Annotated in this window: 59 protein-coding genes and 1 tRNA gene (1 of these 60 cut by a window edge); 35 read left to right on the top strand and 25 right to left on the bottom strand. The window is 66.6% G+C overall.

Annotated elements, in window-relative coordinates; all coding sequences use genetic code 11:
- A protein-coding gene (locus tag A5756_RS02225) for an ABC transporter ATP-binding protein (protein ID WP_066946224.1) crosses the window boundary here: on the bottom strand, positions 1-299 show its 5' portion. The gene continues 457 nt to the left of window position 1, outside the view; the window shows 299 of its 756 coding nt (coding positions 1-299); the start codon lies at positions 297-299; its stop codon lies off the left edge, out of view.
- A 39-nt stretch (positions 300-338) separates the two neighbouring features.
- Positions 339-1,616: an ammonium transporter gene (locus tag A5756_RS02220; protein ID WP_066946221.1), complete on the bottom strand. Its 1,278-nt coding sequence runs from the start codon at positions 1,614-1,616 to the stop codon at positions 339-341.
- 71 nt (positions 1,617-1,687) lie between these two features.
- Between A5756_RS02220 and A5756_RS02215 the strand changes: the two genes are divergently transcribed.
- Positions 1,688-2,299 carry a DNA-3-methyladenine glycosylase gene (locus A5756_RS02215; protein ID WP_066946218.1) on the top strand — a complete coding sequence of 204 codons (612 nt, stop codon included), beginning with the start codon at positions 1,688-1,690 and terminating at the stop codon, positions 2,297-2,299.
- On the opposite strand, the gene A5756_RS02210 is transcribed toward A5756_RS02215, so the two are convergent.
- The gene (locus A5756_RS02210) at positions 2,296-3,363 is read right to left on the bottom strand and encodes a bile acid:sodium symporter family protein (protein ID WP_369817394.1); all 1,068 of its coding nucleotides are present in this window, start codon (positions 3,361-3,363) and stop codon (positions 2,296-2,298) included. The two genes, A5756_RS02215 and A5756_RS02210, sit on opposite strands and share 4 nt — an antisense overlap.
- On the opposite strand from A5756_RS02210, the gene tyrS reads away from it, so the two are divergent.
- The 13 genes from tyrS (at position 3,308) to xerD (ending at position 16,219) form a co-directional block, all read left to right on the top strand.
- On the top strand, positions 3,308-4,579 hold the full coding sequence (gene tyrS, locus A5756_RS02205; protein ID WP_066946211.1) for a tyrosine--tRNA ligase: 1,272 nt from the start codon (positions 3,308-3,310) through the stop codon (positions 4,577-4,579). The two genes, A5756_RS02210 and tyrS, sit on opposite strands and share 56 nt — an antisense overlap.
- A gap of 76 nt (positions 4,580-4,655) precedes the next feature.
- Complete coding sequence (locus A5756_RS02200; RefSeq protein ID WP_231989246.1) at positions 4,656-5,030, top strand: DUF732 domain-containing protein; 375 nt, start codon at positions 4,656-4,658, stop codon at positions 5,028-5,030.
- Between the two features lie 28 nt (positions 5,031-5,058).
- A complete protein-coding gene (locus A5756_RS02195) occupies positions 5,059-5,835 on the top strand; it encodes a tetratricopeptide repeat protein (protein WP_082959968.1) in 777 nt (258 codons plus the stop codon).
- Between the two features lies 1 nt (position 5,836).
- Positions 5,837-6,847, top strand: a complete 1,011-nt coding sequence (locus A5756_RS02190) for an HAD-IIA family hydrolase (protein WP_066946205.1) — start codon at positions 5,837-5,839, stop codon at positions 6,845-6,847.
- 23 nt (positions 6,848-6,870) lie between these two features.
- Positions 6,871-7,053: a hypothetical protein gene (locus tag A5756_RS02185; protein WP_066946202.1), complete on the top strand. Its 183-nt coding sequence runs from the start codon at positions 6,871-6,873 to the stop codon at positions 7,051-7,053.
- Between the two features lie 8 nt (positions 7,054-7,061).
- On the top strand, positions 7,062-7,865 hold the full coding sequence (locus tag A5756_RS02180; protein WP_066946199.1) for a TlyA family RNA methyltransferase: 804 nt from the start codon (positions 7,062-7,064) through the stop codon (positions 7,863-7,865).
- Positions 7,862-8,785, top strand: coding sequence for an NAD kinase (locus A5756_RS02175; RefSeq protein WP_066946196.1), 924 nt, complete (start codon positions 7,862-7,864; stop codon positions 8,783-8,785). Before A5756_RS02180 ends, A5756_RS02175 begins: the two co-directional genes overlap by 4 nt.
- Positions 8,786-10,597, top strand: coding sequence for a DNA repair protein RecN (recN, locus tag A5756_RS02170; RefSeq protein ID WP_066946193.1), 1,812 nt, complete (start codon positions 8,786-8,788; stop codon positions 10,595-10,597).
- A 59-nt stretch (positions 10,598-10,656) separates the two neighbouring features.
- Positions 10,657-11,838 carry a putative cytokinetic ring protein SteA gene (gene steA / locus A5756_RS02165; RefSeq protein ID WP_066946190.1) on the top strand — a complete coding sequence of 394 codons (1,182 nt, stop codon included), beginning with the start codon at positions 10,657-10,659 and terminating at the stop codon, positions 11,836-11,838.
- Positions 11,839-11,847: 9 nt separating this feature from the next.
- Positions 11,848-12,792, top strand: a complete 945-nt coding sequence (locus A5756_RS02160; RefSeq protein ID WP_066946186.1) for a copper transporter — start codon at positions 11,848-11,850, stop codon at positions 12,790-12,792.
- 121 nt (positions 12,793-12,913) lie between these two features.
- Positions 12,914-14,665, top strand: coding sequence for a CTP synthase (locus tag A5756_RS02155; RefSeq protein ID WP_066946183.1), 1,752 nt, complete (start codon positions 12,914-12,916; stop codon positions 14,663-14,665).
- Positions 14,658-15,281 carry an NUDIX hydrolase gene (locus tag A5756_RS02150; protein ID WP_066946180.1) on the top strand — a complete coding sequence of 208 codons (624 nt, stop codon included), beginning with the start codon at positions 14,658-14,660 and terminating at the stop codon, positions 15,279-15,281. Before A5756_RS02155 ends, A5756_RS02150 begins: the two co-directional genes overlap by 8 nt.
- Entirely contained in the window at positions 15,278-16,219 is a 942-nt protein-coding gene (gene xerD, locus A5756_RS02145) for a site-specific tyrosine recombinase XerD (protein WP_066946177.1), read from the top strand. Before A5756_RS02150 ends, xerD begins: the two co-directional genes overlap by 4 nt.
- 48 nt (positions 16,220-16,267) lie before the next feature.
- Here xerD and A5756_RS02140 read toward each other — a convergent pair whose 3' ends face one another.
- Positions 16,268-17,020 (bottom strand): O-methyltransferase, encoded by a 753-nt coding sequence (locus A5756_RS02140; protein WP_066946174.1) that lies wholly within the window; start codon positions 17,018-17,020, stop codon positions 16,268-16,270.
- 325 nt (positions 17,021-17,345) lie between these two features.
- Here A5756_RS02140 and A5756_RS02135 point away from each other — a divergent pair, with 325 nt between their 5' ends.
- From A5756_RS02135 to A5756_RS02105, 7 genes are all read left to right on the top strand, one after another.
- Entirely contained in the window at positions 17,346-18,209 is an 864-nt protein-coding gene (locus A5756_RS02135; RefSeq protein ID WP_066946171.1) for a ParA family protein, read from the top strand.
- Entirely contained in the window at positions 18,206-19,021 is an 816-nt protein-coding gene (locus A5756_RS02130) for a segregation/condensation protein A (protein WP_066946168.1), read from the top strand. The genes A5756_RS02135 and A5756_RS02130 overlap by 4 nt, the downstream gene beginning before the upstream one ends.
- Complete coding sequence (gene scpB / locus A5756_RS02125) at positions 19,022-19,717, top strand: SMC-Scp complex subunit ScpB (protein ID WP_066946165.1); 696 nt, start codon at positions 19,022-19,024, stop codon at positions 19,715-19,717. It abuts the gene before it with no gap.
- Positions 19,717-20,460: a pseudouridine synthase gene (locus A5756_RS02120; protein WP_066946162.1), complete on the top strand. Its 744-nt coding sequence runs from the start codon at positions 19,717-19,719 to the stop codon at positions 20,458-20,460. Before scpB ends, A5756_RS02120 begins: the two co-directional genes overlap by 1 nt.
- Positions 20,457-21,140, top strand: coding sequence for a (d)CMP kinase (gene cmk, locus A5756_RS02115; protein ID WP_232005306.1), 684 nt, complete (start codon positions 20,457-20,459; stop codon positions 21,138-21,140). Before A5756_RS02120 ends, cmk begins: the two co-directional genes overlap by 4 nt.
- Positions 21,137-22,537, top strand: a complete 1,401-nt coding sequence (gene der, locus A5756_RS02110) for a ribosome biogenesis GTPase Der (protein WP_066946159.1) — start codon at positions 21,137-21,139, stop codon at positions 22,535-22,537. The genes cmk and der overlap by 4 nt, the downstream gene beginning before the upstream one ends.
- A 198-nt stretch (positions 22,538-22,735) precedes the next feature.
- Positions 22,736-22,809: transfer RNA gene (locus A5756_RS02105), tRNA-Pro, on the top strand.
- 230 nt (positions 22,810-23,039) lie between these two features.
- Here A5756_RS02105 and A5756_RS02100 read toward each other — a convergent pair.
- From A5756_RS02100 to A5756_RS02090, 3 genes are all read right to left on the bottom strand, one after another.
- Complete coding sequence (locus A5756_RS02100) at positions 23,040-23,849, bottom strand: SDR family oxidoreductase (protein ID WP_066946155.1); 810 nt, start codon at positions 23,847-23,849, stop codon at positions 23,040-23,042.
- A gap of 99 nt (positions 23,850-23,948) precedes the next feature.
- Positions 23,949-24,623, bottom strand: coding sequence for a TetR/AcrR family transcriptional regulator (locus A5756_RS02095; protein WP_066946152.1), 675 nt, complete (start codon positions 24,621-24,623; stop codon positions 23,949-23,951).
- The gene (locus A5756_RS02090; RefSeq protein WP_066946149.1) at positions 24,616-25,869 is read right to left on the bottom strand and encodes a cytochrome P450; all 1,254 of its coding nucleotides are present in this window, start codon (positions 25,867-25,869) and stop codon (positions 24,616-24,618) included. The genes A5756_RS02095 and A5756_RS02090 overlap by 8 nt, the downstream gene beginning before the upstream one ends.
- Positions 25,870-27,214: 1,345 nt before the next feature.
- Here A5756_RS02090 and A5756_RS02085 point away from each other — a divergent pair.
- Together A5756_RS02085 and A5756_RS02080 are read left to right on the top strand one after the other, a co-directional pair.
- Positions 27,215-27,445: a DUF6400 family protein gene (locus A5756_RS02085; RefSeq protein ID WP_066946146.1), complete on the top strand. Its 231-nt coding sequence runs from the start codon at positions 27,215-27,217 to the stop codon at positions 27,443-27,445.
- Between the two features lie 274 nt (positions 27,446-27,719).
- Complete coding sequence (locus A5756_RS02080) at positions 27,720-28,622, top strand: alpha/beta fold hydrolase (RefSeq protein ID WP_066946144.1); 903 nt, start codon at positions 27,720-27,722, stop codon at positions 28,620-28,622.
- 27 nt (positions 28,623-28,649) lie between these two features.
- On the opposite strand, the gene A5756_RS26145 is transcribed toward A5756_RS02080, so the two are convergent.
- The 3 genes from A5756_RS26145 to A5756_RS26595 all read right to left on the bottom strand — a co-directional run bounded on the left by A5756_RS26145 (position 28,650) and on the right by A5756_RS26595 (position 29,725).
- Positions 28,650-28,808, bottom strand: a complete 159-nt coding sequence (locus tag A5756_RS26145) for a hypothetical protein (RefSeq protein WP_197505723.1) — start codon at positions 28,806-28,808, stop codon at positions 28,650-28,652.
- A gap of 23 nt (positions 28,809-28,831) precedes the next feature.
- Positions 28,832-29,506, bottom strand: a complete 675-nt coding sequence (locus A5756_RS02075) for a DUF2510 domain-containing protein (RefSeq protein WP_066946140.1) — start codon at positions 29,504-29,506, stop codon at positions 28,832-28,834.
- 84 nt (positions 29,507-29,590) lie between these two features.
- Positions 29,591-29,725, bottom strand: coding sequence for a hypothetical protein (locus A5756_RS26595; RefSeq protein ID WP_255360735.1), 135 nt, complete (start codon positions 29,723-29,725; stop codon positions 29,591-29,593).
- A 167-nt stretch (positions 29,726-29,892) separates the two neighbouring features.
- On the opposite strand from A5756_RS26595, the gene A5756_RS02070 reads away from it, so the two are divergent.
- The 4 genes from A5756_RS02070 to A5756_RS02055 all read left to right on the top strand — a co-directional run bounded on the left by A5756_RS02070 (position 29,893) and on the right by A5756_RS02055 (position 32,473).
- Positions 29,893-30,177 carry a hypothetical protein gene (locus A5756_RS02070; protein ID WP_231989248.1) on the top strand — a complete coding sequence of 95 codons (285 nt, stop codon included), beginning with the start codon at positions 29,893-29,895 and terminating at the stop codon, positions 30,175-30,177.
- Positions 30,178-30,223: 46 nt separating this feature from the next.
- Entirely contained in the window at positions 30,224-30,709 is a 486-nt protein-coding gene (locus A5756_RS02065; RefSeq protein WP_066946137.1) for a pyridoxamine 5'-phosphate oxidase family protein, read from the top strand.
- A 79-nt stretch (positions 30,710-30,788) separates the two neighbouring features.
- Positions 30,789-31,538, top strand: coding sequence for a cutinase family protein (locus A5756_RS02060; protein WP_066946133.1), 750 nt, complete (start codon positions 30,789-30,791; stop codon positions 31,536-31,538).
- Between the two features lie 107 nt (positions 31,539-31,645).
- The gene (locus A5756_RS02055) at positions 31,646-32,473 is read left to right on the top strand and encodes an isocitrate lyase/phosphoenolpyruvate mutase family protein (RefSeq protein WP_066946259.1); all 828 of its coding nucleotides are present in this window, start codon (positions 31,646-31,648) and stop codon (positions 32,471-32,473) included.
- Positions 32,474-32,488: 15 nt separating this feature from the next.
- Here the strand turns inward: A5756_RS02055 and A5756_RS02050 are convergent, their stop codons facing one another.
- The 3 genes from A5756_RS02050 to A5756_RS02040 all read right to left on the bottom strand — a co-directional run bounded on the left by A5756_RS02050 (position 32,489) and on the right by A5756_RS02040 (position 35,433).
- Entirely contained in the window at positions 32,489-32,923 is a 435-nt protein-coding gene (locus A5756_RS02050) for a DUF4383 domain-containing protein (RefSeq protein ID WP_066946130.1), read from the bottom strand.
- 231 nt (positions 32,924-33,154) lie between these two features.
- Entirely contained in the window at positions 33,155-33,733 is a 579-nt protein-coding gene (locus A5756_RS02045) for a cyclic nucleotide-binding domain-containing protein (RefSeq protein ID WP_066946128.1), read from the bottom strand.
- 143 nt (positions 33,734-33,876) lie between these two features.
- Positions 33,877-35,433: a succinic semialdehyde dehydrogenase gene (locus A5756_RS02040; protein WP_066946125.1), complete on the bottom strand. Its 1,557-nt coding sequence runs from the start codon at positions 35,431-35,433 to the stop codon at positions 33,877-33,879.
- Positions 35,434-35,901: 468 nt separating this feature from the next.
- Here A5756_RS02040 and A5756_RS02035 point away from each other — a divergent pair, with 468 nt between their 5' ends.
- Entirely contained in the window at positions 35,902-37,131 is a 1,230-nt protein-coding gene (locus A5756_RS02035; RefSeq protein WP_066946122.1) for an acyl-CoA desaturase, read from the top strand.
- A gap of 511 nt (positions 37,132-37,642) precedes the next feature.
- Here the strand turns inward: A5756_RS02035 and A5756_RS02030 are convergent.
- From A5756_RS02030 to A5756_RS02010, 5 genes are all read right to left on the bottom strand, one after another.
- Positions 37,643-38,110, bottom strand: coding sequence for a GreA/GreB family elongation factor (locus A5756_RS02030; protein ID WP_066946119.1), 468 nt, complete (start codon positions 38,108-38,110; stop codon positions 37,643-37,645).
- A complete protein-coding gene (locus A5756_RS02025) occupies positions 38,103-38,669 on the bottom strand; it encodes a GreA/GreB family elongation factor (protein ID WP_082948356.1) in 567 nt (188 codons plus the stop codon). Before A5756_RS02025 ends, A5756_RS02030 begins: the two co-directional genes overlap by 8 nt.
- A gap of 402 nt (positions 38,670-39,071) precedes the next feature.
- Positions 39,072-39,701, bottom strand: a complete 630-nt coding sequence (locus A5756_RS02020) for a hypothetical protein (RefSeq protein WP_066946116.1) — start codon at positions 39,699-39,701, stop codon at positions 39,072-39,074.
- A gap of 133 nt (positions 39,702-39,834) precedes the next feature.
- Positions 39,835-41,358 (bottom strand): CdaR family transcriptional regulator, encoded by a 1,524-nt coding sequence (locus A5756_RS02015; protein ID WP_066946113.1) that lies wholly within the window; start codon positions 41,356-41,358, stop codon positions 39,835-39,837.
- Between the two features lie 224 nt (positions 41,359-41,582).
- Complete coding sequence (locus A5756_RS02010; protein WP_156659147.1) at positions 41,583-41,795, bottom strand: hypothetical protein; 213 nt, start codon at positions 41,793-41,795, stop codon at positions 41,583-41,585.
- A 212-nt stretch (positions 41,796-42,007) separates the two neighbouring features.
- On the opposite strand from A5756_RS02010, the gene A5756_RS02005 reads away from it, so the two are divergent.
- The gene (locus tag A5756_RS02005; RefSeq protein WP_066946256.1) at positions 42,008-42,715 is read left to right on the top strand and encodes a GAF and ANTAR domain-containing protein; all 708 of its coding nucleotides are present in this window, start codon (positions 42,008-42,010) and stop codon (positions 42,713-42,715) included.
- A 42-nt stretch (positions 42,716-42,757) separates the two neighbouring features.
- Positions 42,758-43,516 carry a GAF and ANTAR domain-containing protein gene (locus A5756_RS02000; protein WP_066946108.1) on the top strand — a complete coding sequence of 253 codons (759 nt, stop codon included), beginning with the start codon at positions 42,758-42,760 and terminating at the stop codon, positions 43,514-43,516.
- 5 nt (positions 43,517-43,521) lie between these two features.
- On the opposite strand, the gene A5756_RS01995 is transcribed toward A5756_RS02000, so the two are convergent.
- From A5756_RS01995 to A5756_RS01985, 3 genes are all read right to left on the bottom strand, one after another.
- Positions 43,522-44,325 carry a GAF and ANTAR domain-containing protein gene (locus tag A5756_RS01995; RefSeq protein ID WP_066946105.1) on the bottom strand — a complete coding sequence of 268 codons (804 nt, stop codon included), beginning with the start codon at positions 44,323-44,325 and terminating at the stop codon, positions 43,522-43,524.
- A 61-nt stretch (positions 44,326-44,386) separates the two neighbouring features.
- Entirely contained in the window at positions 44,387-46,021 is a 1,635-nt protein-coding gene (locus A5756_RS01990; RefSeq protein WP_066946253.1) for a fatty acyl-AMP ligase, read from the bottom strand.
- A 563-nt stretch (positions 46,022-46,584) separates the two neighbouring features.
- Positions 46,585-47,046 (bottom strand): DUF5994 family protein, encoded by a 462-nt coding sequence (locus A5756_RS01985; RefSeq protein WP_066946102.1) that lies wholly within the window; start codon positions 47,044-47,046, stop codon positions 46,585-46,587.
- Positions 47,047-47,432: 386 nt separating this feature from the next.
- On the opposite strand from A5756_RS01985, the gene A5756_RS01980 reads away from it, so the two are divergent.
- A complete protein-coding gene (locus A5756_RS01980) occupies positions 47,433-48,056 on the top strand; it encodes a DUF5994 family protein (RefSeq protein ID WP_231989249.1) in 624 nt (207 codons plus the stop codon).
- A 73-nt stretch (positions 48,057-48,129) separates the two neighbouring features.
- Here A5756_RS01980 and A5756_RS01975 read toward each other — a convergent pair whose 3' ends face one another.
- Both A5756_RS01975 and A5756_RS01970 read right to left on the bottom strand, forming a co-directional pair.
- On the bottom strand, positions 48,130-48,597 hold the full coding sequence (locus A5756_RS01975) for a DUF5994 family protein (RefSeq protein ID WP_066946100.1): 468 nt from the start codon (positions 48,595-48,597) through the stop codon (positions 48,130-48,132).
- A gap of 166 nt (positions 48,598-48,763) precedes the next feature.
- The gene (locus A5756_RS01970; RefSeq protein WP_066946097.1) at positions 48,764-49,567 is read right to left on the bottom strand and encodes a transglutaminase family protein; all 804 of its coding nucleotides are present in this window, start codon (positions 49,565-49,567) and stop codon (positions 48,764-48,766) included.
- A gap of 536 nt (positions 49,568-50,103) precedes the next feature.
- On the opposite strand from A5756_RS01970, the gene A5756_RS01965 reads away from it, so the two are divergent.
- Together A5756_RS01965 and A5756_RS01960 are read left to right on the top strand one after the other, a co-directional pair.
- A complete protein-coding gene (locus A5756_RS01965; RefSeq protein WP_232005305.1) occupies positions 50,104-50,700 on the top strand; it encodes a DUF5994 family protein in 597 nt (198 codons plus the stop codon).
- A gap of 94 nt (positions 50,701-50,794) precedes the next feature.
- A complete protein-coding gene (locus A5756_RS01960; RefSeq protein WP_232005307.1) occupies positions 50,795-52,303 on the top strand; it encodes a wax ester/triacylglycerol synthase domain-containing protein in 1,509 nt (502 codons plus the stop codon).
- A gap of 42 nt (positions 52,304-52,345) precedes the next feature.
- Here A5756_RS01960 and A5756_RS01955 read toward each other — a convergent pair whose 3' ends face one another.
- The gene (locus A5756_RS01955; protein ID WP_066946088.1) at positions 52,346-53,086 is read right to left on the bottom strand and encodes an ANTAR domain-containing protein; all 741 of its coding nucleotides are present in this window, start codon (positions 53,084-53,086) and stop codon (positions 52,346-52,348) included.
- Between the two features lie 43 nt (positions 53,087-53,129).
- Positions 53,130-53,894, bottom strand: a complete 765-nt coding sequence (locus A5756_RS01950) for a GAP family protein (protein ID WP_231989250.1) — start codon at positions 53,892-53,894, stop codon at positions 53,130-53,132.
- A gap of 906 nt (positions 53,895-54,800) precedes the next feature.
- Between A5756_RS01950 and A5756_RS25195 the strand changes: the two genes are divergently transcribed.
- Positions 54,801-55,022 (top strand): MbtH family protein, encoded by a 222-nt coding sequence (locus A5756_RS25195; protein ID WP_082948354.1) that lies wholly within the window; start codon positions 54,801-54,803, stop codon positions 55,020-55,022.
- 52 nt (positions 55,023-55,074) lie between these two features.
- On the top strand, positions 55,075-56,791 hold a 1,717-nt coding region (locus A5756_RS01945), incomplete at its 3' end, for a condensation domain-containing protein (RefSeq protein ID WP_156659145.1).

The following is a 56,791-nucleotide window of genomic DNA, read 5'->3' as shown; positions in this document are numbered from 1 at the left end:
AGGTCGTTGTAGATGGTCGGGTCCTGCGGCAGGTATCCGACCCGTCGGTGCAGCGAGGCCGACCCGGCCGGGTGGCCGAGCACGGTGACGGTTCCCGAAGTGACGATCTGGGTGCCGACGATGCACCGCATCAGCGTGGTCTTGCCGCAGCCGGACGGGCCGAGCAGGCCGGTGATGCTGCCGCGCCCAATTTGCACCGAGAGATCGTGCAGGGCGGGGCGCTTGCCACGTATCACCCGCAGGTGATCGATCCGGACGGCCTGTTCCGCGATTAATTCATCACGTGATGAAGTCATCATATGATGAATATCGTCCTCTACCGAGGCGCTGTCAAGGGTCTACGGGGAGCGCTCGGGCGAACCCGGGCGGCGCTGGGGCAGGTGCCCGTGCACGCCCTCCGCGTAGGCGGTCTCGGCATGCTGGGTGAGGTCCACGCCGGTGGTCTCGTCCTCCGCGCTGACCCGGAAACCCATCACCCGGTCGATCACCTTCGCGAGCACGAAGGACACCGCGAACGCGTACAGCGCGACGACGACGATCGCCAGCGCCTGCTTGCCCAGCTGGGTGAAGCCGCCCCCATAGAAGAGGCCGCGCGGGCCCGACGTCATGACCGCCGTGGCGAGGAGCCCGATCAACGACACCCCGACGACGCCGCCGACGAAGTGCACGCCGACCACGTCCAGCGAATCGTCGTAGTTGAGACGGAATTTCGCGCTGACCGCGAAGGAGCACACGATGCCCGCCGCGAGGCCCACGACCGCGGCGCCGAGCGTGTTGACGGTTCCGCACGACGGCGTGATGGCGACGAGCCCCGCGACCACCCCGGACGCCGCGCCGAACGTCGTGGGCCGGCCGTCGCGGACCTGTTCGACCGAAAGCCAGCCGAGCATGCCGAGGCAACCGGCGACGAGGGTGTTGAGGAAGATGGCCGCCGCGGTCCCGTTGGCGGCCAGCGCGGACCCGGCGTTGAACCCGAACCAGCCGAACCACAGCAGGCCGACACCGAGCAGCACGAGCGGCAGGTTGTGCGGCCGCATGGCTTCCTTCTTGAAGCCGATGCGGGGCCCCAGCACCAGCGCCAGGGCCAGCGCCGAGCAGCCGGACACGATCTCGACGACGAGTCCGCCCGCGTAGTCCAGCACGCCCAACTTGGCCAGCCAGCCGCCGGGCCCCCACACCCAATGCGCCACAACCGAATACACGACGACCGTCCAGACCGGCACGAACACCATCCACGCGGCGAACTTCGCGCGGTCGGCGATGGCGCCGCTGACCAGGGCGGCCGTGATGATCGCGAACGTGACCTGGAACGTGGCGTACAGGAGTTCTGGAACCGTGCCGTGCGCGGTGTCCGGGGCGATGCCCAGCATCCCGACATGCCTGAGATTGCCGAGGAACCCGCTCGCCCCGTCTTCGGAGAACGCGACGGTGTAGCCGAGCAACAGCCACGCCACCGTGACCAGCGGGATGGAGATGAAGCTCATCATGATCATGTTGAGCACGCCGGTGGTGCGGACCATGCCGCCGTAGAAGATCGCCAGGCCGGGCGTCATCAGGAGGACCAGCGCCGTGCTGGCCAGCAGCCACGCGGTGGCGGCGGGGTCGATCGGATGCATGATGCGTGCTCCTTCACAGGTCCCAAGACACCGGGATACTGCCATGGAAGCGCTGCCGGTAGGTTCGGTGGGTGGCCGCAAGCGAGCTGCTCGTCGACCCCGTCGCGGCCGCGCATCGGCTACTCGGCGCCACCCTCACCGGGCGGGGCGTCGGCGCCGTCATCGTGGAAGTCGAGGCGTACGGCGGCGTTCCCGACGGTCCATGGCCGGACGCCGCGGCCCACTCCTATCGCGGCATCAGCGGGCGCAACGCGGTGATGTTCGGACCCCCCGGCCGGCTCTACACCTACCGCAGTCACGGGATCCACGTCTGCGCCAACGTTGCCTGCGGGCCGGACGGGACCGCCGCGGCCGTCCTGTTGCGGGCCGCCGCCCTCGAGGACGGCACCGACACGGCGCGCGCCCGGCGCGGCGAGCTGGTTCACGCGGCCGCGCTGGCGCGCGGTCCCGGCAATCTGTGTTCGGCCCTGGGAATCACCATGGACGACAACGGGATCGACCTGTTCGACCCCGCCAACCCCGTGACCCTGAGACTCAACGAGCCGCTGACCCCCGTGTCGGGCCCGCGCGTCGGGGTCAGCCAGGCCGCCGACCGGCCGTGGCGATTCTGGCTCCCCGGCCGCCCGGAAGTGTCGGCATACCGGCGCAGTCCGCGGGCGCCCGCCCCCGGAACCAGCGACTAGACGGTTTGGGTGGCGGGGGCGACCGCGCGAAAGGCGGGGTCCACCCGCCGCGCCAGGAACACGAACGCCACGGCCAGCAGCGGCGCGACGGCACTGTAAATCGCGGCCGGCGTGGCCATCTCGACGCTGTTCAGTAGCTGCGGACTCAACGCGACGCCCATCGCCACCACGGCGTTGTGCATACCGACCTCCAGGCTCACCGCAACGGCCTGTCGGGGAGCCAGCCGCATCAGGCGCGGCGCCAGATAGCCGACCGTCAGGCTCACCGCGCAGAAGGCCACGACGGCCGCGCTCAGCAGGCCGAGGTTGTGCCACAGCGTCGTTCTTCCCCCGGCGATGGCCCCGAGCACGGCGAGGACGAGCAGCGTGAGCGCCACGATTCGCACCGGTTTCTGCAGTCGCCGGGCCAGGTCGGGGAAGCGGTGGCGGACTGCCACCCCGATCGCAATGGGAACGATCACCAGGCCGATCACCGCGAAGAACTTGCCCGGCTGGAGCGGGAGAAACCGCCCTTCGCCGAGGAACCACGTCATCGACACCGCCAGAATCGCGGGCAACGCAACGATGGACAGCACGGCGTTGATCGCGGTCAGCGTGAGGTTGAGCGCCAGGTCGCCGTTGAAGAGGTGGCTGAGGATGCTGGACATCGTCCCGCCGGGGGTCGCGGCCATCAGCATCAACCCGACGGCCAGGTGGGGCTCGAGGTGGAAGCCCTCGGCGATGGCCAGGCACAGCGTGGGGAGCAGCAGCGACTGGCAGACGAGCGCGACAACCAGTGGTTTGCGAAGCGTGGCGGCCCGCTTGAAGTCGTCGACCGTGAGCGTCAGCCCGAGCGCGAGCATGATGATCACGACCACCAACGGCCAATATCGGTTGTCCATGACGCTCCGCGTTGTTTGGTTCGCTGAGTGGAAGGCGATGGCGCGACGATGCGCCGCGCCGTTAGCTTGCCTTATCAAGCAACGCAGGAGCGAATCGCGGCCGCGGGACCGACTAAAGTCGGCGGCGATGTCTTCCGGGATCCTTGACGAGCTGGACTGGCGTGGGCTGATCGCGCAGTCCACCGACCTCGACGCGTTGGCCGCCGAGGCGCGGCGCGGGCCGTTGACGGTGTACGCCGGCTTCGACCCAACCGCGGCCAGCCTGCACGCGGGGCACCTGGTGCCGCTGCTGGCCCTGCGGCGTTTCCAGCGCGCCGGCCACCGGCCGATCGTGCTCGCCGGCGGCGCCACCGGCATGATCGGTGACCCGCGCGACGTCGGGGAGCGCACCCTGAACGAGGCGGACGTCGTCGCCGACTGGACCGAGCGCATTCGCGGGCAGCTGGAGCGCTTCGTCGACTTCGACGAATCCCCGACGGGCGCGGTCGTCGTGAACAACCTGGACTGGACGGCCCCGCTGTCGGCCATCGAGTTCCTGCGTGACCTCGGCAAGCACTTCTCGGTCAACGTCATGCTGGATCGCGACACCGTCCGGCGGCGGCTGGAGGGCGAGGGCATCTCCTACACGGAGTTCAGCTACATGCTGTTGCAGGCCAATGACTACGTCGAACTGCACCGCCGGTACGACTGCGCGCTGCAGATCGGCGGCTCCGACCAGTGGGGCAACATCATCGCCGGCGTGCGGCTGGTCCGCCAGAAGCTGGGCGCGACGGTGCACGCGCTCACCGTCCCGCTGGTGACCGCGGCCGACGGCACCAAGTTCGGCAAGTCCACCGGTGGCGGCAGCCTGTGGCTGGACCCGGCGATGACCACCCCCTACGCCTGGTACCAGTACTTCTTCAACACCGCCGACGCCGACGTCATCCGGTATCTGCGCTGGTTCACCTTCCTGTCGGCCGACGAGCTGGCCGAACTGGAACAGGCCACCCAAGAGCGTCCACAGCAGCGCGCGGCCCAGCGCCGGCTGGCCCGGGAACTGACCGTGCTGGTGCACGGCGAGGCCGCCACCGAGGCGGTCGAGCACGCCAGCCGGGCGCTGTTCGGGCAGGGCGAACTGGACCGGCTGGACGAGGCGACGCTGTCGGCGGCATTGCGTGAGGCCTCGGTCGCCGAGCTCAAGCCCGGTGGCCCCGACGGGATCGTCGACCTGCTGGTGGCCAGCGGCCTGTCCGAGAGCAGGAAGGCGGCGCGGCGCACCATCGGCGAGGGCGGGGTGTCGGTCAACAACATCCGGATCGACAGCGAGGAGTGGGCGCCGCAGCCCTCGGACTTCCTGCACGGCCGGTGGCTGGTGCTGCGCCGCGGCAAACGCACCGTCGCCGGGATCGAAAAGGTCTAGAAACCGCACCCGCAAAACGCGTTGCTGCGCAAACCTTTACCGCACCGTGTTGCGGTTGTGACCCGTACAGGCCAGGGTGGTCACGATGACGGCTTCCCGGCGTGTGGAACGGTCCCTGCTGCGCGTGCTGTTCCTGACCGCCTGCGTGGCGGCCCTGGCCGCCCCGCTGGCCGCGCCCGTCAGCGCCGACATGCGGGGCAACGCGTTCCTGATGGCCCTGACCAACGCCGGCATCACCTACCCGCACCCGGCCGGCGCCCTGGCGCTGGGCCAGTCGGTCTGCCCGATGATCGTCACGCCGGGCCAGTCCTTCGACTCGGTCGCTGCCGAAATGTCCGAGCGCAGCGGCCTGGGCTACGAGTCGGCCGGCCTGTTCACCATCGTCGCCGTCGCCAACTACTGCCCGGCGGTGATAGCGCCGCTGCTGCAGAACCGGCTCACGGCGTACTAGCGCGCGGGGCCCCCGTATCCTCGGCTGCGTGGTCGACGACAGGCAGCGGGGTGAACGGCGCCCGCGCACATCGGGCGGCTGGTCGGGGCCCGGCCGCGCGCGGCCGGCTCAGCCGCAGCAGCCCGACGGCCACCGCACGCCGGAACCCGGGCCGCCGATACCGCCTGGCGTGGAGGCCCGGCAGCTGGCGCCCGAAATCCGGGGCGAACTCAGCACCTTGGACCGGGCCACGGCCGACGCGGTGGCGCGCCACCTGGTCGCCGCGGGTGAGTTGCTCGACGAGGACCCGGAGGCCGCGCTCGGCCACGCCCGCGCGGCGCGCGCCCGGTCCAGCAGGATCGCCGCGATTCGTGAGGCGGTCGGCATCGCCGCCTATCACTGCGGCGACTGGGCCCAGGCGCTGGCCGAATTGCGCGCCGCCCGCAGGATGGGCAGCAAGTCCAACCTGCTCGCCCTGATCGCGGATTGCGAACGCGGGCTTGGCCGCCCGGAGCGGGCGATCGAACTCGCCCGCGGACCGGAGGCGGCCCAGCTCCAGGGCGACGAGGCCGACGAGCTGCGCATCGTCGCGGCCGGCGCGCGTGCGGACCTCGGCCAGCTGGAGCAGGCGCTGACCCTCTTGTCCACGCCGCAATTGGATCCCGGTCGCCGCGGCTCGACGGCGGCGCGGTTGTTCTACGCCTACGCGGACACGCTGCTGGCGCTCGGTCGCAATGATGAAGCGCTGCAATGGTTCCTGCGCTCAGCCGCCGCCGATGTCGAAGGCGTCACCGACGCCGAAGACCGGGTCAGCGAGCTGGGCTGAGATGACCAGCGTTGCGCGCCAATACGATTGCCTGCTGCTCGACCTGGATGGGACGTTGTTTCGCGGCCGCCGGCCCACCGAGGGTGCCGTGCAGGCGCTGGCCGAGGTGCGCAGCCGCGCGTTCTTCGTCACCAACAACGCGTCTCGCAGCGCCGCCGAGGTCGCGGCGCACCTGACCGAACTCGGCTTCACCGCCACCGCCGACGACGTCGCCACCAGCGCGCAGAGCGCGGCCCGGTTGCTGGCCGACCGGCTGCCTGCGGGGTCACCGGTGCTGATCGTGGGCACCGACGCACTGGCCGACGAGGTCAAGGCGGCCGGGCTGCTACCGGTGCGCCGGTATGACGACGACCCGGTCGCCGTCGTCCAGGGCCTGTCGATGACCATCGGCTGGCCGGACCTCGCCGAGGCCGCGCTCGCCATCCGGTCTGGCGCGCTATGGGTGGCGGCCAACGTCGATCCGACGCTGCCCACTGAGCGCGGCCTGCTGCCCGGGAACGGATCCATGGTCGCCGCGCTGCGCGCGGCCACCGGCGCCGAACCCCAGGTCGCCGGAAAGCCGGCGCCCGGGTTGCTCACCGACGCGGCGGCCCGGGGCGACTTCCGCGCGCCCCTGGTGGTCGGCGACCGGCTGGACACCGACATCGAGGGCGCCAATGCGGCCAAGCTGCCCAGCCTGATGGTGCTCACCGGCGTCAGTACGGCCCGGGACGCCGTGTACGCCGATCCCGTGCACCGGCCCACCTACATCGGCCACGACTTGCGCGCCCTGCACTCCGACGGCGAGCAGCTCGCGGTCGGGCCCCAGCCGGGCTGGCGCATCGACGTCGGCGAGCGGGCGGTCATCGTCAGCAGTGACGGGCCCGACGACGGCGACGGGCTCTCGATCGTGCGGGCGGTCGCCAGCGCGGTCTGGGGTGCGCAGTCGGACGGGCGGCCGATCAGCATCGAGGCCGCCGACGACCGGGCCCGCGCCGCGTTGCAACGCTGGTCTTTGGTGCGCAGCGACTGACGGATGACTAGCGTAAGAGCGCAATGACTACCGATCCTGAACAGATTCGCGCCGAAATCGACGCCCTGCTGGCCCGGCTGCCCGAGCCCGGGGGCCCGGAAAGCCCCGAGGACCCGTCGCTCCCGGAGCTCGAAGAAATAGCCCGCCGCCTCTCCGAGGCGCACGACGTGCTGCTTGCCGCGCTGGAGTCGGCGGAGAAGGGCTGAGTGCGCGCATGTCTCGCCGCGCCCGCGTCGACGCCGAGCTGGTTCGGCGCGGACTCGCGCGATCGCGCCAGCAGGCCGCCGAGTTGATCGGCGCCGGACGGGTCAGCATCGACGGCCTGCCGGCCCGCAAGCCGGGCACGGCCGTCGCCGTCACCGCGGCCCTGACCGTCGCAGACGATGGCGAACGGGGCTGGGTGTCCCGCGGTGCGCACAAGCTGATCGGCGCCCTGGACGCCTTCGGAATTGCGGTGGCGGGCCGCCGCTGCCTGGACGCGGGCGCGTCGACGGGTGGGTTCACCGAGGTCCTATTGGATCGTGGGGCCGCCGAGGTGGTCGCGGTGGACGTCGGATACGGGCAGCTGGCGTGGTCGCTGCGCTGCGACCCGCGGGTCGTCGTCGTCGAGCGAACGAACGCCCGTGACCTGTCCCTCGAGGCGATCGGCGGGCCCGTCGACCTGATCGTGGCCGACCTGTCGTTCATTTCGCTGGCCACCGTGTTGCCCGCGCTGGCTGGATGTGCTTCCCCCACTGCGGATATCGTTCCCATGGTGAAGCCGCAGTTTGAGGTGGGCCGTGGCCTGGTGGGCGCCGGCGGAGTGGTGCACGACCCCGCCCTGCGTGCCGATGCCGTGCTGGCGGTGGCACGGCGGGCCGCGCAACTGGGCTGGCACCCCGTCGGGGTCACCGCGAGCCCGCTGCCCGGCCCGTCGGGCAATGTCGAATACTTCCTGTGGCTGCGCGGCCAGACGGGATTGGCGGATGACGCGTTCGTGGCAGCGGTGCAGCGAGCAGTGAGTGAGGGGCCGCAATGAACGAGCATCGCACCGTGCTACTGGTGGTCCACACCGGCCGCGAAGAAGCCACCGACACGGCGGCTCGTGTGCAGAAAGTGTTGGGCGACAACGATATCGGTCTTCGCGTTCTGTCCGCCGAGGCGGTCGACCGCGGGTCGCTGCAGGTGGCTCCCGACGACATCCGCGCGATGGGCGTCGAAATTCAGGTGGTCGACGCGGACCCGCAGGCCGCCGAAGGCTGCGAACTGGTGCTGGTGCTCGGTGGGGACGGCACGTTCCTGCGGGCGGCCGAACTGGCCCGCAACGCCGGGATCCCCGTGCTGGGCGTCAACCTGGGCCGCATCGGCTTTCTGGCCGAGGCCGAGGCGGAGGCCATCGACCAGGTGCTGGATCACGTTGTCGCCAAGGACTACCGGGTCGAGAACCGCCTGACGCTGGACGTGATCGTGCGCGCTGGCGGCCGCGAGATCGAGCACGGATGGGCGCTCAACGAAGTCAGCCTGGAGAAGGGCCCGCGACTGGGCGTATTGGGGGTGGTCGTCGAGATCGACGGACGGCCGGTGTCGGCGTTCGGGTGCGACGGGGTGCTGGTGTCGACGCCCACCGGGTCAACCGCCTACGCGTTCTCCGCGGGCGGCCCGGTGTTATGGCCGGACCTCGAGGCAATCCTGGTGGTGCCCAACAACGCTCACGCGCTGTTCGGCCGGCCGATGGTCACCAGCCCCGACGCCACGATCGCGATCGAGATCGAGGCGGACGGTCACGACGCCCTGGTGTTCTGCGACGGCCGCCGCGAAATGCTGATCCCGGCCGGCAGCCGGATTGAGGTAAGGCGTTGCGACACACCGGTGAAATGGGCGCGACTGGACAGCGCGCCGTTCACCGACCGGTTGGTGCGCAAGTTCCGCTTGCCGGTCACCGGGTGGCGTGGAAAGTAGATGCTGACTGAAATCCGGATCGAGTCGCTGGGCGCCATCAGCGCGGCGGTCGGGGAGTTCGACCGGGGCCTGACGGTGCTGACCGGCGAGACCGGCACCGGCAAGACCATGGTGGTGACCGGTTTGCACCTGCTCGGGGGCGCCCGCGCCGACGCGACCCGAGTGCGGTCGGGAGCCGACCGCGCGGTCGTCGAAGGCCGTTTCATCACAACGGATCTCGAGGACGCCGCGGTCGCGCAGCTGGACGAGATGCTGGACGCGTCCGGAGCGGAGCGCGACGAGGACGGCAGCGTGATCGCGCTGCGCTCGGTCAGCCGCGACGGGCCTTCGCGGGCCTATCTCGGCGGTCGCAGCGTGCCCGCCAAGTCGCTGGGCGACTTCACCGCCGAGCTGCTCACCCTGCACGGGCAGAACGATCAGCTGCGGCTGATGCGGCCCGAGGAGCAGCGCGGCGCGCTGGACCGGTTCGCGAAGGCCGGCCCCGTGCTCGAGCGTTACCGCAAACTGCGCGACGCCTGGCTGACCGCGCGGCACGACCTCGTCGACCGCCGGAACCGCATGCGCGAACTCACCCTCGAGTCGGATCGACTCGCTTTCGCGCTCAACGAGATTGACACCGTCGACCCGCAGCCGGGCGAGGACGATGCGCTGGTTGCCGACATCGTGCGGCTCTCCGAACTGGACACGCTGCGCGAGGCCGCGATCACCGCGCACGCGGCGCTCTTCGGGGCGCCCGACGACGCGGAAGCCTCCGGCCACAGCGCCGCCGACAGCCTGGGGCGGGCCCGCACCGCCCTGGAATCGACCGATGACGCGAAGCTGCGTGCGCTGGCCGGGCAGGTCGGCGAGGCGCTCACGGTGGTCGCCGACGCGGCCGGCGAACTCACCGGCTTCCTGGACGAGCTGCCGGTCGACGCCAGCGCGCTGGAAGCCAAGCTGGCCCGGCAGGCCGAACTGCGCACGCTGACGCGCAAGTACGCCGCGGACGTCGACGGGGTGCTCCGCTGGGCCGAGGAGTCACGCCAACGACTGGCCCAGCTCGACGTCTCGGAGGAAGGTCTGACGGCGCTGGCCGCCCGCGTCGACGAGCTCGCGCGTGAGTTAGCCCAAGCCGCAGTCGATCTCAGCGGCATCCGGCGCAAAGCGGCCAAGCGGCTCGCCAAGGAGATCACCGCCGAGCTGTCCGGGCTGGCGATGGCCGACGCGCAATTCACCATCGACGTCAGCAATGATGTGGCCGCCGACAAGGACGACCCGGCCGCGCTCGTGCTGCCGTCGGGTGAGCTGGCCCGGGCCGGCGCCGACGGCGTCGATCAGGTCGAGTTCGGTTTCGCGGCGCACCGCGGGATGGACCAGCTGCCGCTGGCCAAGAGCGCCTCCGGCGGCGAGCTGTCCCGGGTGATGCTGGCGCTGGAAGTGGTGCTGGCCGCTTCGGCCGCGGGCACCACCATGGTGTTCGACGAGGTCGACGCCGGCGTCGGCGGCCGGGCCGCGGTGCAGATCGGGCGGCGGTTGGCGCGGCTGGCGCGCACCCATCAGGTCATCGTGGTGACGCATCTGCCGCAGGTCGCGGCGTACGCCGACGTGCACCTGGTCGTGCACAGCGCCGGGCCCAAGGGGACCAGCGTGGTGCGGCGGGTCGCCGGCGACGAGCGGGTCGGCGAACTGGCGCGGATGATGGCCGGGCTGGGCGAGTCAGACAGCGGCCGTGCCCACGCCCGCGAACTTCTCGATGCGGCACAGAAGGATGAGATCGAACCGTCGGGAACACTTAATACAGATGTGACTAATGGGACTCTAGATAACTTCTGAGGCTGGTGTTACGGCGCGCCTCCACGCGTCCTCCTTGCATCACCGACAGAATCGCCCCCATGAAGATGTCAGGCCTGCTAACCCGTAACACCGCCCGGCCGGGCCTTGTCGGCACCGCTCGGGTGGACCGGAACATCGACCGATTGCTGCGCAGGGTCTGCCCCGGCGACATCGTGGTGCTCGACGTCCTCGATTTGGACCGCATCACGGCGGACGCCCTGGTGGAGGCCGATATCGCCGCGGTCGTCAACGCTTCGCCGTCGGTTTCGGGCCGCTATCCCAACATGGGACCTGAGGTGCTGGTCAACAACGGGGTCACCCTGATCGACGAGACCGGGCCGGACATCTTCAAGAAGGTGAAGGACGGCGCCAAGATCCGGCTGCACGAAGGCGGGGTCTACTCCGGCGACCGCAGGCTGGTCCGCGGCACCGAGCGCACCGACCACGACATCGCCGACCTGATGCGGGAGGCCAAGAGCGGCCTGTCCGCCCACCTGGAGGCGTTCGCGGGCAACACAATCGAGTTCATCAAGAGCGAAAGCCCGCTGTTGATCGACGGCATCGGCATTCCCGACATCGACGTCGACCTGCGCCGCCGGCACGTGGTGATCGTCGCCGACGAGCCCAGCGCCGAGGAGGACCTGAAGTCCCTCAAGCCGTTCATCAAGGAGTACCAGCCGGTGCTCTTCGGGGTGGGCAGCGGCGCGGATGTGTTGCGCAAGGCGGGTTATCGCCCCCAGGTCATCGTCGGCGACCCCGACCAGATCAGTACCGACGCCCTCAAGTGCGGCGCCCAGGTCGTCCTGCCCGCCGACGCCGACGGCCACGCGCCCGGCCTGGAGCGCATCCAGGACCTCGGTGTCGGGGCGATGACCTTCCCGGCCGCGGGTTCGGCGATCGACCTGGCCCTGCTGCTGGCCGATCACCACGGCGCCGCGCTGCTCGTGACCGCCGGCCACACCGCCAACATCGAGACGTTCTTCGACCGGACCCGTGCGCACAGCAACCCCTCGACGTTCCTGACCAGGCTTCGGGTGGGGGAGAAGGTGGTGGACGCCAAGGCCGTGGCCACGCTGTACCGCAACCACATCTCGGCGGGCGCCATCGCACTGCTGGCGCTGACGATGCTGATCGCGGTCATCGTCGCGCTGTGGGTGTCCCGCACCGACGGCGTGGTGGTGCACTGGGTCACCGCCTACTGGAACCACTTCTCCCTCTGGGTTCAGCACTTGGTGAGCTAGGGGGAGAAGATGATCTCGCTACGTCAACACGCTTTATCGCTGGCCGCCGTGTTTCTGGCGTTGGCCGTGGGAGTCGTGCTCGGTTCCGGCTTCCTGTCCGACACCCTGCTGTCCAGCCTGCGTGACGAGAAGCGGGACCTGCACACCCAGATCAACGGGCTCAACGACCAGAAGAACGTGCTGAACGAAAAGCTCAGCGCGGCAAACAATTTCGACACCCAGCTGGTCGGCCGGATCGTGCACGACGCGCTCGGCGGCAAGTCGGTCGTGGTGTTCCGCACCCCGGACGCCAAAGACGACGACGTGGCCGCGGTGTCGAAGTTCATCGGCCAGGCCGGCGGCGCGGTGACCGGAACCGTGTCGTTGACGAGCGAGTTCGTCGAGGCCAATTCCGCGGAGAAGCTGCAGACCGTGGTGAACTCGTCGATCCTGCCCGCCGGTCAGCAGCTGAGCACCAAGCTCGTCGACCAGGGCTCGCAGGCCGGCGACCTGATGGGCATCGCGCTACTGATCAATGCCAACCCGGCGGTCCCGCCGGTCGACGAGCCCCAGCGCGACACCGTGCTGGCGGCGCTGCGCGACACGGGTTTCATCACCTATCAGCCGAGCGATCACCTGGGCGCCGCGAATGCCGCGCTGATCGTCACCGGCGGCGCGCTTCCCCAGGACGCCGGTAATCAGGGCGTCAGCGTCGCCCGGTTCGCCGCCGCGCTGGCGCCGCACGGCTCGGGCACGCTGCTGGCCGGGCGGGACGGCTCGGCGACCGGCGGCGCGGCCGTTGCCGTGACGCGCGCCGATGCGGGGATGAACTCGGCGGTCAGCACCGTCGACGACGTCGACGCAGCCCCCGGCCGCATCACCGCGGTGCTGGGCCTGCACGACCTGATGAACGGCGGCCACGCCGGTCAGTACGGCACCGGTCACGGCGCGACATCGATCACGGTGCCTCAGTAGCGGGCGTGTTCGCCGCGACACTTCGGTCGTGGATGTTAGGGTGGGTTTCCGTGGGTCGGCAGGCCCAACTAGTTATTCGCTAGAAAATTCGACGCCCTGCCCGTCTTCACGGAGGCCGCCTGTGCGAAAGCACCCGCAAACCGCCACAAAGCACCTCTTCGTCAGCGGGGGCGTCGCGTCCTCTCTGGGTAAAGGTCTTACCGCTAGCAGCCTCGGTCAGCTACTGACGGCCCGCGGGTTGTACGTGACGATGCAAAAGCTCGATCCGTACCTCAACGTGGACCCGGGCACCATGAACCCGTTTCAGCATGGCGAGGTGTTCGTCACCGAGGACGGCGCCGAGACCGACCTCGATGTCGGCCACTACGAGCGGTTTCTGGATCGCGACCTGTCCGGCTCGGCGAATGTCACGACGGGCCAAGTGTATTCGACGGTCATCGCCAAGGAGCGCCGCGGCGAATACCTCGGTGACACCGTGCAGGTGATCCCGCACATCACCGACGAGATCAAGAGCCGGATCATGGCGATGGCCCAGCCGGACGCCCAGGGCAACCGCCCGGACGTGGTCATCACCGAAATCGGCGGCACCGTCGGCGATATCGAATCGCAGCCGTTCCTGGAGGCGGCGCGCCAGGTCCGCCACGACCTGGGCCGGGAGAACGTGTTCTTCCTGCACGTCTCGCTGGTGCCGTACCTGGCTCCGTCGGGCGAACTCAAGACCAAGCCGACCCAGCACTCGGTGGCTGCGCTGCGCAGCATCGGTATCACCCCGGACGCGCTGATCCTGCGCTGCGACCGGGACGTGCCCGAAGCGCTGAAGAACAAGATCGCGCTGATGTGTGACGTCGACATCGACGGCGTCATCTCCACCCCGGACGCACCGTCGATCTATGACATCCCGAAGCGGCTGCATCGCGAGGAGCTCGACGCGTACGTGGTGCGCCGGCTCAACCTGCCGTTCCGCGACGTCGACTGGACCGAGTGGGACGACCTGCTGCGCAGGGTGCACGAGCCGCACGAGACCGTGCGAATCGCCTTGGTGGGCAAGTACGTTGAACTCTCCGACGCCTACCTGTCGGTCACCGAGGCGCTGCGCGCCGGCGGGTTCAAGCACCACGCCAAGGTGGAGATGCAATGGGTGGCCTCCGACAACTGCGATACCCCGGCGGGCGCCGCGGCGGCGCTGGGCGACGTGCACGGCGTGCTGATCCCGGGCGGCTTCGGCATCCGCGGGATCGAGGGCAAAATCGGCGCCATCCGCTACGCACGGTCGCGTGGACTCCCGGTGCTGGGCCTGTGCCTCGGCCTGCAATGCATCGTGATCGAGGCCGCGCGCACGGCGGGGCTAGACCAGGCCAACTCTGCCGAATTCGACCCCGAGACACCGGATCCCGTCATCTCCACGATGGCCGACCAGGTCGACGCCGTGGCCGGCCAGGCGGATCTGGGTGGCACGATGCGGCTGGGCGCCTATCCCGCCGTCCTGCAGCCGGATTCGATCGTCGCCCAGGCGTACGGCACCACGCAGGTGTCGGAGCGGCACCGGCACCGCTACGAGGTCAACAACTCCTACCGCGACAAGATCGCCGAGAGCGGCCTGCGGTTCTCGGGAACCTCGCCCGACGGGCATCTGGTGGAGTTCGTCGAATACCCGCCCGAGGTGCATCCGTTCATCGTCGGGACCCAGGCCCACCCGGAGCTCAAGAGCCGGCCCACCCGGCCGCACCCGTTGTTCGCCGCGTTCGTCGGGGCGGCCCTCGACTACCAGTCAGGCGAGCTGCTGCCGGTGGAGTTCCCCGAGCACGGCTCGAACGGCAACCAGCAGCGGGACGGCGTCAGCCAGTCGTTACCTGAGCCCGCGACCCGTGGCTGAACACGATTTCGAGACGGCGTCGTCGAAAACGCTGTACACGGGAAAGATTTTCGCGCTACGCAGTGACCAGGTCCGGATGCCGGGCGGTACCACCGCGATTCGTGAAGTCGTCGAGCACTACGGGGCCGTCGCCATCGTGGCGTTGAACGAGGACGACGACATCGCGATGGTCTACCAATACCGCCACGCGTTCGGCCGGCGATTGTGGGAGCTTCCGGCCGGGTTGCTGGATGTGGTGGGGGAGCCGCCGCAGCAGACGGCGGTCCGTGAACTCCAGGAGGAGGTCGGGCTGCGGGCCGGCACGTGGCAGGTGCTGGTCGACCTGAATTCCGCACCGGGCTTCAGCGACGAATCGGTGCGCGTGTATCTGGCCACCGAGCTGACCGAAGTGGCGCGGCCGGAAGCGCATCACGAGGAAGCCGACATGACGATGCGCTGGGTGCCCGTCGGCGAGGCGGTCCGCCAGGTGTTCAGCGGTGAGATCGTGAATTCCATTGCGATTGCCGGGATTTTGGCCGCCCACGTGGTAACCGAGGGTGTCGCCGAACCACGGCCGGTGGACAGCCCGTGGACCGACAAGCCCACGGCGTTCGTCGCGCGGAAGGCCACGCAATGACAACGGTGGCCCTGGACACCCAAGTCCAGGGTTACCTCGACCACCTCACGATCGAACGGGGCGTCGCGGCGAACACCCTCAGCTCCTACCGTCGCGACCTGCGCCGCTACACCAAGCATCTGTCGGATCGCGGAATTCACGACATCGCCAAGGTGGGCGAGGACGACGTGAGCGACTTCCTGGTGGCGTTGCGTCGCGGCGACCCCGACTCGGGCAGCCCGGCGCTGTCCGCGGTGTCGGCGGCGCGGGCCCTGATCGCGGTGCGCGGCCTACACCGGTTCGCCGCGGCGGAAGGCCTGGCCGAGCTGGACGTCGCGCGCGCGGTCCGCCCGCCCACCCCGGGCCGTCGGCTCCCCAAGAGCCTGACCATCGACCAGGTGCTGGCGCTGCTGGACGGTGCGGGCGGCGACAGCGCTTCCGACGGCCCGCTCACGCTGCGCAACCGGACGCTGCTGGAACTCCTGTATTCGACCGGCGCGCGCATCTCCGAGGCCGTCGGCCTCGACGTCGACGACATCGACACCCGGGCCAGGTCGGTGCTGCTGCGCGGCAAGGGCGGCAAGCAGCGGCTGGTGCCGATCGGGCGGCCCGCCGTGCACGCGCTGGACGCCTATCTGGTGCGCGGCCGGCCGGACCTGGCCCGTCGCGGCCGCGGCATACCGGCCATCTTCCTCAATGTGCGCGGCGGGCGGCTGTCGCGGCAAAGCGCCTGGCAGGTCCTGCAGGACGCCGCCGAGCGCGCCGGGATCAAGTCGGGCGTGTCCCCGCACATGCTGCGGCACTCGTTCGCGACCCACCTGCTCGAGGGCGGCGCCGACGTGCGCGTCGTGCAGGAGTTGCTGGGACACGCCTCGGTGACGACGACGCAGATCTACACGATGGTCACCGTGCACGCGCTGCGCGAGGTGTGGGCGGAAGCGCATCCGCGAGCGCGGTAATCGGGATGCCCGCCGATCGCATTCGTGTGCCCGTGAAGCCGGGCCGACCTAACCCAGGTACTCGGACTCCAGCACCAGGTCGGACACCAGCGACTGGTATTCCAGGTGCGCCTTGTGCTCGACGGTGTTCCATTGCTTGCCCTGCTGCTGGCGCATGTACTCGCGGTACTTCGGCGCGCCCGGCACCCGGACATTGTCGGCGACCACGATCGCACCCGGGCGCAGCCACCCCCGCGCCATGATGCTGTGCAGGTCGTCCAGGTAGGCGTCCTTGTCGTGGTCGAGGAAGGCGAAGTCGAGGGCGCTCGACGCGAACCCGTGCTCGCTGGCCAGCGCGTCCAGGGTGCGCCCGCCGTCACCGATGGTGCCGACGACACACGTCACCCGGTCGGCGACGCCGGCGTGGGCCCAGATGCGCCGGGCGTTGGCGGCGTTGGCCTCGGCGAGTTCGACGGAGTACACCGTCGCGTTCGGGGCGGCGCGGGCGATGCGCAGCGCGCCGTATCCGACGTAGGTGCCCAATTCCAGCGCCACCGCCGGGTCGGCGCGGCGCACCGCGGCGTCGAGGAGTTGGCCCTTCTCGTCGCCGACGTTGATCAGCATCGACTTCTCGTAGGCGAACTTGTCGATGGTGGCCAGCACGTCGTCGATGTCGCCGGCCTTGGCGTTGCGCAGGACGTAGTCCACCGCGGCGGCCTCGCGTCCGTCGCCGATCTGGCCCGTCGTGGTGATGTTGCGCGCGCCCGTCGCCATCCGCCAGACCGACCATCGCAGCAGAGGGATTCGTCGCTTGAGGTCCATGAAGCCACAGTAGTGCGGAAGGCCGCCGGGTAACGGGCGCCCAGATTGCCGTCAAGGTCGTCGCGGCACCGGAATCACAACCCGCACGATGATCTCGGCGCCACTCCCACCGCCGCGCGATATCGCCCGCGATATCAAGTTGGAAATCCGCCCACCACCGCCCCAGTGGTGCTGGTGTGACTGCTGTTAACGATTACCGTCGCCAGGCGCACTACCAGCGCAAATCCGGTGAGATTCGCTGGTGAAACGCCCTGCGGGTCGCCCGGCTGCGGCGCTCGAACCCGTTAGACTTTCGATCGATGTTCACCTCCCGAACACCCCCGCCATGACTGAGCAGCCGGACAGCGGCGTCGAGCTCGGTCTGACCGGGCGGCCGCCGCGGGCGATCCCGGAACCGCAGCCGCGCACCACGCACGGCCCGGCCAAAGTCGTCGCGATGTGCAACCAGAAGGGTGGCGTCGGGAAGACCACGTCGACGATCAATCTGGGCGCCGCGCTCGCCGAATACGGCCGGCGGGTGCTGCTGGTGGACATGGACCCGCAGGGTGCGCTGTCCGCCGGGCTCGGCGTGCCGCACTACGAGCTGGAGAAGACCATCCACAACGTCCTGGTCGAGCCGCGCGTGTCGCTCGACGACGTGCTGATGCAAACCCGGATCAGGTATTTGGACCTGGTGCCCAGCAACATCGACCTGTCCGCCGCCGAGATCCAGCTGGTCAACGAGGTGGGCCGCGAGCAGACGCTGGGCCGGGCGCTGCATCCGGTGCTGGACCGCTACGACTACGTCCTGATCGACTGCCAGCCGTCGCTGGGGTTGCTGACGGTGAACGGTCTGGCCTGCTCGGACGGCGTGGTGATCCCCACCGAATGCGAGTTCTTCTCACTGCGCGGCCTGGCGCTGCTGACGGACACCGTCGACAAGGTGCGCGACCGGCTCAACCCCAAGCTGGAAATCAGCGGGATCCTGCTGACCCGGTATGACCCGCGCACCGTCAACTCGCGTGAGGTGATGGCCCGGGTGGTGGAGCGGTTCGGCGACCTGGTGTTCGACACCGTCATCACCCGGACGGTCCGATTTCCGGAGACCAGCGTGGCTGGCGAGCCGATCACGACCTGGGCCCCGCGCTCGACGGGTGCCGTCGCCTACCGCGCCCTGGCCCGCGAGTTCATCGACCGATTCGGCGCGTGACGGCCAGCGCGAACGGTGAGGCGCCACCCAAGAACGGTTTTCAAGTCCGCCTGACCAACTTCGAGGGGCCGTTCGATCTGCTGCTGCAGCTGATCTTCGCCCACCGGCTCGACGTCACCGAGGTGGCGCTGCATCAGGTCACCGACGACTTCATCGCCTACACCCGCGCGATCGGCTCCCAGCTCGACCTGGAGGAGACGACCGCGTTCCTGGTGGTCGCCGCGACCCTGCTCGACCTCAAGGCCGCCCGGCTGCTGCCGGCCGGCCAGATCGACGACGAAGAGGACCTGGCGCTGCTGGAGGTGCGCGACCTGCTGTTCGCCCGGCTGCTGCAGTACCGCGCGTTCAAGCACGTCGCGGAGATGTTCGCCGAGCTGGAGGCCACGGCGCTGCGCAGCTACCCGCGCGCGGTGGCGCTGGAGGACCGGTTCACCGAGCTGCTGCCCGAGGTGATGCTGGGCGTCGACGCCGAACGGTTCGCCCAGATCGCCGCGATCGCGTTCAGCCCGCGCCCCGTTCCCACTGTGGCCGTCGGGCACCTGCACGAGGTGGCGGTCTCGGTGCCCGAGCAGGCCAAGAAGTTGCTGGCGATCCTGGAGTCTCGCGGCAGCGGCCACTGGGCGACGTTTTCCGAGCTGGTCGCCGACTGCGAGGCGCCGATGGAGGTCGTCGGGCGCTTCCTGGCGCTGCTCGAGTTGTATCGGAGCCGGACGGTAGCATTCGACCAGTCGGAGCCCCTTGGCGTGCTCCAGATTTCTTGGACCGGGGAACGTCCGGCCAGCGAAGCCTTGGTAGAAGTGCGGGACGAATAGATGACTGAGTACGAGCCCGACGTCGATCTCGACGCGGGTATCCCGGAGATCGCCGAGGCGGCGCCGATGGACGCCGAGGAACTCGGCTCCGTGCTGGAGGCGCTGCTCCTGGTGGTCGACACTCCGGTCAGCGCCGAGGCACTGGGTTCGGCCACGCAGCAACCCGTCTACCGGGTCGCCGCGCGGCTGCAACAGATGGCCGACGAACTCACCGAACGCGGCAGCGGCATCGATTTGCGCCAAACCGGCGAGGGCTGGCGGATGTACACCCGCTCCCGGTTCGCGCCATACGTGGAGAAGCTGCTGCTGGACGGCGCGCGGTCCAAGCTCACCCGGGCCGCGCTGGAAACCCTGGCCGTGGTGGCCTACCGCCAGCCGGTGACCCGGGCGCGCGTCAGCGCGGTCCGCGGAGTCAACGTGGACGCCGTCATGCGCACGCTGTTGGCGCGCGGCCTGATCACCGAGGCCGGGGTCGACGACGACACCGGCGCGGTGACGTTCGCGACCACCGACCTGTTCCTGGAGCGGTTGGGGTTGACGTCGCTCGCCGACCTTCCCGACATCGCCCCGCTGCTGCCCGACGTCGACACGATCGAAGACCTGAGCGAATCCCTGGACAGTGAGCCGCGTTTCATCAAGCTGTCGGGCGGTCAGGCGCCCGAGCAGGCGCTGACGTTCGACGTGGACCACGATTGATGGTCGAGACTGAGGGGATCCGCCTGCAAAAGGTGTTGTCCCAAGCCGGAATTGCGTCGCGCCGGGCCGCCGAGAAGTTGATCATCGACGGCCGTGTCGAGGTCGACGGGCAGGTGGTGACCGAATTGGGCACCCGGGTGGACCCCGACACCTCGGTGATCCGCGTTGACGGCGCGAGGGTGGTTCTCGACGAGTCGCTGGTGTACCTGGCGCTGAACAAGCCGCGGGGCATGCATTCCACCATGTCCGACGACCGCGGCCGGCCGTGCATCGGCGACCTGGTGGAGCGCAAGGTGCGCGGCAACAAGAACCTCTTTCACGTCGGGCGGTTGGACGCCGACACCGAGGGGCTGATCCTGCTGACCAACGACGGCGAGCTGGCGCACCGGCTGATGCATCCCTCCCACGAGGTGCCCAAGACGTACCTGGCCACGGTGACCGGGTCGGTGCCGCGGGGGCTGGGCAAAAGGCTGAAGGCGGGAATCGAACTGGACGACGGCCCCGTGCGCGTCGACGAATTCGCGGTGGTGGACGCCATTCCGGGCAAGACGCTGGTGCGCGTGGTGTTGCACGAGGGGCGGAATCGGATCGTGCGCCGGCTGCTGGCCGCGGTCGGCTTCCCGGTCGAAGCGCTGGTGCGCACCGACATCGGACCGGTGTCGCTGGGCAAGCAGCGGCCGGGCAGCTTCCGGGCGCTGAACCAGGGCGAGGTCGGCCAACTGTACAAGGCGGTCGGCCTGTGAATCCTGTGGTGGTGGCCATCGATGGGCCCGCCGGAACCGGAAAATCCTCGGTGTCAAGGGGATTGGCGCGCGCGCTGGCCGCCCGCTACCTGGACACCGGGGCGATGTACCGGATGGTGACCCTGGCGGTACTGCGCGCCGGCATCGACCCGGCGGATGCCGAAGCCGTCGGCCGCATCGGGTCGACGGCACAGCTGTCGGTGGACTACCACCCCGAGGGTGACCGATACTTCCTTGCGGGAGAGGATGTTTCGGTTGAGATCCGCGGCGACGAGGTTACCCGGGCGGTGTCGGCGGTGTCGTCCGTCCCCGCCGTGCGCGCCCGCCTCGTCGGGCTGCAGCGCGAAATGGCCGCGGGCTCGGGCAGCGTCGTCGTCGAGGGGCGAGACATCGGAACCGTCGTCCTGCCAGACGCCCCCGTGAAGATCTTTCTGACCGCGTCGGCCGAAACCCGCGCGCGGCGCCGCAACGATCAGAACGTCGCGGCCGGGCTGACCGGCGACTACGACGCGGTGCTGGCCGACGTCCGGCGGCGCGACCATCTGGATTCCACCCGGGCGGTGTCGCCGCTGCGCGCCGCGCCCGACGCGGTGGTGGTCGACACCAGCGAGATGACGGAAGCGCAGGTCATCGACCACCTGCTGGAGTTGGTCGAGCAGCGAAGCGGAGCGGTGCGGTGACTTCTGACGGTACCTGGGCCGACGAAAGCGATTGGGAATCAGTCGAATTCGGGCTCGAAGAGCTGGCCGAAGCCGGGCCCGCGCCCGTCGTGGCGGTGGTCGGACGGCCCAACGTCGGCAAGTCGACGTTGGTCAACCGGATCCTGGGCCGGCGCGAGGCGGTGGTGCAGGACATTCCCGGGGTGACCCGCGACCGGGTGTCCTACGACGCGCTCTGGACCGGCCGCCGTTTCGTCGTGCAGGACACCGGAGGGTGGGAGCCTGACGCCAAGGGCCTGCAGCAGTTGGTGGCCGAGCAGGCATCGGTGGCCATGCGCACCGCCGATGCGGTCATCCTGGTGGTCGACGCCACGGTCGGCGCGACCGCCGCCGACGAGGCCGCGGCCCGCATCCTGTTGCGCTCGGGCAAGCCAGTGTTCCTGGCCGCCAACAAGGTTGACAGTGAGAAGGGTGAAGCCGACGCGGCGGCGTTGTGGTCGCTGGGGCTCGGCGAGCCGCATGCCGTCAGCGCGATCCACGGTCGCGGCGTCGCCGACCTGCTCGACCAGGTGCTGGCGGCGCTGCCGGAGGTGTCCGAGGCGACGCCCGCACCGGGCGGGCCTCGACGCGTCGCGCTGGTCGGCAAGCCCAATGTGGGGAAGAGCTCGCTGCTGAACAAGCTGGCCGGGGACGAGCGTTCGGTGGTGCACGACGTCGCCGGGACGACCGTGGACCCGGTGGACTCGCTGATCGAATTGGGCGGCAAGGTATGGCGATTCGTCGACACCGCGGGTCTGCGACGCAAGGTCGGCCAGGCCAGCGGGCACGAGTTCTACGCCTCGGTGCGCACCCACTCGGCGATCGACTCCGCCGAGGTGGTGGTCGTGCTCATCGATGCCTCGCAGCCCCTCACCGAGCAGGATCAGCGCGTGCTGTCCATGGTCATCGAGGCCGGCCGGGCACTGGTGCTGGCCTTCAACAAGTGGGATCTGGTGGACGAGGACCGGCGCGAATTGCTGGAGCGCGAGATCGACCGCGAGCTGGTGCAGCTGCGCTGGGCGCAGCGCGTCAACATCTCCGCCAGGACGGGCCGCGCGGTGCAGAAGCTGGTGCCCGCGATGGAGACGGCGTTGGCGTCGTGGGATATGCGCATTCCGACGGGTCCGTTGAATGCGTGGCTCAAGGAGGTGGTGGCGGCGACGCCGCCTCCCGTGCGCGGAGGCAAGCAGCCGCGGATCCTGTTCGCGACACAGGCCACCGCCCGCCCGCCGACGTTCGTGCTGTTCGCGACGGGGTTCTTGGAGGCGGGTTACCGGCGCTTCCTGGAGCGGCGGCTGCGCGAGGCCTTCGGGTTCGAGGGTTCGCCGATCCGGATCAACGTGCGGGTGCGCGAAAAGCGGGGGACCAAGCGGCGCTGAGCGCGTCTCTCCCGGACCAATCGGCGATTCTCGTACTCGATAGCATCGGCGATATCACATTCGCGAATCACCTCGTGGTCGCCGACCCGGATCGTGCGCGCGGCAGTGGTTCTAGGGCCGCGAGCCCGGACCTCATTGCTGGGGTAGCGGGTTCTCTACGGTAGGCTTTCGACCTGCTGCCAGTGATCGAGGCGGCACCGGGCTGTGGCGCAGTTTGGTAGCGCACTTGACTGGGGGTCAAGTGGTCGCAGGTTCAAATCCTGTCAGCCCGACACAGGTCAGAGGCGGTTTCCGAGGTTCGGGAGCCGCCTTTTTTTATGCCGTACCGCCTTTGCATACCGCCTTCAAAGTCCGAGCGCATCGCCGAGTCCCTTCACCGCGGCCCGCGCGGCGTCATCGCTGGTGTGCCCGTACAGATCGCCTGTGATGTTGATCGACGCGTGGCCCAGCAGGTCGGCCGCGGACTTTTAGAACCCGGTGTGCCTAGCCATAAGACAGCAGATCAGGCGGCGGTGGACTGCATCCGACGTTTTTGCTTAAGCATGGCTTTTGCGACGAGCATCGACAACGCGGGCGAGAACCGCTCCAGGTACCAGAATGCCTTCCACCACGTCGGCAACACAATGATCGCGTCTCCCCGCAACACGGCACGAAGGGCGCGCTCGGCGAACCGTTCGGGTTTTGACGTCTCTAGAAAGCGTTCCATTGGTCCTGGTGCCATCCCCCGATATCTCTCCGTTAGCACCATCGGAGTCGAGACCATGCCAGGACAAAGCACCGATACCTGCACGCCGTGGCGCTCGGCCTCGATGCGCAACGACTTGGAGATCCCGACAACGGCGTGCTTAGTGGCGGCGTAGCTGACCGGCACTGCGCCGGCGGCGAGACCGGCGATCGAGGCTGTGTTCACGATGTGGCCGGAGTGCTGCCCGATCATGATCGGATAGACCGCCTGGATGCCGTGCACCACACCGCGCAGGTTCACATCGAACACGTCGTTCCAGTCATCGAGCGTGTACGAGTCGACCTCACGATCGACCAAAATGCCTGCGTTGTTAAACAGGTAGTCGATCCGCCCGGACTGCCCTACCGCCTCGGCGACGGCACGCTCAAACGATGGATAGCTGCGCACATCCAGCTCAATCGCGTGCGCCTTTGTGCCACCCCTGTTGAGGCGTTGCGCCAGATCCTGCGCGGGGTTGATCTGACGATCGGCGATCCAGACCTCGGCGCCCCCATCGACCAACTTGGTCGCCAACGCGGCGCCAATGCCGGACGCCCCGCCGGTAACGAACGCAACCTTTCCCGACACGCTCGATGCCCTTGACGAAGGATAATCGCTCGCCCTTGCAGGGTAATTGCAAGCCTGTCCCTCAGATAGTGGCACCGTCGGCGGCCTCTCGTCCGAAGTTCACGATTCAGCGCACCTGTCCGGCTCGATGTGCTCGTCCGATGATGCGTGCCGTTCGTGGACCGGCAACGACGTCATCCGTGGATAGAGGATCGCTGGACCGAGCCATCGCGCAACAAAGCGGCGTAGTGCGCTCCCGTCGCGTTGCCGCTGCCCGGGATCGGTCAGGAGGGAATGCACTGTGCGCAAGGTCATTTCGGCAAGCTCATTGAGCGCGGTGGCGTCGAAGCCGTGAAGCTTCCAATCGACATCGAGGCGATCGAAGGCCGACAAGCAGAAAATGATCGCTGTGTCGGAGGTGAGCGAAGTGGCAGCTTCGCCCCCAGGTGGCCGGGTAAGTAGCTTCTCCAACTGTGGATCGCCCGTGAGGTTTTCAACTGCGAACGAGATTATTTCGACGATCGCAGTGACCGGGTCGTTGAGGCCGCTGACGTGGTGTACAACTTGGTCGATGAAACCGTTGACCGCACGCATTGCGCTGGCAATGAGGAGCGCGTCGGCGTTGGGAAAGTACCGGTATACCGTCTGACGAGTGACTCCGAGCCTTCGGGCGACGTCGGCCAGCCGTATCGCCGACCCGTGTTCAGCGATCACGTCGTCCACCGCATCCAGAATGCGGGCGATTGCCTCCTCGTCCGAGGCGGGTGTGACACCCGCCCAGCCGCGACTACGCATCCGCTGCCACAAGCCTTTCGCTATCGAACTCGATCTCAAGTGTCGTGGGGCCGGTCATTCCGAGCAGGGATTTCCACGGCGCAGGAGCGATGCGGTGGGGTGCGGTGAGACGTCGGGTGAGGATTGTGAGTGCTTCCGCCAATTCCCGGCGGGCGAGGTTCGCCCCTAGGCAGTAGTGCGCGCCCCCACCGAAAGTCAGAATCGCGGGCACGTCCTTGCGCGCGATGTCGAACCGATCTGCATTCTGATAAATCGCTGGATCACGGTTGGCCGCAAAGGTGTTCACGACTACCGAGGTCCCCGCCGGGAACCTGTACCCACCAAATTCGGCATCCTCGGTAGCGGCTCGCACCGCGACACACACCGCCGGCGAGTGCCGCATGCTCTCCTCCACCGCCTGCATCGCAAGCTCTGGCTGGTCGCCCAGCTTCGCCCATTGATCCGGATGCTCGCACAGCACCTGCACCGAGGCGGCCAGTTGGTGTCGGGTGGTGTCCGTCCCCGCCATCAAGAAACCAGCCACCAACATGCGCAGTTCATCGAGATCGAGCCGGTCGCCCTCGCTTTCGGCGCGGATAAGCTCAGACAGCAAATCATCAGTCAGATGGCGCCGGCGTGCGGCGACCATGTCATCGACGTAGGCGTCCAGTTCGCTCCACGACCGCATGATCGCGGCTTCATCGAAGTTGGCGTCGGGCTGAATGCTGAAAGCCCTGAAGATTTCATCGGTCCACTGTGCGAAAAGATGCCAGTCTTCCCGAGGCGCACCGATCAGCGCACACATGATCGGGGTGGGATAGGGCCGAGCGATGTCGGTCACGACGTCGCAACGACCGACCTCTACCACTTGATCGATCAGTGCGTTCACCACCTCATGAATCGTGTCTTGTAAAGGTGACGTCGCGCGAGGAGTGAACGCTCTCGACACCAGTTTGCGTAAGCGAGTGTGTGGGGGACCATCAAGACCTAGAAGGCTGCTCATCAGCTTGTTGTACAGCGGGCCTGAGGTGACGCCCTGTGCTGCCAGCGTCAAGCCGGGCGGCAGCCTGAATCTGCTGTCGCGCAGCATATCCCGTGCCAGACCGTAGGAGAGTATTTCCGGTCCGAGAGGGCCAATGGCGATGGGCGCACACGATTGCGCAATTCGCACGTCTTCGAGGATGTCCTGCGGAGTGGCGGTGAAGTCGTAGCTGAACGTGGGCAGGCCAGCTTCGAAGACGTTGGGAGCGGCGCTACTTACGTTCATCGCGATATCTCACATTCCATTGATGCCCCGACGGGCCGAGGCACGGACAACTGCGTCCATAGTGTATGACCATAACTCTGAGCACGTCAACGCGTGACAGTATCCTCGCAGTTAAGCATACGTGCTGCCTGCCATGGTCATACGGATTGTCACCTGACGTCCGCGTCGCTGCAAGGGCAGTTGTTCATCGAGACCCTCGGTGCGCTCCGTCTCGCGACAGACTGCCCGACGCCCACTTTCGCATCAGTTTTAAAGCGGTCGCGGCGACGTCGAGCGCAGCCGCGATCCCGGCCGGGTCGGCGCAACGAGGGCCGCGGCCGGAGCGCGCCGTGGCGGCACGACGGCGCAGCGATTCAGTTGCCTCCGCCTCGGTGCGGGCATCGAAAGACCAGCGACCAATCGAGCGTCGTCCGACGCGAGTCGCGAACGAACCTCGGCGTGCAGGGCGCCCGTACCGCCATTTGTACCGCCATTCGGTCACTTTGACCGTGAATTTCCGTGCTTGTTCGTAGCTGTGCTTGGAAACGTTAATCCGTTGTGGCACAACGCTTAAGTAATACACCTACGGATACTGTCGTTAAGCCTGGGGGTCAAGTGGTCGCAGGTTCAAATCCTGTCAGTCCGACACAGGTCATAGGCCCTTTTGGTGTCGAGCCCCCAGGGCAGCACCGACGCTATTAAGCGCAGCCCCGTGGACTGACCGGGCTTACGACGGTGGGGGCGGCACTACCGGTTCGCAGGCATTGGGACCTGGGTTCCACCAGTTGCCTGGGCCGCAGTCCGGCGGTGGCGGGGGTGTGACGGGTTGGCAGGCGTTGGCTCCTGGGTTCCACCAGTTGCCTGGGCCGCAGTCCGGCGGTGGCGGGGGTGTGACGGGTTGGCAGGCGTTGGCTCCCGGGTTCCACCAGTTGCCAGGACCACAATCCGGGGGCTGAGCCGAGCTCATTCCCGGAGACACCGCTGCCATGTAGGTCATGGGCGCTAACGCCACCGCGACGGCGCCCGCCACGCGGCGAACACGAATTCTCATCGAAGGCCCTCCCATCAAAGAATGTGAGACCTCAAGCATTGACCTTGACCCGGAGTTTTAAACTGCCCGGCTCGCATCAGCGCCGCCCTCACCGAGAGCGGGCAAATCTCAGCAAACGACCGTCCGCCGGCGTTCGCTACCGCGGTGTGTCCATTCAGGAACTCTTCCTGAGCCGTGCTCGAACGGGGGATGGCCGCGTACTCGGGCCCCAATGTGACGAATCCCAACTGGTAAGAGTGACGTGCGTCATAGCCTGACCAGCGTTAATTAGTCCATCCTAACCATTCGTTCGGGTATCTAACGGCTGGGAGTGCGATGGCCAACTTTGACTTCGCTTATGACCTGACCCTCGATGAGGCGCGCCGACGCAGCGCAGTTCTCGAAGCGATTGGTGAGGACTGGGATCCTGTCGCCGTGCTCGCCGAGGAACAGCGGGCCTACGACATGCTGTACTCGGATCTGGAGGGCGAGCAGCAGCGGGTCTACGACGAGCTGGTCCGCGCCGGCGTCCTGCCCTCACGGACGGCCGATCGTGTTACCGATTGATCCGACGGCCGACCGTAGCCGCCGCGCATGGCTGCCTTGCCCGCGCTGCGACCACCGCGCCAAGTGTGGTGATTGCCGGGGCCGGCGAAACTGCGATACGCACTGGCAGTACCTGCTGAGCAACCGGGGAACGCTGGTGCACCTGCAGTGCTCGGATTGCGGTCATCTCTGGTCGACCGACACGCATAACCGCGCGCGCGGGCGCACCGCCTGACCCCACGGCGATCACACCCCGAACCAAGCGATGCGCTCGGGCCGAGGGGATGATGAGCCCATGGACGCTGAACTGCAACGCTGGCTGGCGGCCGGGGAGCACTTCGACTACCTCGGCTTCGACATCTTCTACCGCGTCGAGGGCAGCGGGCCGCCGCTGCTGCTGATCCACGGTTATCCATTCAATTCCTTTGACTGGGCGCGGATTTGGCCGGAGCTGTCGCAACGGTTCACCGTCATCGCACCGGACATGATCGGCATGGGGTTCTCCGAAAAGCCGGTGGCCTACGAGTACTCCGTGGGGGACCACGCCGACATGCACGAAGCATTGCTGGCCCACCTGAACATCCGCAACGTGCACATCCTGGCCCACGACATCGGCGATTCGGTGGGCCAGGAGATGTTGGCTCGCCATGAGTTCGGTCAGCAAGCCTATGGCGCGCTGCGCATCGACTCCATCACCTGGCTCAACGGCGGAATGTTCATCGAGGCATACAAGCCCAGAACGGCGCAGAAGCTGATGTCTGGCACCCCGTTGGGTGACGTATTCAGTCACGTGCAGGGCAGCCCGGTGTCCCGCCGGCTGCTGGAGCCCACGCTGCGCGAGATGTTCGGCCCGAACACCAAGCCGACCCGGCACATGATGGATGTGTTCAACCAGATCCTGGACTACAACGATGGCCGCCGGGTGCTGCACAAAGTCGGCCGTTTCATCAACGATCGCTACACGCACCGAAACCGGTGGGTGCGTGCCATGCGGCAGACCGCGGTTCCCATGCGATTGATCGATGGGCCGGTCGACCCCAACTCCGGTGCTCACATGGCGCGCCGCTACGCCGAGGTGATACCCGAACCGAATGTCGTGATGCTCGCCGACGACATCGGGCACTGGCCACAACTCGAGGCCCCCGATGCGGTGTTGACGCACTTCCTCGCCCACATCGACCGCATCGCCGCCGACTGAACGGCTCGTCGTCGGGAAAGCGGTGGGCTATCCGTGATGCGGCGGTCGCTCGTCGCGGAGCCGGCGCTCGTCCGACGCCGCGCGCATCTGCTCCTCGTCGCCGTACCTGTCCAAATCCTCCGGCGGGGTGCGAACCCGCGGGGGCTTCGGTTCGGCCGGTGGTCGCTTTGGGGGTTCGGTGGACACGAGGCGATTATCCGCGCACCGGTCTACGGCTGAAAGGCCGGAAGAATGGTGCCGGAATCGCGTATCTCCCAGATGCTGGCTTTGGTGATGCCGTCGAAGTTGATCTTGTTCAGCGTTGCTCGCGAATACGTGAGGTCGATGGCGACCTGAGTCGAGGTGTTGCCGTACGGGTCGGTCATCGGGAAGGTGCCTTGCACGTTCACCGCGGAAGCGTCGGGATACGTCGCTCTCGCGTATTTGAGGATGTCGATGGTGTCCGTCCGGGCACCGTCTTTGATCAGCTGCTCGGTGTAGTTGTCACGAATGGCGAATCGGGCGTTGACCACGTCGCCGTTCGGGCCTGGAGCAGTCGTGAAGGTGACCCCGTCCGGCTTCTTGGGTCCGGCCGGCGTCGACGGCGCCACCTCGGTCGGCGGTCCCGCGGTGGCCGAACTGCTCGGGGTCGATTGGGCGTCCTTCTTGGGGTCGAATACCCAGGTTTTGCCGACGACGATGAGGAGGACGAGGAAGCCCAGAGCCGCCAGGGCCAAGGCCGCCTTACCCGGAGTGTCTTTCTTCGGCGGTTCCGCGGCGAACGCCCACTCGCTAGTCCAGCTGGTGCCGTCGAAGTACCGTTGCAGCCCGTGGCCTACCCCTGCGGGATCGGGGTACCAGCCCGGCGCCGATTGGGGCGGGGGCGGCGCCTGTTCGAATGGCATCTATCCATTTTCGTCGTGAGTGAGGCTTCTCGGCTACCCGCCGCGTCGGCCACTCGAAACGGATCCCTTTGGTGAGCTCGCCCTTCAGTCCTCGCGGTCCGGCTCGGTCAGTTCCGGCGCGTTCTCACGCGTCGCCATTCCACCTTCGCCCCCGTGATCCGCGGGACCGGGGCGGCCACCCTTGGGCTCGTCGTCGTCCTTCTTCGAATGCTTGCCCATCGCAACCTCCTTCGTCGACCGAAGGACTACCCGCCGCGGCACGATCTGAAGACCCGAGGCCGGATATGAACTCGAGATGGCCCAGGCGTGACGGTTCGGCATGACGTCCGACGTTCGACGCGCCGGTGTGGCCGCTCCAGGCTATGAATCTAGGAGTGAGCAACCAGGTGAACCTGACCCAGCAGGAAAGCTCGTTGATCGGCGAGAGTGATCCCGAGGCTCTCATTCGCATGGACGAGAAGTCGCTGAAGGATTTGCAGAGCCGGCTCAGGCAAGCGCGCGACAAGAACTTCAGCTTGTTGCGGCGTCGGGGTGCGGCTCGGGTTGAGGCCGAAGGCGCCCGCGGCTCCGCCCAGCCCGCCAGCGAAAAGCGCGGCGAGAAGGTGGAGATATTCGACCAGGCGCTGGCTCGGGTGGGCGAGCGCCTTAGCGCCATCGGTGGGCCCGAGTAGCAGCTGAGTGTCCGCCCGGGTCCTACCGGGTAGGAGTACGAATGTGATGAACACCCAGCAGTTGGCCGAGGAGCTCGCCCTCGCCGGGGCACAGAAGCTGCTCTCCGGCTCCATGGCCCGGCTTGCCTACAACGGGCACGATGGCTTCCCGCGAGTCGTCCCGGTCGGTTTTCACTGGACCGGCGAACGCATCGTCGTCTCCACCGCACCCACCGCCCCGAAAGCGCGAGCGCTATCGGCACGTCCGCAAGTGGCACTGACGATCGACACCGGCTCCGCACCGGAAGAGGCGCAGGCCCTCCTGGTACGCGGGCTAGCCACACTGCAAACCGTCGACGGCGTCACCGAGGAATATCTCGCGGCGGCGAAAAGCTCGATGGACGAACCGCAACTCGGCGACTTCGAACGCAACGTACGGTCGACGTACAAGCAGATGGTGCGCATCTCGATCGAGCCGCTCTGGGCGCGGTTCTATGACTTTGGCGCCGGGCGGTTACCCGCGTTCCTCGCAGAGCTCGTCGAGGATGGCTAGCCGGCAATACAATTCGACGACGCTGGTCAGCGCACGAAACTCGTGGTTTAGAAACCGCATGTGTTGGGCACACACGGCCATGACCGCACGTCACGTAGTCCACTTCCTTGCTCCCGCGGTCGTCGCGGCGGCGGGCGTCAGCGCTCCGGTCCTCGCTTCTGCAATTCCGTTCGCTTCCGCCGAGCCATGCCCGGACGTGCAAGTGCTGTTCGCCCGCGGCACGGATGACCCGCCGGGTCTTGGCCCGACCGGACAGGCGTTCATCGACACCCTGCGCCCGCGCGTCGGCGCAAAATCGCTAGACGTCTATCCCATCAACTACCCCGCCACCCACGACTGGACGAACGCTGGCGAGGAAGGGATCAGAGACGCGGGGGCGCGGGTCGTTTCGACGGCGCACGACTGCCCCAATACCAAGATGGTGCTCGGCGGCTATTCCCAAGGCGCTGCCGTGATGGGCTTCGTCACCTCGGCCGCCGTACCGGCTGGAATCGATCCGGCGGCCGTGCCCAAACCGCTGGACCCCGAAGTGGCCAACCACGTCTCGTCGGTCGTGCTCTTCGCACTGCCAAGCGAAAAGGCGATGAACTTTTTCGGCGAGCCGCCGGTCGTCATCGGTCCGCTCTATCAGGCCAAGACCATTCAGGTATGCGCCCAGGGAGACCCGATCTGCTCCGACGGGATGAACTTCGCCGCACACGACACGTACTCGACCAACGCGGCCATGATTGACCAGGGTGCGGCGTTTGCGGCCAGTCGTCTCGGGCCGGCGGGCGCCGCTCCTGGCGCACCGACGACCGCCGTCGGCTTCCCGGGCGTTCCCGGTTAATCGCGGCTCCGCCTCGTTTGAATACCAAGGCGCACAGGCTATTTCGCGTCTAGGGTGCACCGGACGGCGGCCTGGCGAGTTCACTTGGGCGCGAGCATAATCGGGTGGTGGACTCATACGGCGACCTCCGCGCCCGTTTTCGCCGGCTGCATCAACAGGGGTGTTTTCTCATCCCGAATCCGTGGGACGCCGGTTCGGCAATCGCGCTCGCAAAGCTCGGCTTCCCGGCACTGGCCACTACGAGCGCCGGACTATGCTTCGCGCGGGGTCTGCCAGACACGGTGACCGCGCTCTCCGTCGACGAGGCACTGAACAACATCGCCGAAATAGTGGCCGCGGTCGGCGTGCCCGTCAACGCCGATTTCCAGGCCGGTTATGCCCAAGATGCGGGCGAGCTCGCGCACAATGTGGCGCGCTGCGTGGCCACTGGCGTAGCCGGCCTCTCCGTCGAAGACGGCACCGGCATCGCCGGCTCGCCGCTCTTCGAGCTGGCCGAGGCGGCCGACCGCGTTCGCGCTGCGCGTTCGACGATCGACGACTCGGGGGCCGACGTCATGCTGACCGGCCGCGCGGAATGCTTCCTCTACGGCCACCCCGACCCCCTCGCCGAGGCCATCAGGCGGCTGCAGGCTTACGCCGAGGCGGGAGCCGAGGTGCTCTTCGCGCCGGGGATCCGGACCAAAGCGGACATCGCCAGTCTCGTCGACGCGGTGGCTCCGTATCCGGTCAACGTCCTGGTGTCTTCCGACACGGGGCTGACGGTGACGGACCTCGCGGAGCTGGGGGTGCGACGGATCAGCGTCGGCTCCGCTTTCAGTCGGGTCGCGTGGGGTGCGTTCCTGGCCGCCGCGCGGAAGCTGATTGAGGGCGGGTCCTTCGAGGGACTAACCGGAGCCGCGAGCTTCGACGAGCTCAATACGCTATTCGCCGAATAGTCTCCGGGCGGCGAGCTACCGCACTTTCCGGAGATCGGCGAGCGAGTTCTTCAGCCCACCATCCAGTCGAATCTGCACGGCCGCCACGGCGACCATCACCCCCGCGGTCACCAAGTGCACCACCGCGTCGGTGGTGTTGTTGGGGAAGGTGAAGACATAAGCCACTTGATGCGAGAAGAAAGCCCAAATGCCCGGCAGCGCACCGGCTACCGCGGCGAGCAGCAGATATAGCACGGCCCAGGACTTGCGCAGCGCCAACACCAAACCGGGAGCGAACAACGCGAGACCGGCGACGGCATGCCAGCCGTTGTAGTCCATCCCGAGTAGCTGGACGGTCGGCGCGGCGGGACCGGTCGCGAAGCTGGGATTGACGATGAGGCCGATCACCGCCTGAACGACATGAAAAACGCAAATGATCAGCAGCCCGATCTGGGCGAAACTCCACCTCACGCTGCACCCCCTTGTGCCGGCGGGATACCCGGATACTACGCGCGGTAGTAGATCCTGGTCAATCCTGCTCAGTGGGGGCCGCGGGCGCGCCGTCGGCCCCGGCCGGAAAACGCCGCCACCGTCCGCACCGTCGCCCAGCACCGACCTTCGTCACGGATGGTCCGGAATGATAAGGGGCGGAACGAGATTGAAAACACGCCGGAAAGGCTGTGGCCACTTCTTGCGCAGTGGCTACGCGGTGCTCTTCCGTTCGACCCACTGATTAAGCGCGTCCTCAACTGCGGTCACTACGTCCACACCCGCGCTGTTGGCGGTTTGCTCAAACCGCTCGACCAACTCGGTGCGGACTGAGACGTCCAACCTCGTGCGCGCTGGTTTTGGCTTCGGCGGCAGCTCTACCGGCACGTGTCGCGCCACGGATGTGTCGATGATTTCGCGAAGTGCCGGTATCTCGTCGAGCATTCTGGCGAGATCAGCGCGTTCGATACGCAAGACCTCGGCCGGCCCCATCGTCGTCACGGTCGCAGAACGCAGTTTCCCACGGTGGAGTGCGGATTCGCCGATCACCTCGCCCGGACCCAGGACGGCGACGCGGTCCCGCCCGATGTACACACCCACCTCCCCGCTTAGCAGGATGTAGCAGGAGTCCGAGGGCGTCTGTTCATGAATCAGGGGCAATGGGGCCGACGTCGCAGTGCGATGCGCTGCTCGGGCGAGGCTCAGCAGGTCAGCATCGGAGAAGTTGTCGAAGGTGGCGTACTGGCGTAACCGACGAGCGTCTTCCTCATATTGCTTCGCATCGGCCTTCATGGCGGGCTCCTGACGTGCGATGTGACGCTATATCGAGGAGCGTAACGCGGATTTGCCATACCGATGGCAGAAGACCGCGAAGTAATCCAAAACGGCCCGCCGACAGGACTGAATGCGGTAGTTGCGAACGTGAAAGCCGGAAGTCAGTTCCGCCCGGGAAGCCTCATCATCGCGCGCACGACGGGGACTAGCGACTTCTGCCACAGCGTTCCCGGAATGCCAAGCGGCGGATCGAGATTGAACACGCGCGCGGTCGCGATCGTCTGCGACTCGGTGTACTTCAGCAGGCCCTCGGCACCGTGTCGGCGGCCGACGCCGGACTGCCCCATCCCGCCCATCGGGGCACCCAAGCTGCCCCATGCGAACGCGTAACCCTCGTTCACATTCACCGTTCCCGACCGCAGCCGGGCGGCGATTTGCTCGCCCTCCGCGGAGGAGCCGGCCCACACGCTGGCGTTGAGCCCGTACTCGGTGGCGTTGGCCTTTTCGACGGCTTCATCCACGTCGGCGACGGGGTAGATCGACACGACCGGCCCGAACGTCTCGTTGGCCGCACACTCCATTTCCGGCGTGACGTCGGCGAGCACCGTGGGCTCGTAGAACAGCGGCCCGATGTCGGGCCGCGCGTTGCCGCCCGCAATCACTTTGGCGCCCTTGGCTTTCGCGTCGTCGACGTGGTCGGTCACGGTGTCAAGCTGACCCGCGGAGATCAGGCTCCCCATGTCGACCGAGAAGTCGTACGCGGTGCCCAATTTCATGTTGCGCACCGCGGCGCCGAACTTGCCGACGAAGTCGTCGGCGATGTCCTTCTCGACGTAAATCCGTTCGATGGAGATGCACAACTGGCCGGCGTTCGAGAAGCACGCGCGGGTGGCCGCCTTGGCGGCCTTGTCGAGGTTGGCGCCCCGGGTGACGATCATCGCGTTCTTGCCCCCGAGTTCGGCCGAGAAGCCGATCAGCCGACGGCCCGCGTGTTCGGCGAGCTGCCTGCCGGTGGCGGTCGAGCCGGTGAACATCAAGTAGTCACAGTTGTCGATGATGGCAGTGCCGACCACCGAGCCCGGCCCGGGCACGATCGCGTAGAGGGCTCGCGGCAGGCCGGCCTCGTACAAGAGCTCGGCACACGCCAGCGCGCAATATGGGGTCTGGCTGTCCGGCTTGAGCACCACCGCGTTGCCCGCCAGCAGCGCCGGCACCGAGTCGGACGCCGTCAGCGTCATGGGGTAGTTCCACGGCGAGATCACCCCGACCACGCCCTTGGGCTGGTAGACCACCGTGGTCTTGCCGATCGCCGGGAGCAGCGCCTGCACCTTGCGCGGTTTCAAAAGGTCGGCGGCGACGCGCACGTAGTAGTTCGCATTCGCCATCAGATCGACGATTTCCTCCTGTGCCGCCCAGCGGGCCTTTCCGGCCTCGGCTTGCAGGAGATCCATCAGGAACTCGCGGTTCTCGACGACCAGGTCGCGATACCGGCTGATGACATCGATGCGCTCGGAGACCGGGCGGTTCGCCCAGTCGGTCTGAGCCGCCCGCGCCTCAGCGAATGCCGCCTCGACGTCTTCGGCCGTGCCGATGGGGATCGTGGTCAGCGGCTTGCCGGTGAAGACCTCGTCGATGGTCCGCCTCTGGCGTGCGGCGGGGTCTTTGATCGCGGCGAGCTGACGCAGGCGGTCGAATACCTCGGCTGGCGGTGCGGGCATGTTGTTACCTCCCCTGTGAGCACAGCGTTCAGGCCACCAGCCTATCCGGATGAATTGCCGGGGCGTCGGCGTCGTCGAGGACGGCGGCAAGCTTGCGTTCGACCGTCGCCCGCTGCCGGAGGTCTACGCGCCATCGTGTTGCGGGAATCTTGTCGGTAGGTCTACGGTCAGCAGTCACGGCGTAGAGCCGAAAAGACAGGTGCTTAAGCAGATGGCTCAGCCTTCCGCCGGACCTCTGGGTTCCGGACAGGTCGCCGCACCGCCCAACTCCGGTGGTGAGGGCGGCGACGACGGTGGCTCGTTGCCGCCGTTCTGCTGTGCCAATTGAGAGCTCACCTTGCGGCAATCCCCGTGTTCCCCCAACAAGATCGGACGTGACCCAGAATGCTGCGGTTCGCAAACCTCTCCTGGCTGCGCGTCGTTGCGCGGCCGTCGCATGCCGCCGGGCGCGAATCGTGCCCCGCCTAGATGGCCATCACTGAAGTCTCCGAATACGCCCACCTGAGCGGCACGGACCTCGAGGAGCTCGCAGCCGCGCTGGAAGCGATACGCCGCGATATCGAGGCTTCGCGCGGCGCCAGGGATCGCGCATACATCAAGCGCGCCATTGCCTTTCACCGCGCCCTCGAGATCGCGGCGAGGCTGGCCATCGCCGGCAGTAAAGGCAAGTTTGGCTGGAGCGTCGGAACCGCCACCCTGGCCGCGGCCAAGTGCATCGAGAACATGGAACTCGGCCATAACATCAGCCACGGTCAATGGGATTGGATGAACGACCCCGAAATCCATTCCAGTACCTGGGAGTGGGACATGGCCGGTCTGATGTCGCAGTGGCAGTACTCCCACAACTACCGGCACCACGTTTTCGCGAACGTGGTGGGTGTCGACGACGACCTCGGATTCGGAGTCATGCGGGTCACTCGAGACGAGCCATGGCGGCCGCACGCGTTGGCGCAGCCGTTCCGCGCGGTGCTGTTGGCGCTCTTGTTCGAGTGGGGTGTCGCACTGCACGGCTTGTATTCAGTGCAGGATCGTGATGAGACGGACGCCCGAAGGTCGGCCCACAAGGCAGCACTCCTGCGCAAGGTTGCTCGCCAGGCCGGCAAGGATTACGTCCTCTTCCCCGCGTTGAGCCGCCGGCGGTGGGGGAGCACGCTCACCGCCAACGTGGTTGCCAACGGGCTGCGCAACGTGTGGGCATGCGTCGTCATCTTCTGCGGTCACTTCGCCGACGGTGCGGAGAAATTCACGCCGGCAGTTCTCGACGATGAGACCAAGCCCGAATGGTATCTGCGACAAATGTTGGGCACGGCCAACTTCCGGGCCGGGCGGGTGCTGGCGTTCATGACTGGAAATCTCTGCTATCAAATCGAACATCACCTCTATCCCGACCTGCCCAGCAACCGCTACCCGGAGATCGCCGAGCAGGTGCGCGCCCTGTGCGTCACCTACGACTTGCCGTACACGACCGGCTCGTTGCTGCGCCAGAACCTGCTCACCGCGCGCACCATCTGTAAGTTGGCGCTTCCGGACTGGTGCTTGTCCGCTACCGCCGATGACGCGCCGGAGACGGCGTCCGAGGACAGATTCCGGAAGGTCGCGAGACGAGCGCGCTTGTCGGGTACCGGGCACGATGTACGGCACCGGGGATTAGCGACGGCAATACTCGGTGCTAAGCGCGATCGAAGGAGATGGCGCTAGTAGGCGGTGAGCACCAAGGCGCCGCGCTCAGCGCTTCTTGTCGTGAAGTACCGAATCGGTGGACGCGGCACTGGCCGACTTCCCCCGCTTGTCGGCGCGCTTCTCCTTCAATGATTTTCCGGACTTCTTGGTCATGGATTGTCGAGGAGACTTGTCGGACATCACTGGCCCTTCGTATGGGGGCCTGATTGGGTCCCGGTTTGGCCGACTTTACCCCACGGCGGAGCTAGTCCGGGATGACTCAGCCGCTGGCCTCGCCGGTGCCATGGCGGCCGCGATGGCCTGGCCGGTGGTCGCGGGTGCGTATACGAGGCTGGCGCGTGGGAGCCTGGCGCAGCGCGGGGCGCGGGTATGGAACCGTCACATTCGCCCATAAGCAAGCGCCATGATCAGAAAAAGCGCTGCCAACAGAAGGAACATCATCACCAGCGGGTCGACTACCTCGAATAGCATGCCAGCACAACCGATTGCGATCCACAAGCACTAGGCATTGCGGGCTTCGTGGCCGGCATCAGTTCGTGCCGGCGAGGTGGATGCCGTATGGCACTGCGTCCAGCAGCGTGACGGTGAGTCCGTCACCGCTGGGCAGCACGTACCTGCGCTGCTCACCGGGACGCGCCCCCGTGATGGCCGCTCCCAGCGGGGAATTAACCGAATAGACCTCCACGTCGCCGTACTCGGCGCCGCGCGCGCCCAGCAGGAAGGTCTCGACGTCACCGGTGTCGTCGTAGCGGACGGTCAAGACCATGCCGGGTTCGGCGACCCCGTCGTCGGGCGGATCCTCGCCGACGACGGCGTTGACCAACAGGTCATGGATCCGTTGAATCCGCAGCCGCCATGCGCACTGGACAGCCGTCGCGCCCTCGTCAGCGTCTTCGCCAAACGCGTTGCTGCCACGCGACTCCCGCAGGGTGGCTAACTCCCGCTGGAGCCGCACGTAGGCCTGCGGCGTGAGCCACACGGGCTGCACGCTAGTCATGTTCGTTCCCCTTTCCCTCAATGGTGGTCAATGGCTGCCGGTCCGAGACTCCGTTCCCGAACGTATGACGACCGAAATCGTTGCGGGTTTGCGCATCTGGTGATGCAGCCCGATACGGAACGACCCTGAGCAGGGTCACGGGCCGCCCGGTGTCATGCGGAATCGCATAGATGCGCTGCTCGCCGGGGCGAGCGCCGGCGATACACCGGCCCAGCGGCGACGCCATCGAATACACCTTGATGTCGGCGCCTTCTGCGCCCCGCCGGCCGAGCAGCAGCGTTTCTGTTTCACCGTTGGCGTCGTATCGGATGGTCACCACCATGCCCGGGCCCGCGCTCCGCTCGCGTGCGGGATCGTCACGCACTACGGCCGTGGCGAGCAGGTCCTCGATCTCGCGGATGCGTTTTGCCCGTGCCGCGGGGCGCGCGCCGCGGTGCCCGCCGTAATCCATGGCGTCGTCCGGGACTTCGATGCTCCGCCGGGAGCGCAGCGCGGCGAGTTCGTCCTGCAGGCGGCGCCGGTGCTGCGGCGTTATAGAGACAGGTGCACATCTGGTCATCGCGTTGTTTCCTTTACTGAGTAGGGATGTCGTCAGGGACGGGCCGGCGTGTGGCAGCCGTCCCTGACGACGCGGAGCCCGTGAGGGGCAAGCGTGCGTCGGAATCACCATGCGGCGCCGCGACGTCCGGTTTGCCGCGCTATGGAGGAGATACGTTGTCCGCCAAAGCGATACGTCGCGTCCGTCGCTCACCGCACACCTCTGCTTCTGGATTCCGAACCGGTACCTCCATGGTGGCCTGCTTGGACTCCAAGGCGCTTGCATCAAATGAACAACCGCGGCATACGCCATTGTTCGGACCCGACAACGCGATTTGCCGGGAGAACCTGCGCCGAACAGCCCCAATCCCCGCAGGCGCTACTGCGGGGACTGGGTGTCCGATGGCTGGTCGCCTTCCTCAGCTCACCGTTGCCCGACCAATCGGTCGAAGTCGTGCTGCCAGCGGGTGTAACGGGCTTGGTCGAGGGCGTGCCGGGCGCCGGCGAACGAAGCGGCTACCGCGGCGCTTACGGCACCCCAGATCGCGACCGCGATCGTGACCGCCTCGGTGCGCGGCGACAGATTCGGCCGGGTCAGCGGCGAACCGTGAGCATCGACCCAGATCTCGACCTCGTCACCGACTTTGGCCGCGGGGGGTGCGGCAATGTCTCCAGTGCGCGCTGCCCCGGCGAAATCCCATTGGGCAGGCATCTGGACCGTCCGGCTGTCGAATTTCCTCGGGGCGTGGCTGTCCGCTACGACCGTCGCGGTCACCCGGCTGCGAGTTTGGACCTGCTCCGCGTAAATGCGGCTCCGCGAGTCATAGACCGCGGTGCCGACGGCGGCGGCGATCGGTACGGCGAACAGTGACACCGCGACGGCCAGCACCAGGAGCAGCGCCTCGACCCGGTCGCTTGCCCGTAGCAGCGGGTTGCGACCGAACAGCCGAGAGAACAGCCTTCGCGGCAACGGCACGGTGAACGTCTCCAGCACGGCGTGGTCGCCCGGCCCGCGCGGGCACGGCGGTCGATCGTCGTGACGCGGGGTAGTCATCGGATGTCCTATCGACGGATCGGGTAAAGGCCGTGGGTTGTTCACCTCGATGGTGGCGCGGGTGGACGCCGCACGGATTGCCGAGGTCCGACAATGGCGCCGCCGCTCATTGTCGGATTACGACAGGGTTCGCTCAATCGATATCGGTGGCCGCGAGTTCGATCATCATGGCCAGCCGCTTCCTGGCGTCATCCAATGGGAGATTGGTGATTTCGGCCATCTTGCGGAGCCGGTAACGCACCGTGTTTTCGTGTACTCCCAGTCGCTCACCGGCTTCGGCCGGGTCGCCGAGCGCCCCTAGCCACGCCCGCAGCGTGGCGAGGTAGTCGGTTCCGTGAGCGCGGTCGTGGCGGCCCAGCTCGGCCACGGGTCCACGAGTCGGAGACCGGCCGGCTCGCGCCGCGGTCCGCAACCGCTGCAGCAGGATGTCATCCCACGATTCGTCGTAGGCGGGGGGCGCGGATCCAGGCGATGCCTCGTGCAACGCCAGGCATTCGTCGGCCTCCTGACGCGCAGCGGCCAGATCGGTCACCGCGGCCGGCCCGCTGACGCCGGCCAACAAAGCCACCCCTTCGGGTAGGGCCGCTCCGAGACCGACGACCCAGTGGCGCGCCACCGAGGCCTGCTCTCCGGGCAGCACGGTGTAGATGGTGTTGCCTGCCAAGGCGCTGCGACCGGGACGCGACCAGCCGAAGCCGGCGGTGGCGCGCTCGAACGCCAACAGCAGGGCGGCGTCGCGTTTGGCCCCGACGGACGCCTGCAGGGCGATCACCCGCAAACCGCTCTGCGGCAGGCCGAGCTTGCTTGCCGCCGTGGCGGAGTCAGCGCTGCCTTCCAGTAACCGGATCACCAGTTCGGATTCGACCTGACGCTCGAGGTCGGCGCTGGCCTGGGACCGCAGTAGGTGCAGGGCCACCGTCTGCGCGCCCTCGGCCAAGGCGTCCCTCCGCGTTTCCTCCAGCGGATTGGAGCAGGCTACCCAGACCGACCCCATCAGTTCTCGGCCGGAGCGCACCGCCGCGACCATGCGCCCGGTCATGCCGGACTCCGCATCGCCCTCGACGAACAACGGCTCGTCCGAGTTCGTCAGATGGGCGAATACGCCACGGGCATCGAACAGGGCGCGCAGCCGGTCCGGAGTCTGTCGGCCCAGAATGATCTCGGCCTGAGCCGGGTCGGCGTGTTGCTGGAGCCGTGAATACGCGAGCACGCGCAACAGTGCATCGTGAATGACAACGGGGCTGCCGACGGCGTCCGCCAGGCTATCCGCCAGGGCGAACAGATCCGTCGGGCCTCGACCGGCGGCGGTTTCGCGGCCCTCCAACACCAGCCCGTAGATGACCGCGGCCACCTCGCTCCACGAGAGCGACTCGTCGACCAGCATCACCGCACCGACCCGGGTGTCCTCGTCCAACGTCATCGGCTCGGCATTGTCGCGCGTCAACACCACAACTGCATGTGCCGAGCTCGCCCAGCAGACCGCTTCATCGAGCGAGCCGGCGTCGATTGCCAGCAGTACGTCGCCCAGCACGGCCCGCTTGGTAGCCACCTCGTGGATGACCACGCTGCGCAGCTCGGTCGACCTGGGCACTGACGACCAACGCAGCCGGACCCCATAACCGCCCAGGACATTCACCAAGCGGTCCAAAGTGATCACAAGCGACTCCCCGGCTGCGAAGAAATCAGAGGATTTTCTTTGTATCTTCCCCTCACGGGCAACATGCGATTGTCGAATTCCCGGGGCCCCGAAACAGCCCGTTGATGCACGTCGATTGACGATGTTCTCTTCGCCGGTTATCCCGAACACGGCCTATTCGATGGTCATGTTCGACGTGCATTTCCGCTCAACGTTAACCCCATTGCGCGGGTGAGCGGGTTTCGTTACTCCCGAACCTGGCGATTGACGAGGCCCGTGACATACCGCGCATCGATCTCTTCGCCGCCGTCGCCGTAATAGACGCGATGGGGCCCGCTGGCGGTGTCATCGGCCGTGCGCGTCACCTTGATCCACCTGCCCGTCGTGGGATCTTGCAGCATGTCACCCTCGCGGATCTCCGACAGCGGCACTTTCTCTATCGCATGTTCAGAACTCATTGCTCTCCCGAATCGTCGTGGTTTTGACCTGTGGCCACCTCGTGGGATCGTCCCGGCGATCACGTTGACGATTCTCTTGCGGACGCCGATGGTCAATCGCGAATCTGATCGTGGCTCGTCAGGCGTCGCGATTAGTGGAAGGGTGGGCAAATGACATCCTCGCCGGGATCCGCGGGCGCTTCTGCGGCCGGCCGGCCTCCGTTCGGCTGAATGTGGCGATCCACGAGCAGCTCCTCGCCGCCGTCGATGGCCGGCGGGGGGTAGACGCGGCTGACCGCTTGTGCGAGGCCTGCGTAAATCTGTTCGACGTTGCCGCAGCGGCGATTTCGCTCGTTTTCGACGGCGCGAGCAGCGGAACCCTGGGCGCCAGCGACAAGGCGGCACGCGAGTACGACGAACTCCAGTTCGTACTCGGGGAGGGACCGTGCCTGGACGCTGTCAACCGGAGAATTCCGATTCTGGTCGTCGATCTCGCCGATCCCGCAGAGACTCGCTGGTCCGCGTATGGGCCCGCCATGCTGGCCAACGAGATCAGGGGCGTCCACGCGATACCCGTCGTCGTGGCCGGCGAATTCGTCGGCGCGCTCGACCTGTTCCGGACGGAACCGGGCCCGCTGCCTGACGAGGCCTTAGTCGGTGCGGTTGCCGCCGCGGAGCTCGCCGCCATCCCGCTGTTGGATTTGTTGGAAGGCGACTTGCAGGCCGCCGTTAGCGATCCCGACAGCAATGCGTGGGCCGAACTCAACGTGTTGAGCCGCGCGGAGGTCAGCCAGGCCACCGGCGTGCTGGTCGCCCAGCTGGAGCTTGAGCCTGCCGAGGCATTGGTCCGGCTGAGGGCCCACGCCTACGCGACCGGTCGCAGCGCTACCGACGTCGCCCGCGACATTCTCGACGGCCGCGTGAGGCTCGAGCCGGACTAGTGCGCGTTTGGCGGACTCAAAATTTTTGAAAGGAGGCACGTCGTGACTGATACCCCCCGGGAAACCCGCGTGCTGAACGCCGTCGTTTCGCTGGTCGATAGCCTGCTCGACGACTTCGACGTGGTCGAATTGCTGACGGGGCTCACGGAGCGTTGCGCCGAGCTGCTCGACATCGAGGCCGCCGGGTTCCTGCTCGCCGATCCGCTCCGTCAGCTTCGCTTGTTGGCCGCCACCTCGCGACAGGCCCGCGAGATAGAACTCTTCGAGCTGCAAGCCGACCAAGGTCCGTGCGTGGACTGCTACGCCACCGGCGAACCGGTCTCCATCGCCGACATTCAACTGGCGACGGAGCGGTGGCCACGATTTGTTCCGGCCGCACTCGATGCGGGCTTCGCCTCGGTGCACGCGGTCCCGATGCGGGCAGCCGGACTCGTGTTGGGCGCGCTCGGTCTATTCGGCACCCGCAGCGGCGAGCTCAACGGCGCCGATCTGCTCGTTGGCCAAACGCTGACCCACATCGCGTGCGTCGCGATTCTGCAGGAGCATCCACCGACCCCGGCCACCGTGGTGCCGCGGCTGCGATCCGCGCTGACCAGCCGCGTCATCATCGAGCAAGCCAAGGGGTTCCTGCACGAAACGCTGGATGTGCCGGTCGAGGAGGCGTTCCACCTGTTGCGCACCTATGCGCGGGCCGAACGCCAACGCCTGACCGACGTTGCGAGCCGATTGATGACCGATCGGGATTCCCGCCCTATCCTGCTGGCCGCCCTGGCCGAACTAGCCGCCGGGCCAGCGCATTAAGCGGTTCAGTGGTGCCGCGACCGGGCTCGCCGCACGGCCTCGTCGACCAACCGCTCGGCGACTGCGTGCAGCTTGATGTTCTCAACCTGGCTGATGCGGGAGAGGCGTTGGAAGGCCTCCTCGGCGTTGGCGCCCGACCGGCTACGGATGATGCCGATCGCCTGATCGATCACTGCGCGGCTGTTCAGCGCGCGCTGCAGTCGCGTTGACCGTTCCTGTGCGCTGGCCAACAACTGCGCGTTGTAAACCGAGACCGCCGCGGGCTTGGCGAACTGGGCTCCCAACCGGACGGCGTGCTCGGCAAAGGCGTCCCGGCGGGTCGCATAGGCGTTGATCGAGCCGATCAGCTCATCGCCGACGACGAGCGGCAGCGCCAGCGCGGAGTGGATGCGCATCCGGGCCACGCGTCCACCGAAATGCGGCCAACGACTGTCGCTGCCCAGCGAGCCGCTGACCGTGGGTCGCCGGGACTGCATGCAGGTGATGCACGGCCCCTCGTTCAGCTCTTCGTACTGAATGGTGTCGATCTCCTGGACCAGTAACTGGGTCGCTGCCCAGGTCTGGGCGCTGGGAATGCCGAGACGTTGATCGATCAATGCGACGCCCGCACCGTCGACGCCGGGGATCGCTTGCGCGGCGAACTCCGCGACGTCTCGCAGCAGGTCCATCACCCCCTGCGCGCCGGCCACGAGTGCGGCCACTCGGTTGAGCCCGGCATGCAAATCGGCCTCGTCAGCCTCGCGTTCGGTGGGGGAGAGGTCGGGCTTTGGTGGCGTTTTGCGACCGGGTTGGGCATCGAACTCGGTCACGTGCCCTCCTCCCGTGCCGCGGATGAACGACAAATCTACTCTTCGCCGCGCCCGGAGGACTTCAGCCGACGAGCGCCAACGCGTGGGCGCGCCGGAGCTTGCCCGATGGCGTCTTGGGGATCGTTCCCGGTTCGAGCACGACCACGTTGCGGGGTCGGACATCGACCTCCGCGACCACTTCGTGTGCCACCTGCTGCTCGATGCGGCGCACCTCGGCCGGGGTCTGCCAATTCTCGCATTCCACGGCCACGGCGAACGTCTCGCGCGAATGACCTGCCTCCAGTCGTACCGCCACGGCGCCTCCTGGCCGGACCCCGCAAACTCGCGTGGCGGCGCGTTCGATGTCGGCCGGGTAAATGTTTCGCCCGGCCATGATGATGACGTCCTTGACACGGCCGCAGACTACAAGGCGGCCCGTCTCGGTGAAGTAGCCCAGATCGCCGGTGTCGTACCAGCCTTGTTCGTCTTGTGCCGCGACGAATCCGGCGATCGTTTCGTAACCGAGCGTCACCGGCTCACCACGCACCTCTATGACGCCGACAGCCCGGGCGGGCAGGATGGCGCCGTCTTCGTCGACGATGCGCGCCTCGAGCCCCTCGAGCAGACGTCCAAGCGTGGCCAGTCGCCGGGTTTTGCCCTTGGTGGCAGGGACCGCTCGGTGCAGCACGGCGAGCAGGTCGGCGTCGACCTCGTCGATCAATAGGCCTGCGCCGCAATCGGAGAACGACACGGCCACGGTGGTTTCGGCCATGCCGTATGCGGGCAGGATCGCGTCCGGACGTAAGCCGAACGGCTTGCCAGCTTCACAGAGCTCCTCGACGTCGGCGGGCTCGACCTGTTCGGCACCCGAGAGGGCCCATCTCAGGGTCGACAGATCGAACTGGCCGGGCCGGGCCAGCTTGCGAAGGCGTTTGGCGAACAGCGTGTAAGCGAAGTTCGGCGCCGCGGTCATCGTGCCCCTGTACTTGTCGATGAGCCTGGCCCACAACAACGTGTCGCGAAGGAAGTCCATCGGCGTGACCTTGACCAGTTCTGCGCCGAAATACATTGGCACGGTTAAGAACCCGGTCATGCCCATGTCGTGGAACAGAGGCAGCCAGCTCACGATCACGTCGGTATCGATGTCGACGTTTGCGCCGAGGAACATCGCCTCGGCGTTGGAAACGACATTGCGGTGTGAGATCCGTACCGCCTTGGGCGACCCGGTGGAGCCCGAGGTCAACTGCAGCAGCGCAACGTCGTCTTCGGCGGTCTCGACCGGACCGATTGGTCGGCTGTCGAGCAGCCCCTCGATCTGGAGTACTCGCATTCCCAGCTGGGACAGCAGTGGGGCCGCGGCCATGAATGGGTCGGAGATGACGACCGTTGTGGCACCGATCATTTTGATGACGGCGATGGTCTCATCGGCCCAACGGCGAAGGTCGGTCCGGGGAGTGGGTTGGTGAAGCATGGTGAGGCTGGCGCCGCGCATCCAGACGCCCTGCCCGGTGGGTGCGATCTCGGCAGGGGCACCGGCCAGGACCGGGACGGCATCACCGGGGCCGACGCCGGCGGCGGCCAAGCCACCCGCGATCCGGCGGGCACGCCCGTGCACCTCGCCCCAGGTATGCCGGACCGGGCAGTTCGGCTCGCCGGTGACCAGACCTTTCGAGCTGGATTGGGCGGTGTCATACATGGTCTCGGTGAATCTACTCAAGGCCATTCCTTTGGCTTCGGTGCCGCGTCGACCTTCCACTTCGAGGTGAAGCGTTCGGCAGCGCGCACGCGTGATGACTCCAGCGTCGAAGTATTGAGCCGGCCGCAATCACTTGAGCGCCGGCACACGGATGGATGCCGCGGAAGCCCGTCCCTTTCAAGGCTCCTCCCCAAGGGCCGTCGTTGCGGTCGAAGCGAGTCAAAGGATTCAGGCCAACTAAAGGTATAAGCATACGGGGAAATGGGTGAGGCATGCGGCATCACTACCAGGTGCGGCGTGTTGTCTGCGAGGCGCAGAGAAATGGGCCTCCGCCATTATCGATCCGGACGCACAAACTCCGTTTACCGTCGGATCAGCCGGGCAATGCAGACCCGTTGCAGCGGGGACCTCTAAGAGATCGCCGCCGGACGGTTCCGAGCGGCTGGGGAGTCAACCGTGATAACCACCATAGCGCAGGTTGCGCAGTGCGAGGGTCATTATGTGACCCACCATGCCGAACGGCCGTATTGTTTGTGCCTTCGCCGCCATTCCGCGGGTGGCTGGTGAAGCCGGGCGGCGACTTGTCATCGCGCCGGTTCCTCGAAAAAGTCGGTGCCGGAATAGCATTGGCGCGTAAGTTGCCGCATCCGTCCCGCATTCATCGGTTGTGCGCAAGAGGAGACCTCGCCGAGCACACGTTGCGCCTCCTCGGAATTCGAAGGCGCCAACACGAACAACACCGCGTCGCGCGAATGCGTACCCATGAGGTAGATGGTGTCGCTGAAAACCAGCCGATATGCATGCAACGAGACCATTTCGCTATGGCGAATAAGCCGCGCCGGCGCGGGCAACCATGCGCTCGAGTCGTAAATGACTCGGTGCACCGCGCCGATCCATAAACCGAAAACCGCAAGCAGGTCGGGTAGCTCTAGCCTCAGGTCGAGGCTCTTTGGCCACCACGCCCCGTCCACCGCAGCGGGGGTGGCGTCACGTTCGCAGAGAACCAATCGGGTGGCGCTGGAAGGGCTGGAAGTAACAAGCGCCACCGCGACGCTCCCGTCGTCTAGCGTGCTATCGCAGACGGCTACCGAAGAGGGCGGTACTCGACAAACCCACGATAGTGGAAGCATAACCCCACGGGCAGCGAGACGGCCGATGAATCGCGGTGCACGTTGCTCATCGTGGCTTTTCAATCGGCAAGTGACAGTTTGTGGTTGACCGCGGACCGCGCGGGCGGGCCGAGCGCAGCCGTCCAGCCGGCGACACCGGAGCAGATAGTGGCGTAACGTCGGTAACGAGCTGTTTCGTTGTCGGCGGTAGTCTCGGAAGTGATTACCTTTGGAAGTAATTACCCATCGAGATCACGGGCAATGCAATTCCTCCGTCGGCCCCGTTTCGCGGGTTGATCGTTTCAAGCTGCGAAGGATTGCCCGTGAAGCCCACAACGCCGTTTACCAATCATATTGGGGCCCAGCTGGATCGAACAATAGGCCGCAGCAGTGAGGCCGTGGAGAAATCGCGCGACGGGACGACGCTCTCGGTTGAAGACCCGACTCCCCGCACGATCAATTCGGGTGGGGAACGGCGGTCCGCGAGCCCGGTACGCCTCACCCTGGCCGGCCGACTCGGGAACAAGATCGATGGAGCATGGTGGCCCCGTACCGGCCTGATCTCGCGAGAGCTGACCGAATTGGTGTCTATCTTGGACGTGCCATTAGGGCAGGTCCTCGACATCAATGTCAATTGGTCATCTTTGCAACGCCAGCACGACCTGAATTGGGATTGGGGACTGGGCGCACGCCCGCACGTCATGACCGTCGATGGCCGTGATGCGCGGGCGAAGCTGCTGATCGTCCCGCACCGGACCGGTACCGCCCTCGCGGTAATGGTCTTGCGCCGCGCCGCCGGCCTGCCAGTGTATGCGGCACACCGCGATTCGCACGCTTTCCACACAGCCGACTGCATTGTCCGCACGGCCCGCGGCGAGCAGATGTTCGAAGTGCGCCGCTCGCGGCGCGCTGGCGTGGCGCCGTTACCTCAGGGCCCGCAGGATTGACACCGTCCGGGCCCGGCATGAAGCCGTCCTGCGGCCGGATTCACTGATTGCCAAGGATCTTTAAGTGACGACCCTATTCGCGGGTTTCCGTTTTCTCGCTGCCGATCATGAGGCCCTCGACGGTCGAAGCATCGCTTGGGTGGGCCGCGGTCATCATGATGGCATGCGCCCGGTCTGGGTCGGCATCCGGTGAAACGACCAACAAGACGGTTTTGGGACCGTTGAGGCCGAGGACTCCGACGGTATTGACCGGCTGACGGCGATATCCGTCGAGTCGCACCGTTCGCCCTCCGGTGAGGAATTTCGCGGGTGGCCTTGTCCATTCGTTCACGTTGTAGACCACGCGGCCAATCGGTCCGAGTCGAACGGACAGCACCGACAGCAGGTCTGGCAGCTCTGCGGCGAGGTCGTCACTGTGTGGCCACCACGCACCATCGACGTACCCGCTCGCCGGCGCCTTTGGCTTGAGCCGCAAGCGCGGGGTGTGCTCCGGTGGTACGTGTCGGCGCTGCGCATCGAGATGGTCGATTTTCGGCGTCATTGCGACGCTCCCGCCTTGACCGCGAAACGGCCAAATCATTCGAATCGGCGACGAGATGACTTTGACTAGTCAGGTACGAAGTATCGCCGACAATTCGTACCCTACTCGGGCGGTCGACAACGGGCCACACCAAGACGGTTGTGTGGTCCGCCGTTCGGGGCCGTTCTCAGCGGATCGAAACAAGTTGGTCGATGGAATCCACGGGCAACTCGCCATCGACGACCGCGGTCACCAGCATCTGGTTGAGCGTGATCGCGCCTTTGTGATTGTCGAGGAACGCGGTGTCGGCGGCGTCACGACCGGTAGCGATGCGAACCAGGGTTTGCCGCGGCGCAAGCAGCGTCGCGTCGACAACCCGCCACTGCCCCTCCACGAAGGCCTCCGCCACCGCATGAAAGTCCATTGGGTACACGCCCGGCGCATAGACGGACACCAAGCGGGCCGGTACGTAAACCGCCCGTAGCAGTGCCACCACCAGATGCGCGTAGTCGCGGCACACACCTTCACCGGCGAGCAGTGTGTCCACCGCCCCGTCGATCGGATCGCTGGAGCCGGGAACATAATTCAGTCTGGTGCCGACCCATGAGCTCACGTGCTCCAGCAGCGTGGCCGAATCGCGGTCGTTACCGAATTCCGTTGCGGCGAAACCATAGAATTTATCGGACTCGGCGTAGCGGCTGGGCCGCAGATACATCGACAGGTCATATTCGGTCACCGGAGCCGGGTCGGTTCGACCCACGACGGTGGCGGAGTAGTCGACTTTGAGGGTGCCGACCGGTGCGTCGAACTTGTGGATGCGGTTGCCATGCACTCCGCCGACTTCCAGAGGCTGGATGGGCTGTCCGTTCAAGACGAAACTCAGCGACTCGGAGACCTCCAGGCGCGGATGCTGAGCGACAGCAATCTGAAATTCGAGTGTCGTGGACGCGGTGATTTCAACGTCCATCTCGGCGCTCACCACTCGTCTCATGGCGCGATGATGCGCCAATATCTTCCGATTCGCCAGCGAGGTCGCGTGTGCTGGCGCGGCGGCCGAGGTCCAAGTCTTCTGTCTTTGCCGCAGATGGCATACCCTGAAAGTCAGTGGCGAATCGGGCAGGTTGCGTTCTGGGTTTGCTGCTAGACGGCCGTTGGTGCGCAACTGTGGTGTTAAGCAGTCAGCACCAGGCCGGCCGCCGTCGAAATTTCGCTGTGTGAACAAACGCAGCACCACTCTCCGAATTGTCGGTATTCAGCGGCTACCACCGGTCTTGGCGCCCCGGCAGCGGAAACTCAGCGTTCCCGGGATGTGGCTCGACCCGTGGTCCGGCCCGTGCTGTGCGTCGCCAGGCCTTGTGGTGGACTGACCGCGCCGGGCGGCGCCTTGGTTGCTGGCTCTCGTTGTTGTCGAGCAGTTCGGAGTAGGGTTGGAAGCGAATCATCGGTTTTCCGTTTGTGATCGTTCTGGTTCAGGTGGGCGTCGATTCGAATCATTGGCCGTCTCGCGGTCAAGACGGGAGCGTCGCAATGACGCCGAAAATCGACCATCTCGATGCGCAGCGCCGACACGTACCACCGGAGCACACCCCGCGCTTGCGGCTCAAGCCAAAGGCGCCGGCGAGCGGGTACGTCGATGGTGCGTGGTGGCCGCACAGCGACGACTTCACGGAGGAGTTGCCAGGTCTGATCGCGGCTCTGTCGATTCGCCTGGGCGCGGTCAGTTGTGTGCTGTTCAACCAGAATGACTGGAGAGTGGCGGGCGCCGAGCTCGGGTGCGGTGGTCGCGTGATCCACCTTGACGCGCACCGCGGTCAGCCACACAACACGGTCGAAGTCATTGGCGTGCAAGGAAATACGATTGTATTGCTGGTTGTTCCGTTCTGTGCTCAACCAGACCGCGCGCACGCAATTGTGGTGGCGGCCGCAGCGCCGGGCAACTCGTCAAACGTCGACACCCTGCTCATGGTCAGCGGCAAGGAACGGGAAAGCCGCATAACGAGGGACACCGCGCGGGAGCGCTGGGAGTCACAGTGCGGGTCCGAACTGACTGAAGCCGGGGCGGACCCCCAACCTCCAGCGTCGTCGTACACGCCGTTGAACTCGAGATCCAGCTCCGCGAACTGAAAGAGTAACTTGGCGAGCCTCGTAACACTCTGTCGTCCAAGGTGATTGGGCACTGCTCGAAAGGAATAGTGGCGAAGGGAATGGTGCACCGATGGTGACGCGATTGGCGGGGACCGACGCGCTGTCACTGCACACACAGAGTTCGAAGGCACCTGCGGACACGCTTACGCTGGTCATCGTCGATGATCCGTCCACCGTGCTCAGCCACGAGAAGCTACATCGGCTGGTGGCCGCGTCGCTGCCGCAATTGGCGCGCTTCCGCAGCCGCCTGGTGGCAAAGCCGTTGGGCATGGGGCAGCCAGTGTGGGCCGAGATCGACGACTATGACCCTTTCCCACAAATCCATTGCGCAACGGTTCGCCCTCCCGGTGGGCGGCGCGAACTTGCCGAGCTCGTAGCGGAATTGACCGCTCGGGGACCGGATAGCCGTCACCGGCTGTGGGAAGCGTGGAGCGTCGACGGCCTGCTCGACGGCCGTTGGGCGTTGGCGGTAAAGATGTCAGCCGCACTCAATGACGGGGTCGCGGGGGCGGCGTCGATGTGGCCCCGGCTGCTGACTCGTAAACCGCGCGCCCATCCTGACCGAAGCCTGCCGTCCGAGTCGACGTTAGGCGCGGCGCCTTCGGTCGGCGAGCTCGTTGTCGATTTGGTGGCCGAGATGGTCGAGAATCATGTCACCGGCGGGTGGCTGATCGCCGAGGCCGTGTCCAATGCGCTGCGGGCGGTGAGTGGCCGGTTGTTCGGCACGAGTGGACGGGATCCCATGGCCCACGGCGGGTCGTCGATGAGCGGTCCGGTACCGCACACGCTGCTCAACGCGCCGCTGACCAAGCGGCGCGCGGTGGCCTTCGCCTCGATCCCGCTGGCAGACCTGAAAACGGTCAATAGCGCCTTCGGGGGCAGCATCACCAACGTCGTTCTGGCGGCCTGCACACTGTCATTGCGCGCCTGGCTGCAGAGTCACGACAAGGTGCCCACGGATCCGCTGCTGATGCGGATGCCTTTCGAATTGCCGGCCAGCGATCCCCCCAAAAGGGGAAAGGCGCTGACTAGCGGACGGTTTCGCATCCCAGTGCACCTCGACGACCCCGTACAGGTCCTCGCCAACCTCCATACCGCCACCGAAAGACTGAACGCCCTTCGGGGTCATAGCCGCCAAAGGCGGCCTCCTGCAGACGATGTGGACGCCATAGCGTCGCTCATCCCGCCGGCTGTGGCCAATCTGGGTATGCAGCTCTACACGCGGTCCGGCTTGCGGCACCAGCTCAAACCGATCTATCACGGCAGCGTCTCTTATACCGCCTTCGAGCCGGTGCCGGCGTACTGTGCCGGGGCCAGGGTCGTTGGCGTGCATACCGTGGCGCCGCTGTCGGAGGAAAATGGGTTGAACATCGCGCTGACCACCCGTGGCGAGGAATTGGATGTGAGCGTGTGTGTGTGCCCCGACAATGTGCCCGCGGTCGACGACATCGCGACCGGGATCGCGCACGGTGTGGACATCCTCGTGGCGGCCGCGCGGGAATCTCCTCGCGGGCAAGGCCGTTCCGTCGTCACGGAGCTGTCGTCACACCCCGCCCACCGTTCGCGCGACAGCGCATACTGACGGGCTCCATCAAGTCCCGGTGCTGTCTGTATGAGCTCAGCTCTAAGAGGGGGGATGGTCTATCTCGACCAGCCTGCGGGCGATCTGCTCGACCCTGGCGTTGGTGTCTTGGGAGAGTTTGACCAGCAGGCCGAACGCGGCGGTCGCGTCGACGTCGAATCGCTCCATCAATACGCCCTTGGCTTGGCCGATCGTGTCGCGCGTTTCGATGGCGCGCCGCAGTTGCTCGTTCTCGGCGACCAGAGCCTGTAGGCGTGCATCGCTGCGGGCGCTTTCCACCGCGTTGATCGCTTCGAGCGTATGAAGCACTTCGGCGGGTGTCCAGCAGCCGCCTTCATCGGCCGTGCGAGCCATTTCAGCGAGCAGCTGCCTTGCTTCGGAGATCTCTTCGACGCAGTGCGCCACGCCCACCAACTCGCCATGGTCGACCAGGGGAGCGTTGGTCGGACTCCATACCTTCGGCACGAAATGGTCGGGTGCGTCGGGGTCGGGGACGTCGTAGCGCTGGACCCGCATGTCGTGGGCGTGCCGGGTCCGCATCACCGCCTCCAGGGACGCCGCGAGGTTCGCCGTCCCGTTCGCTTGCGGATCGTTGGGATTATCGGGAAACGCGTCGAAGAGGTACCGACCGGGCAACTCGCCATGTTCCCGGAGGGTGACCTGCTCGTATGCGACGCTTGCCGCTCGAATTCGCAGGTCGCGGTCGAGGAGCAAGAACGAGCCACCCGACGAGCTTCGGTCCATCTCGTGGGCTATCACCTCGAACCGGTGTTGGCTCTCCACAGTCCAACCATTACCCGTTCACCCAGGCCAGTAATCCGATAGCTCAGAGGAGGTGCACGCCCTGGGCCAGCTGCGTGACCCCGACCACCGTGAACACGGTTAGGAGGATCTGCCGGTGGTAGGCGCGCACCCAGTCGTGCAGCTGCCGCAGGACGGCCTGGGTTCGAGCCGGCGCGGCCACATAACCCACCAAGATCATTTCGACGACGGAATACATCAGGACGACGAACGCGATCGAGGCGCCGACCTGCGTGGCAACGGCCGCCCTCGACGCCACGATGATCGCAAGGATGAAGAGCACGCCGTCGACCGGCACCGAGGCCAGCCCGACCACCCAGGCGATCCACAGCGATCCTTTCTCCCAGGCTTGGTGGGCGCGGTGGAGCAGGCGGCGCATTCCGGCGCGCTCTTCGTCGGGAACGTCCCGTGCGCGGCTCAGAAATCGTGGGAGCGCGATCGGCGTATCCGAGGCCGGCGCATTGCTCGAGACGCGGCCCTCCGCCCGCTGCCGCGTCGAGAAGCGCACTGCCATCACCGCGGCGATCGACAACGCGAGGACACCGAGCGCGATTTGGATGTGCGGGAGGGCGGAGTTCGCGGCCGGGGCGGCCGAACCGTGCCGGAAGGAGCCGAACGTGGATGTGAAGTTGAGCAGCATCAGCGGGGCAAGCAGCTCGGGCACACATATGGTGAGGCCACCGACCCAGTAGGCAAGCAGATTCGGCGCGGGTCGCGGCCGGGAGATCATCAAGAGGGCGAGGCCCAGACGCACCGGATTGAGTGCCGCCAGAATGCCCAGCCCCAGCACTGACCCCCACATTGGCGCAGCTCTACCCGCGGCAGAGGGAGTCTAAACAACCGCACTAGGGAATTGTGGCCTGTGCATCAATTCACATTTCCGCAGACCGGCGAGTCCGTCTTGAGCCACGAATCGTCTTTACCTGCAACAACTTCGAACAACTCCGTCCGCGCCCACGGATATGAACGCCCCGCCAATGCGGTGTGACACGCGCGTGCACCGCTGCCTCAGTCTCGAGCTTGAATTTTCCTCCCTGTGCCAGCAACGTTCGATCCCAGCGGTGGTCACGGTTCGGGTCAAACGACAGCAAGCGCCAGTGTCCGTGGATTCTGCCGAACGGGTGCTTGCCGCAAAGCGCACGCTGTTGCTCCAGCAATGCGGTACCCCGACGTCGGCAAATGGTGACCGTTGCGATCGTCACGCGCCGGATGTGGCGACGCCTGTCCTCCGGGCGAACGGGTGCCGGGACAAACGTTCGGTTTGCGCAGTGACGAGAACGTAGCGGTTGCGAATCTCTTATGCAGGAACGAAATTCACAGGTTTGACCGCACCTGCAGCCGGGTACTTGCGGAGCCGTGGAGTGCGACATCCAAAGTCGTGGTGCCCGCCTGTTGGCGGTTCGTTGGTGCGCCGACGGAAGCCCCCGCGGAGCGGCGCATGCGGTTCCAGGGTTACCGTTGACGTTGCGGACGGTATTGCGATTCGGGTCGGGGACACAACTGGGGCCAGAACCGCAGCCATGACGGTCACGTCACGGCGGGGATCTCCGCGAACCTCATCGGCGCTCGCATCGTGCCGGTGGGCAGGTCGGCATGCTGGTCGAAACTAACGGCCAATCCTGAAGCGCTGCACCACTTCTAGTGCTGCGCGCGCAGCGCTTCTGCGTATTTCATCTCTGTTGTAGGAGGTCGTCAGTTGCAGCCCAATCCATTCGATGATGCCAGTGGCAAATTTTTCGTACTAGTTAATAACGAGGAACAACACAGCCTTTGGCCCACCTTCTCCGACGTCCCGGCCGGCTGGCGAGTGGTGTACGGAGAGGCCGACCGCGCGGCCTGTCTCGACTACATCGAACAGAACTGGCCCGACATTCGTCCGAAGGGCATGCGTGACAGGTTCTCCGCTGCTGGTTTGTGATGTCTAGACGGTCTAGGTATGAAGGAGTCGGGAAGGCTTTCGGGGGGATTTAGTGGAATTCGGTGACCGTGCACTACCGCTGACGCGGGCGCAGCTGGATATCTGGCTCGCACAGCAAACGGGTCACTTCGATGTGGCGTGGCAGCTCGGCGTGCTCGTGCGGATCGAGGGCCCCGTCGACCGCGCTCTGCTCGAGCAGGCCATGCGTCACGTGGTAGGTGAGGCCGAAAGCATCCGGACGGGCTTCTTCGAGGTAGACGGCCAGGTTTTTCAGAAGTCGATCGACGACCCCGATGTCGAGCTGGCCTTCTACGACCTGAGCGACTCGCCCGATCCCGAGCACGAGGTCCGGGAGAGGACGTCGGCGATTCAACGGACTCCGATGCCGCTCACCGGTCCGATGATCAACTTCTACTTGTTCCAAACGGCGCCCGATGAGTACTACTGGTTCACCTGCTGTCACCACATAGCCATCGACGGGCTGGGCATAGCCCTGCTGGGCCGCCGAATCGCGGCCGTCTATTCCGCGCTTGCCTCCGGTGCGGCCATATCTCCCGCCTTCTTCGGCACGTTGCGCGACCTGGTCGCCAGCGAGTCGGAGTACGCGGCATCCGCCGATTACATCTCGGATCAGGCCTATTGGGCCGAGCACCTCCCGGCGGCGAGCGAATCCGAATATCGGTTGACCCAAGCCGCCAGCGCGCGGGATCCGTATGCGCCCTCTGCGCCGGTCCAATTGGATTCGTCGGTGGTCGGCTCGATCAAACAGCTGGCCAAGGCGTTGGGCGTCCGCCGATCATCGATCCTCACCGCCGCCTGCGCGCTCCTGGTCCGCGGATTTCGCACTGACAATTCGGACGAAGTGGTGCTCGATTTCCCGGTCAGCCGCCGACTGGATCCGGAGTCGAAGACGCATCCGGGAATGCTCGCCGGGGTTGTGCCGCTGGTGCTGAATGCGCCGCCGACGGCCACGGTCGCCGACTTTCTTCAGCAGGTCGATACACGCTCACGAGAAGCGCTGCGGCATCAGCGGTTCCCTGTGCACATGCTTGGCGGCGACGGCGGCTTCCGTGGTGCTCCGCAGGCGTCCAACCGGGTAGTCGTCAACTTCGTCCCGGCCAGATTGACCCTCAGCCTTGCGGGTGTACCGGCGACCGCGACTTACACCACGTTCGGTCCGGTCGGCCACTTCGGGCTGTTCTTCCTCGGGTTCGGCGACCAGCAATACCTGAGCACGGTAGGGGTCGGACAACCCTTCTCGAACTTCGACGTCTCGGATTTGGCCGGGCGGCTGCAGGAGCTGCTGGTGGCGATGGCGGCTGATCCCTCGCGGCCGTTGTCGTCGGTGGATGTGCTCGACAGCGACGAGTGTGCCCGGTTGGACGGATTTAGCAATCGGGCGGTTCTGACTGGGCCGGCGCCAAGGTCGGTTTCCGTGCCGTCGTTGTTCGCCGGGCAGGCGGCACGCCTGCCCGGGGCGGTCGCGGTGTCGTGTGGTGGATTGTCGGTGTCGTATCGGGAGTTGGATGCGGCGTCGAATCGGTTGGCGAATTTTTTGGTGGCCCAGGGTGTGGGGCCCGGGTGCACGGTGGCGCTGTTGTTGTCGCGGTCGGCCGGGGCGGTCGCGGCGATGCTGGCGGTGCTCAAGACCGGGGCGGCCTACCTGCCGATCGATCCTTCTTCGCCGGATAGCCGGATCGGGTTCCTGGTGGCCGATGCCGCGCCGGTGGCGGTGCTCACCACCGCCGAGCTGGCCGGGCGGTTGGCCG

The sequence above is a fragment of the Mycobacterium sp. 852002-53434_SCH5985345 genome, assembly GCF_001667155.1.
GTDB lineage: Bacteria > Actinomycetota > Actinomycetes > Mycobacteriales > Mycobacteriaceae > Mycobacterium.
Note: the sequence above shows the minus strand (reverse complement) of the source record. Positions and strands in the feature narration are given on the sequence as shown.

Coding starts and splice junctions, on each gene's coding strand:
- A5756_RS02220 (WP_066946221.1), bottom strand. CDS start 1,616: ATGCATCCGATCGACCCCGCCGCCACCGCGTGGCTGCTGGCCAGCACG.
- tyrS (WP_066946211.1), top strand. CDS start 3,308: ATGTCTTCCGGGATCCTTGACGAGCTGGACTGGCGTGGGCTGATCGCG.
- A5756_RS02190 (WP_066946205.1), top strand. CDS start 5,837: ATGACCAGCGTTGCGCGCCAATACGATTGCCTGCTGCTCGACCTGGAT.
- A5756_RS02185 (WP_066946202.1), top strand. CDS start 6,871: ATGACTACCGATCCTGAACAGATTCGCGCCGAAATCGACGCCCTGCTG.
- A5756_RS02180 (WP_066946199.1), top strand. CDS start 7,062: ATGTCTCGCCGCGCCCGCGTCGACGCCGAGCTGGTTCGGCGCGGACTC.
- A5756_RS02175 (WP_066946196.1), top strand. CDS start 7,862: ATGAACGAGCATCGCACCGTGCTACTGGTGGTCCACACCGGCCGCGAA.
- recN (WP_066946193.1), top strand. CDS start 8,786: ATGCTGACTGAAATCCGGATCGAGTCGCTGGGCGCCATCAGCGCGGCG.
- steA (WP_066946190.1), top strand. CDS start 10,657: ATGAAGATGTCAGGCCTGCTAACCCGTAACACCGCCCGGCCGGGCCTT.
- A5756_RS02160 (WP_066946186.1), top strand. CDS start 11,848: ATGATCTCGCTACGTCAACACGCTTTATCGCTGGCCGCCGTGTTTCTG.
- xerD (WP_066946177.1), top strand. CDS start 15,278: ATGACAACGGTGGCCCTGGACACCCAAGTCCAGGGTTACCTCGACCAC.
- A5756_RS02140 (WP_066946174.1), bottom strand. CDS start 17,020: ATGGACCTCAAGCGACGAATCCCTCTGCTGCGATGGTCGGTCTGGCGG.
- A5756_RS02135 (WP_066946171.1), top strand. CDS start 17,346: ATGACTGAGCAGCCGGACAGCGGCGTCGAGCTCGGTCTGACCGGGCGG.
- scpB (WP_066946165.1), top strand. CDS start 19,022: ATGACTGAGTACGAGCCCGACGTCGATCTCGACGCGGGTATCCCGGAG.
- A5756_RS02120 (WP_066946162.1), top strand. CDS start 19,717: ATGGTCGAGACTGAGGGGATCCGCCTGCAAAAGGTGTTGTCCCAAGCC.
- A5756_RS02095 (WP_066946152.1), bottom strand. CDS start 24,623: ATGCGTAGTCGCGGCTGGGCGGGTGTCACACCCGCCTCGGACGAGGAG.
- A5756_RS02090 (WP_066946149.1), bottom strand. CDS start 25,869: ATGAACGTAAGTAGCGCCGCTCCCAACGTCTTCGAAGCTGGCCTGCCC.
- A5756_RS02085 (WP_066946146.1), top strand. CDS start 27,215: ATGGCCAACTTTGACTTCGCTTATGACCTGACCCTCGATGAGGCGCGC.
- A5756_RS02080 (WP_066946144.1), top strand. CDS start 27,720: ATGGACGCTGAACTGCAACGCTGGCTGGCGGCCGGGGAGCACTTCGAC.
- A5756_RS02075 (WP_066946140.1), bottom strand. CDS start 29,506: ATGCCATTCGAACAGGCGCCGCCCCCGCCCCAATCGGCGCCGGGCTGG.
- A5756_RS26595 (WP_255360735.1), bottom strand. CDS start 29,725: ATGGGCAAGCATTCGAAGAAGGACGACGACGAGCCCAAGGGTGGCCGC.
- A5756_RS02065 (WP_066946137.1), top strand. CDS start 30,224: ATGAACACCCAGCAGTTGGCCGAGGAGCTCGCCCTCGCCGGGGCACAG.
- A5756_RS02060 (WP_066946133.1), top strand. CDS start 30,789: ATGACCGCACGTCACGTAGTCCACTTCCTTGCTCCCGCGGTCGTCGCG.
- A5756_RS02045 (WP_066946128.1), bottom strand. CDS start 33,733: ATGAAGGCCGATGCGAAGCAATATGAGGAAGACGCTCGTCGGTTACGC.
- A5756_RS02040 (WP_066946125.1), bottom strand. CDS start 35,433: ATGCCCGCACCGCCAGCCGAGGTATTCGACCGCCTGCGTCAGCTCGCC.
- A5756_RS02035 (WP_066946122.1), top strand. CDS start 35,902: ATGGCCATCACTGAAGTCTCCGAATACGCCCACCTGAGCGGCACGGAC.
- A5756_RS02030 (WP_066946119.1), bottom strand. CDS start 38,110: ATGACTAGCGTGCAGCCCGTGTGGCTCACGCCGCAGGCCTACGTGCGG.
- A5756_RS02025 (WP_082948356.1), bottom strand. CDS start 38,669: ATGACCAGATGTGCACCTGTCTCTATAACGCCGCAGCACCGGCGCCGC.
- A5756_RS02020 (WP_066946116.1), bottom strand. CDS start 39,701: ATGACTACCCCGCGTCACGACGATCGACCGCCGTGCCCGCGCGGGCCG.
- A5756_RS02010 (WP_156659147.1), bottom strand. CDS start 41,795: ATGAGTTCTGAACATGCGATAGAGAAAGTGCCGCTGTCGGAGATCCGC.
- A5756_RS01975 (WP_066946100.1), bottom strand. CDS start 48,597: ATGACGCCGAAAATCGACCATCTCGATGCGCAGCGCCGACACGTACCA.
- A5756_RS01970 (WP_066946097.1), bottom strand. CDS start 49,567: ATGAGACGAGTGGTGAGCGCCGAGATGGACGTTGAAATCACCGCGTCC.
- A5756_RS01965 (WP_232005305.1), top strand. CDS start 50,104: ATGACGCCGAAAATCGACCATCTCGATGCGCAGCGCCGACACGTACCA.